Origin of the sequence: Streptomyces sp. CA-179760 (genome assembly GCF_050937045.1) — a bacterium.
In the GTDB taxonomy this organism is placed as follows: domain Bacteria; phylum Actinomycetota; class Actinomycetes; order Streptomycetales; family Streptomycetaceae; genus Streptomyces.
In genome coordinates this window covers 5964829-6022499 of the sequence record NZ_JBNJLZ010000001.1, presented here as the reverse complement: position 1 = coordinate 6022499, position 57671 = coordinate 5964829, and the positions used below count along the sequence as shown (strand labels likewise).

45 protein-coding genes, 2 pseudogenes and 1 riboswitch (2 of these 48 only partly in view) are annotated in these 57671 nt (G+C 72.2%); of the genes and pseudogenes, 22 read left to right on the top strand and 25 right to left on the bottom strand.

Going from position 1 to position 57671, the window contains the following annotated elements; all coding sequences use genetic code 11:
• The 3 genes and pseudogenes from ACQEV8_RS27490 to ACQEV8_RS27480 form a co-directional block, all read left to right on the top strand.
• Positions 1-1277 carry the 3' portion of a class I adenylate-forming enzyme family protein gene (locus ACQEV8_RS27490; RefSeq protein ID WP_432965287.1) on the top strand. 295 nt of this gene lie to the left of the window's left edge, so the window shows 1277 of its 1572 coding nt (coding positions 296-1572); its start codon lies off the left edge, out of view; its stop codon occupies positions 1275-1277.
• Entirely contained in the window at positions 1274-2452 is a 1179-nt protein-coding gene (locus tag ACQEV8_RS27485) for an FAD-dependent monooxygenase (protein WP_432965284.1), read from the top strand. The genes ACQEV8_RS27490 and ACQEV8_RS27485 overlap by 4 nt, the downstream gene beginning before the upstream one ends.
• A gap of 14 nt (positions 2453-2466) precedes the next feature.
• Positions 2467-3263: pseudogene (locus ACQEV8_RS27480) on the top strand (aminotransferase class IV).
• Positions 3264-3346: 83 nt separating this feature from the next.
• On the opposite strand, the gene ACQEV8_RS27475 reads toward ACQEV8_RS27480, so the two are convergent.
• The gene (locus ACQEV8_RS27475) at positions 3347-3814 is read right to left on the bottom strand and encodes a carboxymuconolactone decarboxylase family protein (protein ID WP_432965281.1); all 468 of its coding nucleotides are present in this window, start codon (positions 3812-3814) and stop codon (positions 3347-3349) included.
• 49 nt (positions 3815-3863) lie between these two features.
• On the bottom strand, positions 3864-5252 hold the full coding sequence (locus ACQEV8_RS27470) for a PLP-dependent aminotransferase family protein (protein WP_432965278.1): 1389 nt from the start codon (positions 5250-5252) through the stop codon (positions 3864-3866).
• Between the two features lie 47 nt (positions 5253-5299).
• Here ACQEV8_RS27470 and ACQEV8_RS27465 point away from each other — a divergent pair, with 47 nt between their 5' ends.
• From ACQEV8_RS27465 to ACQEV8_RS27455, 3 genes are read left to right on the top strand one after another with little or no spacing between them, the layout of a single operon-like run.
• On the top strand, positions 5300-5827 hold the full coding sequence (locus ACQEV8_RS27465; protein ID WP_432965275.1) for a carboxymuconolactone decarboxylase family protein: 528 nt from the start codon (positions 5300-5302) through the stop codon (positions 5825-5827).
• Entirely contained in the window at positions 5824-6270 is a 447-nt protein-coding gene (locus tag ACQEV8_RS27460; protein ID WP_432965272.1) for a carboxymuconolactone decarboxylase family protein, read from the top strand. The genes ACQEV8_RS27465 and ACQEV8_RS27460 overlap by 4 nt, the downstream gene beginning before the upstream one ends.
• Complete coding sequence (locus ACQEV8_RS27455; protein ID WP_432965269.1) at positions 6267-6983, top strand: isocitrate lyase/PEP mutase family protein; 717 nt, start codon at positions 6267-6269, stop codon at positions 6981-6983. The genes ACQEV8_RS27460 and ACQEV8_RS27455 overlap by 4 nt, the downstream gene beginning before the upstream one ends.
• A gap of 6 nt (positions 6984-6989) precedes the next feature.
• On the opposite strand, the gene ACQEV8_RS27450 is transcribed toward ACQEV8_RS27455, so the two are convergent.
• The 10 genes from ACQEV8_RS27450 to ACQEV8_RS27405 all read right to left on the bottom strand — a co-directional run bounded on the left by ACQEV8_RS27450 (position 6990) and on the right by ACQEV8_RS27405 (position 19832).
• Entirely contained in the window at positions 6990-7946 is a 957-nt protein-coding gene (locus ACQEV8_RS27450; protein WP_432965266.1) for an ABC transporter substrate-binding protein, read from the bottom strand.
• Between the two features lies 1 nt (position 7947).
• Positions 7948-9897 carry an ABC transporter permease gene (locus ACQEV8_RS27445; RefSeq protein ID WP_432965263.1) on the bottom strand — a complete coding sequence of 650 codons (1950 nt, stop codon included), beginning with the start codon at positions 9895-9897 and terminating at the stop codon, positions 7948-7950.
• Positions 9897-10967: a quaternary amine ABC transporter ATP-binding protein gene (locus ACQEV8_RS27440; protein ID WP_432965260.1), complete on the bottom strand. Its 1071-nt coding sequence runs from the start codon at positions 10965-10967 to the stop codon at positions 9897-9899. Before ACQEV8_RS27440 ends, ACQEV8_RS27445 begins: the two co-directional genes overlap by 1 nt.
• Positions 10968-11017: 50 nt before the next feature.
• Complete coding sequence (locus ACQEV8_RS27435; protein WP_432965257.1) at positions 11018-12550, bottom strand: GMC family oxidoreductase; 1533 nt, start codon at positions 12548-12550, stop codon at positions 11018-11020.
• Positions 12551-12647: 97 nt separating this feature from the next.
• A complete protein-coding gene (locus ACQEV8_RS27430; RefSeq protein ID WP_432965254.1) occupies positions 12648-14168 on the bottom strand; it encodes an aldehyde dehydrogenase family protein in 1521 nt (506 codons plus the stop codon).
• Positions 14169-14348: 180 nt separating this feature from the next.
• Positions 14349-14777 (bottom strand): DUF664 domain-containing protein, encoded by a 429-nt coding sequence (locus ACQEV8_RS27425; RefSeq protein WP_432965251.1) that lies wholly within the window; start codon positions 14775-14777, stop codon positions 14349-14351.
• A gap of 85 nt (positions 14778-14862) precedes the next feature.
• Entirely contained in the window at positions 14863-15852 is a 990-nt protein-coding gene (locus tag ACQEV8_RS27420) for a malate dehydrogenase (RefSeq protein WP_432965248.1), read from the bottom strand.
• Between the two features lie 538 nt (positions 15853-16390).
• A complete protein-coding gene (locus ACQEV8_RS27415; protein WP_432965245.1) occupies positions 16391-17791 on the bottom strand; it encodes a DUF2690 domain-containing protein in 1401 nt (466 codons plus the stop codon).
• 375 nt (positions 17792-18166) lie between these two features.
• Entirely contained in the window at positions 18167-18763 is a 597-nt protein-coding gene (locus ACQEV8_RS27410) for a DUF3017 domain-containing protein (protein ID WP_432973026.1), read from the bottom strand.
• Between the two features lie 214 nt (positions 18764-18977).
• Positions 18978-19832 carry a bifunctional methylenetetrahydrofolate dehydrogenase/methenyltetrahydrofolate cyclohydrolase gene (locus ACQEV8_RS27405; RefSeq protein WP_432965242.1) on the bottom strand — a complete coding sequence of 285 codons (855 nt, stop codon included), beginning with the start codon at positions 19830-19832 and terminating at the stop codon, positions 18978-18980.
• A gap of 277 nt (positions 19833-20109) precedes the next feature.
• Here ACQEV8_RS27405 and ACQEV8_RS27400 point away from each other — a divergent pair, with 277 nt between their 5' ends.
• From ACQEV8_RS27400 to ACQEV8_RS27375, 6 genes are all read left to right on the top strand, one after another.
• On the top strand, positions 20110-20691 hold the full coding sequence (locus ACQEV8_RS27400) for a hypothetical protein (protein WP_432965239.1): 582 nt from the start codon (positions 20110-20112) through the stop codon (positions 20689-20691).
• Between the two features lie 133 nt (positions 20692-20824).
• Positions 20825-21571, top strand: coding sequence for an FHA domain-containing protein (locus ACQEV8_RS27395; RefSeq protein WP_432965236.1), 747 nt, complete (start codon positions 20825-20827; stop codon positions 21569-21571).
• Positions 21568-23142 (top strand): protein kinase domain-containing protein, encoded by a 1575-nt coding sequence (locus ACQEV8_RS27390; protein WP_432965233.1) that lies wholly within the window; start codon positions 21568-21570, stop codon positions 23140-23142. Before ACQEV8_RS27395 ends, ACQEV8_RS27390 begins: the two co-directional genes overlap by 4 nt.
• 157 nt (positions 23143-23299) lie before the next feature.
• Positions 23300-24040: an FHA domain-containing protein gene (locus ACQEV8_RS27385; protein WP_432965230.1), complete on the top strand. Its 741-nt coding sequence runs from the start codon at positions 23300-23302 to the stop codon at positions 24038-24040.
• Entirely contained in the window at positions 24037-25389 is a 1353-nt protein-coding gene (locus tag ACQEV8_RS27380; protein ID WP_432965227.1) for a protein kinase domain-containing protein, read from the top strand. Before ACQEV8_RS27385 ends, ACQEV8_RS27380 begins: the two co-directional genes overlap by 4 nt.
• A gap of 61 nt (positions 25390-25450) precedes the next feature.
• Positions 25451-26938 carry a protein kinase domain-containing protein gene (locus tag ACQEV8_RS27375; RefSeq protein WP_432965224.1) on the top strand — a complete coding sequence of 496 codons (1488 nt, stop codon included), beginning with the start codon at positions 25451-25453 and terminating at the stop codon, positions 26936-26938.
• A 126-nt stretch (positions 26939-27064) separates the two neighbouring features.
• Here the strand turns inward: ACQEV8_RS27375 and ACQEV8_RS27370 are convergent, their stop codons facing one another.
• Positions 27065-27544 (bottom strand): peptidoglycan-binding domain-containing protein, encoded by a 480-nt coding sequence (locus ACQEV8_RS27370; RefSeq protein WP_432965221.1) that lies wholly within the window; start codon positions 27542-27544, stop codon positions 27065-27067.
• A 333-nt stretch (positions 27545-27877) separates the two neighbouring features.
• On the opposite strand from ACQEV8_RS27370, the gene ACQEV8_RS27365 reads away from it, so the two are divergent.
• Both ACQEV8_RS27365 and ACQEV8_RS27360 read left to right on the top strand, forming a co-directional pair.
• On the top strand, positions 27878-28645 hold the full coding sequence (locus tag ACQEV8_RS27365; protein ID WP_432965218.1) for a hypothetical protein: 768 nt from the start codon (positions 27878-27880) through the stop codon (positions 28643-28645).
• A 120-nt stretch (positions 28646-28765) separates the two neighbouring features.
• Positions 28766-29248 carry a hypothetical protein gene (locus tag ACQEV8_RS27360; protein WP_432965215.1) on the top strand — a complete coding sequence of 161 codons (483 nt, stop codon included), beginning with the start codon at positions 28766-28768 and terminating at the stop codon, positions 29246-29248.
• A 138-nt stretch (positions 29249-29386) separates the two neighbouring features.
• Here the strand turns inward: ACQEV8_RS27360 and purH are convergent, their stop codons facing one another.
• Together purH and purN are read right to left on the bottom strand one after the other, a co-directional pair.
• Positions 29387-30976 carry a bifunctional phosphoribosylaminoimidazolecarboxamide formyltransferase/IMP cyclohydrolase gene (gene purH, locus ACQEV8_RS27355; protein ID WP_432965212.1) on the bottom strand — a complete coding sequence of 530 codons (1590 nt, stop codon included), beginning with the start codon at positions 30974-30976 and terminating at the stop codon, positions 29387-29389.
• A complete protein-coding gene (gene purN, locus ACQEV8_RS27350; RefSeq protein ID WP_184591279.1) occupies positions 30973-31611 on the bottom strand; it encodes a phosphoribosylglycinamide formyltransferase in 639 nt (212 codons plus the stop codon). Before purN ends, purH begins: the two co-directional genes overlap by 4 nt.
• Positions 31612-31951: 340 nt before the next feature.
• Between purN and ACQEV8_RS27345 the strand changes: the two genes are divergently transcribed.
• A complete protein-coding gene (locus ACQEV8_RS27345) occupies positions 31952-32731 on the top strand; it encodes a hypothetical protein (protein WP_432965209.1) in 780 nt (259 codons plus the stop codon).
• Positions 32732-32747: 16 nt separating this feature from the next.
• Here ACQEV8_RS27345 and ACQEV8_RS27340 read toward each other — a convergent pair whose 3' ends face one another.
• Positions 32748-34661 carry a cell division protein PerM gene (locus ACQEV8_RS27340; RefSeq protein ID WP_432965206.1) on the bottom strand — a complete coding sequence of 638 codons (1914 nt, stop codon included), beginning with the start codon at positions 34659-34661 and terminating at the stop codon, positions 32748-32750.
• Positions 34662-34935: 274 nt separating this feature from the next.
• Between ACQEV8_RS27340 and ACQEV8_RS27335 the strand changes: the two genes are divergently transcribed.
• Positions 34936-36243, top strand: a complete 1308-nt coding sequence (locus ACQEV8_RS27335; protein WP_432965203.1) for a helix-turn-helix domain-containing protein — start codon at positions 34936-34938, stop codon at positions 36241-36243.
• A gap of 73 nt (positions 36244-36316) precedes the next feature.
• Here the strand turns inward: ACQEV8_RS27335 and sucD are convergent, their stop codons facing one another.
• From sucD to ACQEV8_RS27305, 6 genes are all read right to left on the bottom strand, one after another.
• The gene (gene sucD, locus ACQEV8_RS27330) at positions 36317-37201 is read right to left on the bottom strand and encodes a succinate--CoA ligase subunit alpha (RefSeq protein WP_382596227.1); all 885 of its coding nucleotides are present in this window, start codon (positions 37199-37201) and stop codon (positions 36317-36319) included.
• A 21-nt stretch (positions 37202-37222) separates the two neighbouring features.
• The gene (sucC, locus tag ACQEV8_RS27325) at positions 37223-38401 is read right to left on the bottom strand and encodes an ADP-forming succinate--CoA ligase subunit beta (RefSeq protein WP_432965199.1); all 1179 of its coding nucleotides are present in this window, start codon (positions 38399-38401) and stop codon (positions 37223-37225) included.
• 513 nt (positions 38402-38914) lie between these two features.
• A complete protein-coding gene (locus tag ACQEV8_RS27320; protein WP_432965196.1) occupies positions 38915-40126 on the bottom strand; it encodes a hypothetical protein in 1212 nt (403 codons plus the stop codon).
• Positions 40127-40349: 223 nt separating this feature from the next.
• The gene (locus ACQEV8_RS27315; protein ID WP_432965193.1) at positions 40350-41513 is read right to left on the bottom strand and encodes a VWA domain-containing protein; all 1164 of its coding nucleotides are present in this window, start codon (positions 41511-41513) and stop codon (positions 40350-40352) included.
• Positions 41514-41652: 139 nt separating this feature from the next.
• The gene (locus ACQEV8_RS27310; protein ID WP_432965190.1) at positions 41653-44088 is read right to left on the bottom strand and encodes a DUF5682 family protein; all 2436 of its coding nucleotides are present in this window, start codon (positions 44086-44088) and stop codon (positions 41653-41655) included.
• A 51-nt stretch (positions 44089-44139) separates the two neighbouring features.
• Positions 44140-45258, bottom strand: a complete 1119-nt coding sequence (locus tag ACQEV8_RS27305) for an ATP-binding protein (protein WP_432965187.1) — start codon at positions 45256-45258, stop codon at positions 44140-44142.
• Positions 45259-45403: 145 nt separating this feature from the next.
• Between ACQEV8_RS27305 and ACQEV8_RS27300 the strand changes: the two genes are divergently transcribed.
• Complete coding sequence (locus ACQEV8_RS27300) at positions 45404-46759, top strand: SWIM zinc finger family protein (protein ID WP_432965184.1); 1356 nt, start codon at positions 45404-45406, stop codon at positions 46757-46759.
• Between the two features lie 142 nt (positions 46760-46901).
• A complete protein-coding gene (locus ACQEV8_RS27295; protein WP_432965181.1) occupies positions 46902-48569 on the top strand; it encodes a DUF5691 domain-containing protein in 1668 nt (555 codons plus the stop codon).
• A 137-nt stretch (positions 48570-48706) separates the two neighbouring features.
• On the opposite strand, the gene ACQEV8_RS27290 is transcribed toward ACQEV8_RS27295, so the two are convergent.
• A complete protein-coding gene (locus tag ACQEV8_RS27290; protein ID WP_432965178.1) occupies positions 48707-49123 on the bottom strand; it encodes a cobalamin B12-binding domain-containing protein in 417 nt (138 codons plus the stop codon).
• 476 nt (positions 49124-49599) lie between these two features.
• Here ACQEV8_RS27290 and ACQEV8_RS27285 point away from each other — a divergent pair, with 476 nt between their 5' ends.
• Complete coding sequence (locus ACQEV8_RS27285) at positions 49600-50466, top strand: esterase/lipase family protein (RefSeq protein WP_432965175.1); 867 nt, start codon at positions 49600-49602, stop codon at positions 50464-50466.
• Positions 50467-50563: 97 nt separating this feature from the next.
• Positions 50564-52228: a M23 family metallopeptidase gene (locus ACQEV8_RS27280; protein WP_432965172.1), complete on the top strand. Its 1665-nt coding sequence runs from the start codon at positions 50564-50566 to the stop codon at positions 52226-52228.
• 66 nt (positions 52229-52294) lie between these two features.
• On the opposite strand, the pseudogene pcrA reads toward ACQEV8_RS27280, so the two are convergent.
• Positions 52295-54771, bottom strand: a pseudogene (pcrA, locus tag ACQEV8_RS27275) (DNA helicase PcrA).
• Between the two features lie 303 nt (positions 54772-55074).
• A riboswitch (cyclic di-AMP (ydaO/yuaA leader) is annotated at positions 55075-55233 on the top strand.
• A gap of 8 nt (positions 55234-55241) precedes the next feature.
• Here pcrA and ACQEV8_RS27270 point away from each other — a divergent pair.
• Together ACQEV8_RS27270 and ACQEV8_RS27265 are read left to right on the top strand one after the other, a co-directional pair.
• Complete coding sequence (locus ACQEV8_RS27270; RefSeq protein ID WP_432965169.1) at positions 55242-56414, top strand: NlpC/P60 family protein; 1173 nt, start codon at positions 55242-55244, stop codon at positions 56412-56414.
• A gap of 76 nt (positions 56415-56490) precedes the next feature.
• Complete coding sequence (locus ACQEV8_RS27265) at positions 56491-57519, top strand: hypothetical protein (RefSeq protein WP_432965166.1); 1029 nt, start codon at positions 56491-56493, stop codon at positions 57517-57519.
• Here the strand turns inward: ACQEV8_RS27265 and ACQEV8_RS27260 are convergent.
• Positions 57497-57671: the 3' portion of a hypothetical protein gene (locus tag ACQEV8_RS27260; protein WP_033311513.1), read on the bottom strand. 179 nt of this gene lie beyond the right edge of the window; 175 of the gene's 354 nt are visible here — the last part of the coding sequence; its start codon lies beyond the right edge, outside the window — the gene reads right to left on this strand; its stop codon occupies positions 57497-57499. The genes ACQEV8_RS27265 and ACQEV8_RS27260 overlap by 23 nt on opposite strands.

The following is a 57671-nucleotide window of genomic DNA, read 5'->3' as shown; positions in this document are numbered from 1 at the left end:
TGCCGGTGCTGCTGTCGCCCGCGCTGGACCCCCAGGTGGCCGGGCAGCTCCTCGCCCGGCTGCGCCGCCCCTGGCTGATCACCGACAGCGCCACCCTGGACGGGCTGAAGGACCTCGCCCTGTCCGGGCTCGTGCGGCGGACGCTCTGCGTGGACGACGCTCCCGGGGCGGAGCCCCTGGCGAAGTACGCCGGCGCCGAGCCGCCCCCGCCGGTCCGGCTCCACCCCCGCGAACCCGCCCTGATCACCCACAGCTCGGGCACCACCGGCGTCCCGAAGCTGGCCGTGCACTGCGCGCAGACCATGTGGAACCGGCTCGTGCCGCAGCAGGCGATGGGCTGGCCCACCCGGGGCGAGCCGGCGGCGCTGCACATGTCGTTCGTGCACTCGCGCTTCTACCATCTGCTCGGCGTGCTGCTGCACTTCGGCAGCCCGCTCGTGCTGATCACCGACCCGGATCCGGCCGTAGTGGGCCCGCTGCTGGTCCGGCACCGGCCCGGGATCGTGGAGACGCACCCCAACACGTTCGTGCTGTGGGAGGAGCTGGCCGACGCCCCCGGGGCCCCGCTGTCCCGGGTCCGGTCGTACGGCTCCACGTTCGACGCGATCCACCCGCGCACCGTACGGCGGCTGCTGGGCGCGTCCCGGCGCCGTACGCCCTGGCTGATCCAGCTGTACGGGCAGAGCGAGACCGGCCCGGTGGCGTTCCAGGTGGTGACGCGGCGCGGTGCCGCCCGGGTGGACGGGCGCCGGGTCGGGATCGGGATACCCGGCTTCACCCGGGTCCGGGTCACCGACGCCGAGGGCAGACGGGTCGCGCCCGGCACGCCCGGCCGGATCGAGGCCCGCACCCGGGGCCGGATCCTCACCTACCTGGGCATGCCGGAGCGCTACGACCGTCAGCTCACCGACGGCTGGTGGGAGATGGGCGACATGGGCTACCGGAGCCGCCTGGGCGGGCTGTACCTGATCGACCGTGAGGTGGACCGGATCGACGCCGTGCACAGCAATCTGGAGGTCGAGGACGCGCTGATGTCCCGGCTGGAGGAGCTGCGCGAGGTCGTCATCGTGCCGGGCGCGGACCGCGAGCCGGTGCCGGTGGTGTGCGTGCGCGGCGAGCGGCCTCTGGACCCGGAGCGCTGGCGCAGCGCCACGGCGGGGCTGCCTGCGATGGCCGAGCCGCGGCAGTGGCGGTTCGAGGATCTGCCGATGACCGCGACGTGGAAGGTGAAACGGGTGGAGATCGCCCGGATGCTCACCGAGGGTGTACGGGCATGATCCCGGTCCTGGTCGTGGGCGCCGGGCCCGTGGGCCTGTCTGCGGCCCTGGCCCTGCGCGGGCACGGGCTGCCGGTGGTGCTGCTGGAGGCCGACCCGAAGGACCGGGAACGGCCCGGCAGCCGGGCCCTGTTCGTGCACCGGGAGACCCTGGGACTGCTGGACGCGATGCTGCCCGGGCTGGCCGCCGAGATCACCTCGTACGGGCGGACCTGGCACACCCGGCGCACCCTCTACCGGGGGCGTGAGGTCTACGCCCGCACGTTCCCGCCGCCCACCGGTCCGCCGCCCTTCACGAGCCTGCGCCAGACGGACACCGAACGGTTCCTGCGCGCGGCCTGCGAGAGGGCCGGGGTGGAGTTCGTGTGGGGCGCGCGGGTGGCGGGCGTGAGCACCTCGGAGACGGAGGTCCGGCTGACGGGCGAGGACGGGCGGGTGTGGACGGGCGCATACGCCGTGGCCGCCGACGGCGCCCGCTCCGCGGTCCGGCGCGAGCTGGGCATCGCCATGGAGGGCACGCACGGCGAGGGTTTCCACGTCGTGGTGGACGTCGCCGACGTGCCGGGCTCGGAGCTGCCGCTGGAGCGGGTCTTCCACTACGAGCATCCCGGGGTCGGCGGGCGCAGTGTGATGCGGGTGCCGTTCACCGGCGGTTTCCAGGTCGACCTGCAGTGCCGGGACGACGACGCACAGGAGGAGTACGGCACCGAGGAGGCCGTACGGCGCTGGCTGCCCGCGATCGTCGGGGACGGCTACGGCGACCGGATCCTGTGGGTGTCGACCTACCGCTTCCTGCGCAAGGTGGCGGCCTCGTTCACCGATCCGCACGGGCGGGTGCTGCTGGCCGGGGAGGCGGCGCATCTCTTCCCGCCGTTCGGGGCACGCGGCATGAACAGCGGCATCGCGGACGCGGCGGCCGCCGCCGAGGCGATCACCGCGGGGACCGGCGAAGCGGTCGCGCACTTCGCCGAGGTGCGGCGGGCGGCGGGCCTGTTCAACAGCGCCGCCGCCGGTACGGCCCTGGACCATCTGCGGCCGCACCGCCGGACCGTCCGGGTCAGGCAGCGGGCGGCGGCGGCCCTGGCGCCGGTGCTGCCGTGGTGCGGATCATGGCTGGAGCACGCGCCGTACGGGCCCCGGCACGGGGCGCCGGCCGTCGCGGGCCGCAAGTACTGAGGAGGGAGCTGGTGGTGACACGACCGGCAGTGGCGGAAGGCCTGTGGACCTGGGCACCCGGCCGTGGCCTGGCCCCCGCCCCGGAGCAGGAGGCCGGGGGCGGCTGCTCGTCGCGGACTCGTGGCTGCTGCGCGAGGGCCGGGTGCGGGCCTATGCCCGGCACCGGGAGCGGTTCTCGCGGTCCTGCGTCGAGTGCGGCGGGCCAAAGCCGCGCCTGCTCGTCGCGTTCTGGCAGGACGTGACCGCCGCGCTGCCCCGCACGGGTGAGTGGTTTCCCCGGGTGGAACTCGTGCCGGGATCCATGGAGTTGAGGCTGCTGGTGCGGCCCGCTCCGCCGCTCGGCACGGAGATCCGGCTGTGGGCGGCGGGCCAGTCCGATCCGCGGACCGTGCCCCGCCGCAAGGGCCCGGACCTGGAGGCCCTGGCCCGGGTGCGCCGCCGGGCCGCCGGTGAGGGCGCTGAGGAGGCGGTGCTGATCGCGCCCTCGGGCGCGGTGCTGGAGTCGGCCACCGCGAGCGTGCTCTGGTGGGAGGACGACACCCTGTGCCTGCCCCCGCCCGGGCTGCCCGTCCTGCCGGGTGTGACGGCCGGGCTGATCCAGGAGCGGGCGCTGCGGTCCGGGATCCGGATCGCGCACCGTGAGCGGACCGTCTCCGAGCTGGACGGCCGTGAGGTGTGGCTGGTGAACGCGTTGCACGGGATCCGGCCCGTGACGGACTGGACGGGACGTGCGATGCGGGTGCCTCCGGTGGAGCGGGCCGGGGAATGGCGGACCTGGCTCGACGGGCTCATGGAGCCGCTGCCCGGCTGAATTCACACAAGCCTGAATGCATGCACGACAGGACGACGCCGGGCCGAAGGAATTCGACCCGGCGTGATTTCCGTTGTTCGTTTTCAGTTTTTCGGCACCATACGCGTGGCTATCGCGATGCGGTTGTAGGCATTGATGACGGTGGCCGCCCAGATCAACGCGGCGATCTGGTTCTCGTCGAAGACCTCGGCCGCTTCGGCGTACACAGCGTCCGGGACGCGACCGTCGTGGACCAGGGTCACGGCCTCGGTCAGCGCCAGTGCGGCGCGCTCGCGCTCGGTGAAGAAGGGCGTCTCCCGCCAGGCGTTCAGGGTGTAGATACGCTGCTCGGTCTCGCCCTGGGCACGGGCGTCCTTGGTGTGCATGTCCAGGCAGAACGCGCAGCCGTTGATCTGCGAGACGCGGATCCTGACCAGTTCGAGCAGTTCCGGTTCGACCTTGGCGTCCTGCGCCGCGGAAACGGCGGCGGAGTGCAGGGAACCCATTGCGGCGGAGACGTCCGGTGTGATTTTCTTCAGGGCGACGCGGGACGGGGAAAGGCTTTCACTCATGAGGTGACCATATCCTCAGAAGCGCATTCTTGAAGGGGAATTCGCGCGATTATCCGGGCAGTACCGCGCACAGCGCCTCCAGCGCTCCGGACCAGGCGTGGTCCGGTGGTGTCCCGTAGCCGACGACCAGGGCGTCCGTCGGCTCGACGTTCGCGTCGGGGTGGGTGTAGCGGGCGAGTCCGTGGAGCGCGAGCCCCCGCCACTGGGCCGCCTGGACCACCGACTGCTCGGTGCCGGGCGGCAGCCGCAGCAGGACGTGCAGTCCGGCCGCGATGCCGGTGACCCGGGCCCCGGGAGCACGGGCCGCGACGGCGGCGACCAGGGCGTCCCTGCGGCGGCGGTAGCGCAGGCGGGTCGCGCGCACATGGCGGTCGTAGGCCCCGCAGGCGAGGAACTCGGCCAGGGTCAGCTGGTCCAGCACCCCGCAGATGTCGACGCCGCCCTTCGCCGCCGCGACCTCCTCGGCGAGGCCCGGCGGCAGCACCGCCCAGGCCAGCCGCAGCCCGGGGGCGAGGGACTTGCTGGCGGTGCCCAGATAGACCGCCCGGTCGGGGTCAAGGCCCTGGAGCGCCCCGACCGGCTGACGGTCGTAGCGGAACTCGCCGTCGTAGTCGTCCTCCAGCACCAGCCCGCCGGTGCGGCGCGCCCAGTCCACGACGGCCGCACGGCGGTCGCGGTGCAGGGGCACGCCCATGGGGAACTGGTGGGCGGGGGTGAGCAGGATCGCGTCGGCCCCGGACAACTCGCCCGGGTCCGTGCCCAGTCGGTCGAAGGACAGCGGGGTGGTGTGCAGGCCGGACGCGGCGAGGAGCCTCCCGTGCGCGTCGAGCCCGTACGACTCGACCGCGACGGACTTCGCACCGCGTGCCCGCAGGGCCGTGCCGAGCAGCTTCAGGCCGTGCGCGAACCCCGCGCACACCACGATCCGTTCGGGGTCGGCGCGTACGCCCCGGGCCCGGGAGAGATAGCCGGCGAGCGCGGCCCGCAGCTCCGGGCGGCCCCGGGGGTCGCCGTAGCCCAGCGCGTCCGACGGGGCGGCGGTGAGGGCGCGGCGGGCGGCCTTGAGCCACTCCGCGCGTGGGAAGGACGCGAGGTCGGGGCTGCCGGGGCGCAGGTCGTAGGCCGGGCGGGCGTGTGCGCGGGGGTGGGGTGCCGTACCGGCGGGCGGCACGACCGTCCTGGCGGCGACCCTGGTCCCCGAGCCCTGCCGGGCGGTGAGCCAGCCCTCGGCGGCCAGGTCGGCGTAGGCGTCGGCGACCGTGTTGCGGGCGATGCCCAGGTCGGCGGCGAGCGCGCGGGAGGAGGGCAGCCGGGTGCCGGGGGCCAGCCGGCCGGAGCGCACCGCCGCGCGCAGGGCGTCGGTCAGCCCCCGGCGCAGGCCCGGACCGGTCGGCTCCACATGCAGGTCGATGCCCAGAGTGGCCCATGGTTCCGCCATGGAAATGGACCATACTCCTGGGCTGCTTCCTTCCTAGGGTCGAGGGCATGACGACGCACCCCGTTGACAGCACGGCCACGACGCCCCCGACAAGCGCGGAGTACGCCCCCGAGCGGCCCGCCCGCCTGGAGTGGGCCAAGCACGCGCCCGACGTCTACAAGGCGATGGTCCGGCTGGAGACCGCGGCCCGGCAGGGCCTCGACCACACGCTGTACGAGCTGGTGAAGATCCGCGCCTCCCAGCTCAACCACTGCGCGTTCTGCCTCGACATGCACACCAAGGACGCCCTCGCGACGGGCGAGAGCGTCGAGCGGATCGTGCAGCTCAGCGCCTGGGACGAGTCGCGGCACTTCTACACCGCCAAGGAGGTCGCGGCGCTGGAACTGACGGAGGCCGTGACGGTCCTGACGGACGGCTTCGTGCCGGACGAGGTGTACGAGCGGGCCGCCCGGCACTTCGAGGAGGCGGAGCTGGCACAGCTGATCGCCGCGATCACGGTGATCAACGCCTGGAACCGCTTCGGCGTGACCTGCCGGATGGCACCGGGGCACTACCAGCCGGGCCAGTACAAGTGACGGCTCGGACCCGGCTGCTCGACCCGGCGGTCGGCGGGGCGATGGCCGCGCTCAGCAAGGTCGCCAAGCAGGGCCTCGGCGACCCGGCCCTGGCCGAACTCGTCGTGATCCGCGCCTCGCAGCTCAACCACTGCGCGTTCTGCCTCGACATGCATCTCGCGATCGCCCGCGAGTACGGGGTGAGCGAGCGGCAGCTCGATCTGCTGGCCGGCTGGGAGGAGGCCGAGGACGTCTTCGACGAACGGGAGCGGGCCGCGCTGGCAATGACGGAGGCGGTGACTCTCCTGACGGAGGGCTTCGTGCCGGACGAGGTGTACGAGCGGGCCGCCCGGCATTTCGACGAGGCCCGGCTGGCCCATCTGATCGGGCTGGTCGTCGCCATCAACAACTGGAACCGGGTGATGGTCAGCCGCCGCATCCCGCCGGGAGGTTACACACCGTGAGCAAGGTGGACACGTTCCGCGCCCTGCACCACCACCGGGCGCCCGGCGATCCCTTGGTCCTGCCCGGCCCCTGGGACGCGGCCAGTGCCCGGGTGTTCGTGGAGGCGGGCTTCCCGGCACTCGCCACACCCAGCGCCGGGGTCGCCGCGTCCCTGGGGTACGAGGACGGACAGACCCCGGCCGACGAGATGTTCGCCGCGGTCGCCCGGATCGTCCGGGCCGTCGACGTGCCGGTGTCGGCGGACGTCGAGAGCGGCTACGGACTCGCCCCGAAGGAGCTGGTGGAGCGGCTGCTGGAGACGGGGGCGGTGGGCTGCAATCTGGAGGATTCCGAGGACGGGGTGCTCAAGGACCCGCGCGCGCACGCCGAATGGCTGGCGGAGGTGCGGGCCGTGGCCGGTGACCGGCTCTTCGTGAACGCCCGTGTGGACACCTTCGCCTGCGGGGTCCAGGATCCCGAACGGGCCATCGAGCGGGCCGCGTCGTACGTCGCCGCGGGCGCCGACTGCGTCTACCCGATCGGGGCTCCGCCCCAGGTGCTGCCGCTGCTGCGGGCCGGGATCCAGGGCCCCGTCAATGTGGGGGCCGACCCAGGCGAAGGCCCCTCGCCCGCCGAACTCGGCGCGCGAGGGGCCACCCGGATCACCTTCGGGCCGCGTCTCCAGCGGCGGGCCGCCCGGGCCCTGCGGGAGATGACCGCTCAGTTGACGTGAGGCAGGTCAGGACAGCCACTTCTTCCACGTGGACTTGTGGCTGTCCACCCACTTCTTCGCCGCGTCCTCCGGCGTCATCTTCTTGTCGGCGATCAGCAGGGAGACCTCGTTCTGGTCCTCGGTCGTCCACTTGAACTTCTTCAGGAACGCCGCCGCCTTGCCGCCGTTCTTGGCGAAGTCCGCGTTGAGGTACTTCTGCAGCGGCGTGTGCGGGTAGGCGCAGGCGACCTTCTCCAGGTCGGCGTCGCAGCCCTCCTTGTACGCCGGCAGCTTCACCTCGGTCATCGGGACCTTCTTGAACAGCCACTGCGGGGAGTACCAGTAGGTGAGGAAGGGCTTCTTCTCCTTGGCGAACTGCCTCATCTGGGTGATCTGCGCCGCCTCGGAGCCGGCGAACACCACCTGGTAGTCCAGCTTCAGGTTCTTCACCAGCGCCTTGTCGTTGGTGACGTAGGACGGCGAACCGTCCATCAGCTGGCCCTTGCTGCCGCTCTCCGGGGTGCGGAACTGATCGGCGTACTTGTTGAGGTTCTTCCAGTTCGTGATGTCCGGGTGCTTCTTGGCGAAGTACGTCGGGACGAACCAGCCGATGTGCCCGGTGACGCCGAGTCCGCCGCCGGGCGCGATCGTCTTCTTGTCCTTGACGTAGCGCTGCTCCTGCTCGGGGTGGCCCCAGTCCTCCAGGAGCGCGTCGACGCGGCCCTGGCTGAGGGCGTCCCAGGCGGGCACCTCGTCGACCTGGACGGTGTCGACGCGGTAGCCCAGCTCGTGCTCCAGGAGGTACTGGGCGACGGCCACGTTGGCCTGCGCGCCCACCCAGGACTGCACGGACAGGGTCACGGACTTGGCGCCCTGCGCGTTGGCGAAGGGCGAGGACTGCTTGGTCATGTCGGCGGCGCCGCAGCCGGTGAGCAGCGCCAGGGAGCTGACGGTGGCGGCTATGGCCGTCGTACGGACTCGCATGTCAGGCTCCCTTCTTCGCGCGGCGTTCGGTGGGCTGGGTCACCCGGTCGAGCATCAGACCGAGGCAGACGATCGCCGCGCCGGCCACCAGACCGGTCGCCAGGTCGCCCTGGGCGAGGCCGAAGACCACGTCGTAGCCGAGCGCGCCACCGCCGACCAGGCCGCCGATGACGACGACGGCGAGGACCAGGACGAGGCCCTGGTTGACGGCGAGCAACAGGGCGGGGCGGGCCAGTGGGAGCTGGACCTGCCGCAGCTGCTGCCAGCTGGTCGCGCCGAGTGAACTGGAGGATTCCAGCGCGGCCGCGTCGACCTGGCGCAGGCCCTGGGTGGTGATCCGGACGACGGCCGGCAGCGCGTACACGATGGCGGCCGCGACGGCCGGGGCGCGGCCGACGCCGAAGAGAGCGACGACCGGGATCAGGTAGACGAACTGCGGCATCGTCTGGAACACGTCCAGGACGGGACGCAGCAGCCGCTCCAGGCGGTCGCTGCGGGCCGCCGCGATGCCGGTGGCGAAGCCGAGGACGAGGGTGACGGCGACGGCCGCGAGGACCTGCGACAGGGTGTCGAGGGAGGGCTTCCAGACGCCGAGCGCGCCGATGGCGGCCATGGCGAGGACGGCGGTGAGCGCGGTGCGCCAAGTGCCGATCACCCAGGCCAGGGCGGCGACGATCAGCAGCACCGACCACCAGGGCAGCCCCTGCAGGCCGTCGCGCATCGGGTCGAGCACCCAGGTGGTGAAGTGGCCCGCCCAGTCGGCGGTGCCGCCGACCACGGGGACGCCGGAGTAGAGGTGCGCGGTCATCCAGTCGACCGCGCGGTTGACGGGCTCGGCGATGCCGACGACCCAGGCCTCGGGCCAGTCGAGCCGGCCCGCGAGACGACCGGCGACCGCCACGGCGGCGAAGGCGACCAGGGCGTACAGCCAGCCGAGTCCACTGCGGGGCTCCGGTTCGGCGCCGAGCCGCTCCCCCGCCGCGCACGTGACGCGGTCCAGGACGACGGCCAGCAGCACGATCGGGATACCGGCGGCGAGCGCGGCACCGACATCGACCGAGGCGAGGGCCTGGTAGACACGGTCACCGAGACCGCCCGCGCCGATGACGGCCGCGATGACGGCCATGGACAGCGCCATCATGATGGTCTGGTTGAGGCCGAGCAGGAGTTCCTTGCGAGCCAGCGGGATCCGGGCCGTCAGCAGCCGCTGGCGTGCGGTGGAGCCGAGCGACTCGACGGCCTCCAGCACGCCCTTGTCGGCGCCGCGCAGACCGAGCGAGGTCAGCCGGGCCATGGGCGGGGCGGCGTAGATGACGGTGGCCAGGACGGCCGCCGGGACGCCGATGCCGAAGACCAGCACGACGGGCAGCAGATAGGCGAAGGCCGGGAGCACCTGCATGGTGTCCAGGACCGGGCGCAGGAGGCGGTCCATCCGGTCGGACAGCCCGGCGGCGAGCCCGAGCACCATGCCCACCAGGACCGACGCGAGGACCGCGACGACCATCAGGGCGAGCGTCTGCATGGTCGGCACCCACATGCCGAGCAGGCCGCAGGCCAGGAACGCGGCGCCCGTGCCGAGCGCCAGCCGGATGCCCGCGACGCGCCAGGCGACCAGCGCGCCCAGGGCCGTGACGCCCGCCCAGCCGACGGCCAGGAGGCCGAGGTAGACGGCCCGTACGGCGATGACGACGACGTTGCTGACGTGGCCGAAGAAGTACAGGAACAGGGGGTGGCTGTCGCGGTTGTCGATGATCCAGTCGCTGGCCTTGGCGAGCGGCTCGGAGAAGTCGACGGTCAGTGCGGCCGGCCAGCTGCCGCTCGCCCAGCGGGCGTTCGCCAGGGGGACGAGGATCGCGGCGGCCAGGGCGAGGAGCAGCAGCTTGCGGACGGCCGGGGCCTTGAGGAGGCCGGGCAGGCCCACACGGGGCGGGGACGCGGTGATGGTCGCCATCAGACCGCCTCCTTGGACTGCTCCGTCCCGGGCGGAGCTGGCTGCTCCGTGCCGGCGACGACACCGAGCAGCGTGTCGGAATCGACCATGCCCACGCATCGGCCCTCGTCCACGACCCGGGCCGGGGCGCCGGCGCGGGCGACCGCCTCGATCGCCTCGGAGACGGTCGCGTCGGGCCGGACCGCCGGTCCGCTGCCGTCCAGGTCCGCCGAGGGGGTGCGCATGGCCGTGCGGACGGTGAGGACCTGCTCGCGCGGGACGTCCCGAACGAACTCGCGGACGTAGTCGTCGGCGGGCGAGCCCACGATCTCCTCGGGCGTGCCGAGCTGGACGACCCGGCCGCCACGCATCAGGGCGATGCGGTCGCCCAGCTTGAGGGCCTCCTGGAGGTCGTGCGTGATGAAGACCATCGTGCGGCCTTCCTCGCGGTGCAACCGGACCACTTCCTCCTGCATCTCCCGCCGGATGAGCGGGTCGAGCGCGCTGAACGGCTCGTCGAAGAGGAGGACCTCGGGGTCGACGGCGAGTGCGCGGGCCAGGCCCACGCGCTGCTGCTGGCCGCCGGAGAGCTGGCTGGGGCGGCGGTGCTCCATGCCGTCCAGGCCGACCTTGGCGATGACCTCGGCGGCCCGCTCACGCCGCTCGGCCCTGCCGACGCCCTGGATCTCCAGGCCGTATGCGACGTTGTCGAGGACCGTGCGGTGGGGCAGCAGGCCGAAGTGCTGGAAGACCATGGCGGCGCGGTGCCGGCGCAGTTCGCGCAGCCGGGAGCGGTCCATGGCGCGGACGTCCTCGCCGTCGATGACGATGGTGCCGGCCGTCGGCTCGATCAGCCGGGTCAGACAGCGCACCAGCGTGGACTTGCCGGAGCCGGACAGGCCCATGACGACGAAGACCTCGCCCTTGCGGACGTCGAAGCTGACGTCGCGGACGGCGGCCGTGCAGCCGGTGCGGGAGCGCAGCTCGTCGGCGTCGAGGGCGGTGAGCTCGGGGTCGGCGGGGACGCGCTCGGCCTTGGGGCCGAACACCTTCCACAGGCCCTCCACCGAGAAGACGGGGGTGGTGTCCATGCTCTGCTCCTCCGTGGGGGGTTCGAGGGTCGGGATCTCGGCCATCTCGGTCACCGGTCACCACCACCGATCAGCTCGGCGGCCTTCTCCCCGACCATGAGCACGCCGATCATCGGGTTCACGGTGGTCATGGTGGGGAACACGGAGGCGTCGGCGATGCGGATGCCCTCCAGGCCGCGGACGCGCAGGTCGGGGTCGACGACCGCGAGCGGGTCGTCGGCGTCACCCATCTTGCAGGTGCCGGCGGGGTGGTAGACGGTGTGCGCGACCTTGCGGGCGTACTCGCCGATCTCCGCGTCGTCGGTCACGTGCGGGCCGGGCGCCACCTCGCGCTTGAGCCAGCCGGCCAGGGGCTCGGTCTTCGCGATCTCACGGGCGATCTTGATGCCGTCGACGAGGGTCTGACCGTCGTAGTCGTCCTCGTCGGTGAAGTAGCGGAAGTCCAGGGCCGGCTTGACCTCGGGGTCGGCGCTGGTCAGGTAGAGCCTGCCGCGGCTCTTCGGCTTGGGGATGTTCGGGGTCATCGAGACGCCGAACTCGGGCCGCTGGTAGCCCAGTCGCTCCGGGTTGTCCGTGAAGGGGATCTGGTAGAAGTGGAACATCAGGTCGGGGTGCGGCTTTTCGGGATCCCGGCGCACGAACAGGCCCGCGTCGGAGTCCATCGCGGAGTTCTCCGGGATGGGGCCGTTCGTCTCCCACACGATCACCGACTCCGGGTGGTCGAGCAGGTTCTCGCCGATGCCCGGCAGGTCGTGCGTCACGGGTATGCCGAGCTTCTCCAGGTCCGCCTTCGGGCCGATGCCGGAGTGCATCAGCAGCCGGGGCGAGTCGACCGCGCCGGCACAGAGCAGGACCTCGTTACGAGCCTTGACGAGGATCTCCTCGCCGTCCTTGGTGCGGACGTGCACGCCCTCGGCGCGGTTGCCGTCGAGCTCCAGCTTGTACGCCCAGGTCTCCAGCAGGATCGTCAGGTTGGGCCGCTCGTCCATCACCGGGTGCAGGTACGCCACCGACGCCGAGGAGCGCTTGTTGTTCTCGGGGTGGTAGGCGAGGTCGAAGAAGCCGACGCCCTCGGTGAACGGCTTCTTGTTGAAGCCCTCCACGCGCGGCACGTTCAGCGCCGCCTGGGCCGCGTCGACGAAGTCGCGGGCGATGGCGTTCCGGTCCTTCTCGTCGACCGGGACGACGTTGTTGAGCAGGCGCGCGAAGTACGCCTCCATCTGCACCGCGCCCCAGCCCTTGGCGCCGGCGGCCTCCCACTCGTCCCAGTCGGCCGGCAGCGGCTTGAAGGCGATCAGGGTGTTGTGGGAGGAGCAGCCGCCCAGGACCCGGGCGCGGCTGTGCCGGATATGCGAGTTTCCGCGTGGCTGCTCGGTGGTCGGGTAGTCGTAGTCGAGCTCGCCGCCCAGCAGGCCCATCCAGCGGCGCAGGGTCAGCACGTCGTCGCGGCCGACGTCGCTGGGGCCGCCCTCGATGACGGCGACGGTCACGTCGGGGTTCTCGGTCAGACGGGAGGCAATGACGGAACCTGCGGTTCCGCCGCCTATCACGACATAGTCGTACTCATGACTGGTGTGGGACATGGCGTACTTGCTCCAGAGGGGGTGAACCAGGGGGGACGAAGAAGTCGGGCGCGAAGGGCGTGGGTGCGGGAGTGCGGGGGTGCGGGGGTGCGGGAGGTCAGCCCGAGAACCAGCGCACCGGCTTCGGAGCGAGGTTCTGGTAGACGTGCTTGGTCTCTCGGTACTCGGCGAGTCCGGCCGGGCCGAGCTCCCGGCCCACTCCGCTCTTGCCGAAGCCGCCCCACTCCGCCTGCGGCAGGTAGGGGTGGAAGTCGTTGATCCAGATCGTGCCGTGCCGCAGCCGGCCGGCCACGCGGCGGGCGCGGCCCGCGTCGGAGGTCCAGACACCGCCCGCGAGGCCGTACTCGGTGTCGTTGGCGAGGGTCACGGCCTCGTCCTCGGTGCGGAAGGTCTCGACGGTGAGGACCGGTCCGAAGACCTCCTCCCGGATGACGCGCATCTCGCGGTGGCAGTGGTCGAGGACGGTCGGCTCGTAGAAGTAGCCGTTCTCGGGGCGCTGCGGGGACGGCTCGGGGCGCTTGCCGCCGGAGCGCAGCACCGCGCCCTCCTTGAGGGCGGACTCGACGTACATCTCGACCTTGTCGCGCTGCTGCTCGGAGACGAGCGGGCCGCACTCCACACCGTCCTCGGTGCCGCGGCCGAGCCGGATCTTCTCGGCGCGCCGGGCCAGTTCGGCGACGAAGCGGTCCCGGACCGACTCCTCGATGATGAGGCGGGCGCCGGCCGAGCAGACCTGGCCGCTGTGGATGAAGGCGGCGTTGAGGGCCTGGTCGACGGCGGTGTCGAAGCCCTCCTCGGTGGCGCAGGCGTCGGCGAAGACCACGTTGGGGTTCTTGCCGCCGAGTTCGAGAGCGACCTTCTTGACGCCGGGCGCGGCGGCCTGGGCGACCTTGGTGCCGCTGACCAGTCCACCGGTGAAGGAGACCAGGTCGACGTCGGGGTGCTCGGACAGTCGCGCGCCGACCGAATGGCCGGGCCCGGTGACGATGTTGGCGACGCCGGCGGGCAGCCCGGCCTCGACCAGCAGCTCGATGACCGCGATCGTCGTCATCGGGGTGATCTCGCTCGGCTTGATGACGAAGGTGTTGCCCGCCGCGAGCGCCGGGGCGATCTTCCAGCTGGCCTGCAGCAGCGGGTAGTTCCAGGGCGTGATCATCGCGCAGACGCCGATGGGCTCGTGCACGACGACGCTGTGGATCTCGGGCGAACCCGCGTCCACGACCCGCCCCGGGGCCTCGCCGGCGACCAGGTCGGCGAAGTAGCGGAAGGCGTCGGCGACGCAGTCGATGTCGACGCGGCCCTCCTCGACGGTCTTGCCCGCGTCCTGGGCCTCCAGCCGCCCGAGTTCCTCGCGGTCACGGACCAGCAGGTCGGCGACGCGCCTCAGCAGCGCGGCGCGCTCGGTGACGGGGGTGCGGGGCCAGTCGCCCTCGTCGAAGGCGCGCCGGGCGGCGGCGATCGCCAAGTCGGTGTCCTTCTCGTCACCCTCCGCGACCACGGCGAACGGCAGCGCGTCCGCGGGGTCGAGGATCTCCCGGGTGGCACCGGAGGCGGCCGCACGCCACTCGCCCCCCGCGTGGATGGTGCTGCGCGCCTGAAGTACGTTGCTTTCCGCCATGACCGCTTTCGCCTTCCGTTCCTGATCAGCGCCCTTGTGTCACACACGTGTCACTAAGAGACCGAGTGCGCCTGCCCTCACCCCCCGGATGCATGCGCGATCCGTGGCTGAAAGTGCGCTGTGTCACTGAAGATGCGAGCAAACACGGGCGAAACGCCCGCCGATCAGGTGCGGATGACGTCAGGTCGTCCGAGGCCGGAAGCCTTCCGGAGGGTCTTCGCCCACGCGTCCGTCGACGGACGCGCGTATGAGGTCGGCGTGGCCGACGTGGCGTGCGTACTCCTCGATGAGGTCGGCCGGCAGGCGCCGTACGCTCGGTGACCGGCCGTCCCGAGTCGTGAAGGCGGCGAGGCGGCCGGCGTCGCTCTCCGCGAGCACCTCCCGCAGATTGGCCCGGGACCGCAGCACGGCCTCCGTCCACAGCGTGTACAGCCGCTCGGGCGGGTCTCCGGCGGCCGAGCTCCACTCCCAGTCCGGCTCGGCGTACCGGTCCACCGCGTCCCTCGGCGGCGCGGGCTTCTTTCCCAGCAGCCGCACGGACAGGTACTGGTCCTCGACCAGGGCGAGATGCTTGAGCAGCCCGCCCGGCGTGACGGCCGAGGAGGCCACCCGCGCGCTCAGACCGGCAACGCGGGAAGCACACAGGCCCCGCACCGGAATCGACCGGTACGGGGCCTGCGCGAAGAGATTCAGGTCAGATGAGGCCGAGGCCGCGGACCGCCTCGCGCTCCTCCTCGAGCTCCTTGACGGAGGCGTCGATCCGGGCGCGGGAGAACTCGTTGATGTCCAGGCCCTGGACGATGTCGTACGTGCCGTCCTTGGTGGTGACGGGGAAGGAGGAGATGAGCCCCTCCGGCACGCCGTACGAACCGTCCGACGGGATGCCCATGGAGACCCAGTCGCCCTCGGCGGTGCCGTTGACCCACGAGTGGACGTGGTCGATGGCGGCGTTCGCGGCGGAGGCGGCCGACGAGGCGCCACGGGCCTCGATGATGGCGGCGCCGCGCTTGGCGACGGTCGGGATGAAGTCCTCGGCCAGCCACTTCTCGTCGTTCACGACCTCGGCGGCGTTCTTGCCGGCGATCGTGGCGTGGAAGATGTCCGGGTACTGGGTGGCGGAGTGGTTGCCCCAGATCGTCAGACGCTTGATGTCGGCGACCGTCGAGCCCGTCTTCTTCGCGAGCTGGGTCAGCGCGCGGTTGTGGTCGAGGCGGGTCATCGCGGTGAAGCGCTCGGCCGGTACGTCCGGAGCGGCGGCCTGGGCGATCAGGGCGTTGGTGTTGGCCGGGTTGCCGACGACCAGGATCTTCACGTCGTCCGCGGCGTGGTCGTTGATGGCCTTGCCCTGCGGCTTGAAGATGCCGCCGTTGGCCTCCAGCAGGTCACCGCGCTCCATGCCCTTGGTGCGGGGGCGAGCGCCGACGAGCAGACCGACGTTGGTGCCGTCGAAGGCGACGTTCGGGTCGTCCGAGATGTCGATGCCCTGCAGGAGCGGGAACGCGCAGTCGTCGAGCTCCATGGCCGTGCCCTCGGCGGCCTTGAGCGCCGGGGTGATCTCCAGGAGGCGCAGCTTGACCGGCACGTCCGCGCCGAGCAGCTGACCGGAGGCGATGCGGAAGAGCAGGGCGTAACCGATCTGGCCGGCCGCGCCGGTGACGGTGACGTTCACGGGAGTGCGGGTCATGGCGTTCTCCGTATGACAGCTGGCGGTGGGGCGGTCCCTGCCCCGGACGTCTGATCGATCTCTTGGCGTCAAGAGATCCACCAGCGGTCAGGCTATCGCGCATCCGGTATCTCGCACGGCCGGGTCGGTGTGGCCCACCCCACAACCCGCCCGGCGCCCACGCAAAGGCGGCCGCCCGTCCGGGAGAGGTGGACTGGGGCGGCCGCCGGGGGGGAACCGACTCTGCCGGACTCCCGTGGGGGTACGGTTCGCGTGCCCCCGATTCCCCCGGCCATGCCTCCGTCGGTGAAATTCGTTCGGACCGGTCCTACGACCGGGTCGTCCGGCACCGGGCCGGCCCGCCGGACGCCAGCACCCGACGAGTCCCACCGCGCCCCGCCGGCCGTCGGCGCGAACTCGGGTACCACGTCGGCCTCGGCACCGGTGTGCCGGTCGCGCGGTTCCCCGCGTCCCTGGGGGCATCGCCGACACGCCCCTTCCAGGGGCGCCGGGAACCGCGCGAACAACCCCCACCGGCCCGCACGAGCCGCCCGCCCGCCTACTCCGTGCAGCCCTGCTGACCCGACGCCAGGGTCGCGCAGGCCTTGGCGTCGGCGGCGTTCTTCACCGCCACCATCGGGGTGTACGCGATCGCGTCACCGGCGACGGTGATGCTGCCGGTCTGCTTCGCCTTGCCCGCGCTGATCTGGACCTCGTCGCCCTGGGTCGCCTGGGTGACGCGGCCCCAGGCCGCCTTGCAGGTCTCGCTGTAGCGGACCTCCACGACGGTGGTGCCGACGGTCGCGGTCTGCGCCGTGGTCACCAGGTCACCACTGCACCCCATGCTCTCCGCGTCCTTGCCGGTGCAGCTGTCGCCGCTGCACTTCACACCGGGCGGCAGGTCCGGGTTCGTGGTGACGCTCGGCTTGGGCGACTTGACACCGCCCTTGGCCTCGTCGTCGCCACCGCCACCGGTGAGATAGAACGCGCCGGCGATCACCACGAGCACGCCCACGACACCCGCGAGGAACGTCACGGTCCGCCGCTTGCCCCCGGCGGGGCCCTTCGCCCCGGCCGGATCGGCGCCCCGCGGCGACCGGTACTGCGCGCCCGCGCCCGCACCCGGCGTCCGCCCGGGCCCGTCGGGCGCCCCCGCGGAAGGGCCGTCCCCCATACCGGGCCGGGACCCGATGCCGCTGCCGGCACCGCCGGTGCCGATGCCGCTGCCGGTGCCGGTGCCGGTGCCGGTGCCGGTGCCGGTGCCGGTGCCGGTGCCGGTGCCGGTGCCGGTGCCGGTGGAGCGTCCGCCCGACGGCGACGGTCCCTGGTACCCCGCGATGCCCCACGAGTTGACCCCGGTCGCCCCGCCCCGGCCGCCGTCCTCCCGCACACCACCGCTGGTGGAGGAGTCCTGGACCTCGGGCGCCGTCGGCTGCGGCGGCACGGTCGGAGCCACTCCGGCCGGCCCCGCGATACCCGGCGTGACCGTGGCGCTGCCGCTCCTGCGGGCGGGCTTGTCGTCACCCCCGGGAGCCGATTTACCCGAAGCGGACTTGCCGCCGGAGGCCGTCGTGCCGCCGCTCTTGGAGCCTGCCGACGGGTCGCCGAAGTCCTGCCCGCCGAACTCCCCGAGTGCGGCGCGCGCCTGGGAGATCCGGATGGCCTCCATCGTCATGTCGTGCCGCATCTCCGAGCGGCTCCAGGCGCGCTCGGCGAGCTCCCACATGGTGGTCAGGTGCAGCGGATTGGTCCCGGTCACCTCGGCCAGCGCCACGATCGCGCCCTTGGGCGCGAGCAGCCGGCCGTTCAGATAACGCTCCCAGGACGTCTTGCTGTAGCCCGTGCGGTCCGCCACCGACGCGATGCTCAGACCACTGCGGTCCACGAGCCTGCGCAGCTGGCTGGTGAACTCCCTGATCTGTGGATCGAGCTCATCCGGCAAGGCCCTCCAACGCGGCATTGCTTCCCCCCTCTTCCCCCGGTCGTGCCGGTCGTGCTGATATTTCCCGCGCTGATCGCCCCGCGCGTTGGCGGCCTCGGCCGAGTCCCCGTTCTGGTTACCCACAGGGATGCGCACACTCAGGATCTCAGTTCCCTGACCGGGGGCGCACAGAAGCATGGAGACAGCGCGCGATACACCCTGGACCGTCCCGATTGTCCACGCCAACCCCGTTGTCGCACCACTTCGTGCGTAATCCGCCCGAGGAAGTACCGGAACCGTCACTTCCGTGCCACAGCGCTCTGACAGCCGTTGAACAGGCCGTTCGCCGTGCAGGAGGGTTGTCCGTGGCGGCGGCCCGTCCTTCCTCGGGGGAAAGGACGGACCGCCGTCCGGTCATCCGCTGGTGACCGTGAAGTGCAGCGTGTCCTTGAGGAACGGGATCTGCAGCCACGGCTCCGGCTGCGCCATCAGCGCCAGCAGGACGATCACCAGGCCCAGCACGCCGTAGGTGACGATGTCCGTGAAGCGGGAGCGGACGGCGAGCATGCCGACGTCCGGCAGCAGCCAGCGCATCACGCCACTGCCCAGCAGAGCGACGCCGATCAGCAGCGTCCCGAGCCGGAACTGGTCGAAGGCGGTCACCAGCAGTCCGAGCCCGACGAGCCCCAGCACGGCGAGCACGGGCCACTGCCGCACCGGCGCGGGCGCGTCCCCGGACACGGCCCGGCCACCGCCCTCGGGCCGCGCGGTGTCCTTGGTGAACAGCGGAAACCGCCGGGTCACCCGCCGCGGCCGCCCCTCGATGTCGGGGGCACTGACCGGATCCCGGACGGTGAGGTCCCCCTCCCCCGCTTCAGAGTCGCCCGATTCGCTCGATTCATCCGACCCGCCCCGCTCGACCGGAGCGCTCGGACCGACCTGCCCCTCCGGCTCGGCGGAAGCACTCGGAGCGGCCCGCTCGTCCGCCTCGCCCGAAGCGTCCCGGAGCACACGCCCGTCCGGCTCGCCCGAAACACTCGCGCCGGCCTGCCCGTCCTCGGAACCCCGCCCGGCCCGCGCATCGCGACCCGCCGCCTCGGCGCCGTCCGTGCTCCGTCCGCCCGGGGCGCTCTCCGCGCCCGGGCCGCTCCGCGCGGCCCGTGTGCCCCCGGCCCGGGCGCCCTCCACGCTCCCGCCGTCTGCCGCCGCGCTGCGCGCGCTCCGCTCAGCCGGCACTGCGCTCCGCCGCCTCGACCACGTTGACGAGCAGCTGGGCACGGGTCATCGGGCCGACTCCCCCGGGGTTCGGGGAGATCCAGCCGGCGACCTCGGCCACGTCGGGGTGGACGTCGCCCACGATCTTGCCCTCGGCGCTGCGGGAGACGCCGACGTCGAGGACGGCCGCGCCCGGCTTGATGTCCTCGGCGCGGATCAGATGGGCGGAACCGGCCGCGGCGACGATGATGTCCGCGTTCTTGAGGTGCGCCGACAGATCACGCGTGCCGGTGTGGCACTGGGTCACCGTCGCGTTCTCGCTGCGCCGCGTCAGCAGCAGCGGCATCGGCCGGCCGATGGTCACTCCACGGCCGACCACCACGACCTCCGCGCCCTTGATCTCCACGCCGTAGCGGCGCAGCAGGGTCAGCACGCCGTTCGGGGTGCAGGGCAGCGGGGCCGGCTCGTTCAGGACCAGGCGGCCGAGGTTCATCGGGTGGAGCCCGTCCGCGTCCTTGTCGGGGTCCATCAGTTCGAGGATGCGGTTCTCGTCGATGCCCTTGGGGAGCGGCAGCTGCACGATGTACCCGGTGCAGGCCGGGTCCTCGTTCAGTTCGCGGACGGCCGCCTCGATCTCCTCCTGCGTGGCCGTCGCGGGCAGCTCGCGCTGGATCGAGGCGATACCGACCTGCGCACAGTCACGGTGCTTGCCGGCGACGTACTTCTGGCTGCCGGGGTCGTCCCCGACCAGGATCGTGCCGAGGCCGGGCGTGACGCCCTTCTCCTTCAGCGCCGCCACGCGGGCGGTCAGATCGGACTTGATCGCGGCTGCGGTGGCCTTGCCATCGAGAATCTGGGCGGTCATGACCCCATCCTCGCGGATGACCCGCCCACGGTTCCAATCCGGCCACAATCCGGGCACCGGGGGCCGCTCCTCCCGTATCCGCCCATGATCAGCGATGTTGCACTTGCACAACACATCAGGAATGCGGCTGGACAAGCCCGTCACCGGTGCAGAACGATGACATGACAAGTGCCGCGGGCAGTTCAACGGGGGACGGTCGCAATACGAAGTACTTCTCCTCCGTGCGGATGCCCCGCGTCGTCCCCGCACTCGGAACATCAACGGAGGAAAGTCAGCCATGAGCTACGGCGACCCGAACAACCCCTACGGCGCTCCCCAGGGGCAGCAGCCGCAGCAGCCGGGCTACGGCCACCCGCAGCAGCAGGGCCAGGCGCCCGGCTACGGCTACCCGCAGGCCCCTCCGGTGTCCCCCTACGGCGCCGGCCCCGCCGCGCCGACCACGATGACCGGCTCGGTGAGCGCGGCCCGCGCGATGATGTGGGTGATCGTCGGTCTGCAGGTCGTCGGCGTGGCGCTCATGGCCTTCGCCGCCGCGGCCCTCAACGCCGCGAAGGACGACGAGTCACTCCAGGACAACACCGCCTTCCAGGACCTGGTCGGCCAGTCGACCGGCGTGATCTGGGGCTACGCGGTGTTCGGCCTGGCCTGGCTCGTATTCGGCGCCGTCCTGGCGACGAAGTTCAAGTCCGGCGGCAACAGCGCCCGGATCACCATCCTGGTCTTCGCCATCATCACGGCCGTCCTGGGCATCTACCCGTTCGTCATCATCGGCCTGGTGCACACCATCCTGGCCGTCCTGGTCGCGGTGTTCGTCGGCAACGCCAACGGCAAGGCCTGGTTCAACCGCCCCAAGTACTGAACGGGCCCGGTCGACCGGACCAGTTCACGCCAATCACATCCAAGGGCCGTGTCTCACCCGTACGAGGGGGGCACGGCCCTGGTGCGTCGCCCTAGTCTGACGGTGGTAGCTGTGCAGGCACGGGGAGAGCACCTTGTTCAGCATCATCGTGGTACCTCCGCCGACCACGGAGGACGAGCGAAACCGCACCCAACGCAGACTCGCGCCCGGCGAACGCCTCACCTTCGGCCGGTCCGCGCACGACAACGACCTGCCCATCACCCACGACGGGGTCTCCCGCCGGGCCGGTGAGATCACCGCGCAGGGCGTCTTCTGGATCCTGAGCAACCTCAGCCGCGAGCAGACCTACGTGGTGGAGAACCCGGAGGGCGCGGGCGAACACGTGAAGGTGGCGCCCGGGCGGCTGGACGCGCCGATCCCCTTCGAGTTCTCGCGGATCGTGCTGCCCGCCGCCGGCGACCTGCTGGCGCTGGAGGTGTGGGCGCCGCGCCACGACTATCTGAGCGGCACGGGCGGCCTCGACGGCGCCACGACCGCGCCGGCCTTCTCCGTCGACCGCACCAAGCGCTACTTCGCGGTCCTGGCGGCCCTGTGCGAACCGCGCCTGCGCGGCACCCCGCACGCCCCGCTGCCCACCGTCGAGCAGGTCGCCGAGCGGCTGCGCCCCACCTGGCCGGCCGCGTCCCGCACGGCCGTGCAGTGGAACATCGACTACCTCGCCGTGAAACTGCGCCTCAAACCGGGCCCGGAGAGCGCGGACACGGGCCCGCGGCTCAACGGCAAGAAGGAGTCCCTGGTCTCCCTGGCGCTGCGCTTCGACCTGGTCCGGGAGGACGACCTGGTCGTCCTGGCCGCCTCGCCAGGCCGGGTGACGCGGTGAACGAGCCCTACGCCGTCCCGGTGCCGAAGGGGTACCGGGTCGGCGTCTGGGAGGTGCGCGAGCCGATCGCGACCGGCGCCTTCGGCAGTGTGTACGCGGCCCGGCGCATCGGGGGAAACCCGGAGCTGCCGCCGACCGTGGCCCTGAAGTTCCTGCCCACCGGCACCGCCACGCCCCGCCGGCTCACCCACCTGCGCGAGCTGATCGAGCGGGAGGTCGCGCTGTACCGGCGACTGAGACACCCGCGGCTGGTGCGGATGTACGAGACGCTGACCGTCGACGATCCGGGCCGGCCGGAGCTGGACGGCGCCACCGTCCTCGTCCTGGAGCGGGCCGAGGGCTCCCTGTCCGCTCTGCTCACGGCGGTACCCCGGCCCGAGGCGGGTCCCGCTCTGCTCGCGCAGATCTGCGAGGGGCTGGCCCAGTTGCACGACGCCGGCTGGGTGCACGGCGACCTGAAGCCGGCCAACGTGCTGCTGATGGAGGACGGTTCGGTCCGGCTGGCCGACTTCAACATGGCGGCCGAGCTGGAGGGCACCCACGCCTACACGCCGGCCTTCTCCACGCCCGACTACACGCCGCCCGAGCTGCTGTGGACCGAGATCGGCGAACGGGGCCGCCGGATCCGCCCGTCGGCCGACGTGTGGGCCTTCGGCGTCCTCGCCCACCTGGTCCTCACCGGCTCCTTCCCGCTGCCCGGCGCCACCCCGACGGCCCGCCGCGACGCTGCGGCGGCCTACGCCCGCGGTACCGACGAGCTGCGTCTGTCACCCGAACTGGCCGACGGCTGGCGGGAGATCGTACGCGCCTGTCTGACCCGGTCGTACAGGGACCGCATCACCGGCGAGGCGCTGCTGCGCCGCGTCCGGGCGGCTGCCGCCGGGACCCCTCACCGTCCCTTCCGGCTGCCCCGGCTGCGTCCGGCCCGCCGTCGCGCGCGCCGTACGTCCGTCGCCGCGGCGGTGGCCGCCGGCTCCCTCGCCGCCCTGGCCGCCCTCGCGTACGGCATCGGTGTCCGGGCCGACGGCGCCCCCGGCGGCAGTGGCTCCGGCGCCACCGCGAACGTCTCGGCCGCCGCGTACGGCTCCTCCGACCTGCGCACCGACCGGGGCATCCCGCCCGCCTACCGGCTGCTGATCGTGGAGACGGCGCACGACTGCGACCAGAAGGACGTCACCCCGGCCCTGATCGCCGCCATGCTGAAGGTGGAGAGCGACTTCGACCCGGACCTCTCCGACCCCGCCAACGACGAGTACGGCATCGCCCGCTGGACCCCGCGCGTCCTGCGCTGGTGGATGAACGAGGACGGCACTCCCGGCGAGACCGTCCCCCGACCCCCGTTCCCGCCCGCCGAGTCCATCCCGGCGATGGGCCGCTACCTGTGCTGGATCGCCCCGCGCCTGGAGCCCGGGCTGCGGGGCGAGAGGCGGGTGCTGGTCGCCGCCGCGTACCGGACGTCGTACAAGACGGTGAACGACGCGGGCGGCGTCCCCCCGGACACCCGCGCCTACGCCGACCGCGTCGCGCACTACCTCAAGGAGTACGCCCCGCCCACAAGGAAGTGGCCCTGAGGCCGCTGCACCGGTTCCGCCTTCTCTCACAAACCCTTCACGGAACACCCTGTATCAGGCGCGATGCTTCGTACTCGTTCAAAAACGTCCCATACTCTGCCCTTCGTCGGACTGGGGGCTGCGCCCCCTGGCGTCACAGGAGGAGGGGGACGACTCCATGTACAGCGTCATCGTCGTACCACCGATGTGCGGCAGCGCGGAGGGGCAGGTCAGGATCGCCGCGGGCGAACGGCTGACGTTCGGCCGGGCGGCGGCGGACGGCGGACTGATCATCGACCACGCAGGGGTGCCCCGGGTCGCCGGGGAGATCACGGCACACCGGTCCTTCTGGCTGCTGAGCAACCTCAGCGAGGACCAGACCTACGTGGTGGAGAACCCGGAGGGCGCGGGCGAACACCTCAAGATCGCGCCGGGCCGCATGGAAGCCCCGGTACCGTTCGAGTTCTCGCGGGTGGTCCTGCCCGCAGCGGGAGACCTTCTCGCCTTCGACGTCTGGGCACCACGCCACGCCTTCCGCAGCGCCGACCGCCGGGGGCTCCCCGGCGCCGCCACGGCACCGGCGTTCGCCCTGGACCGCACCAGCCGGTATTTCGCGGTGCTGGCCGCCCTGTGCGAGCCCCGGCTGCGCGGGGAGCCGCACGCGTCGCTTCCGGCGGTGGAGCAGTTGGTGGACCGATTACGTCCGGTCTGGCCGACGGTCAGCCGCTCGTCCGTCTACTGGAACATCGACTACCTGGCACTGAAACTCCGGCTGCGCCCCGGCCCCGATGCCGCCGAGCCCGGTCTGCGCGTCAACGGCAAGAAGGACTCGCTGGTGTCGCTCGCGCTCCGCTTCGACCTGGTCCGCGAGGACGACCTGGTGGTGCTGTCCGCCGCAGCCGGCGAGGTGCTCCGGTGACCGGCCAGTCCTACGCCGTCCCCGTCCCGAAGGGCTTCCGAGTCGGCCCGTGGGAGGTGCGCGAGGCTCTGGCCTCCGGCGCGTTCGCCACCGTGTATGCGGCGCGGCTCGTCGACGGAGGGGACTTCGAGATGCCCGGCCGGGCCGCCCTGAAGTTCCTGCCCACCGGCACCCGCACACCTCGGCAGCTGCGGCATCTGCGCGAACTCGCCGAGCGAGAGGTGGAGTTGCTGGGCCGCCTGCGCGCGCCCCGGCTGATCCGCATGTACGACACCCTGACGGTCGACGACCCGGGGCACCCGGAGCTGGACGGCGCCACCGTGCTCGTGCTGGAGCAGGCCGAGGGCTCCCTGGACGCCGTACTGGAACTCGAGCCCAAGCCGGAGTCGGGCCCGGCCCTGCTGGCCCAGATCTGCGAGGGCCTGCACCAACTGCACCACGCGGGCTGGGTGCACGGCGATCTGAAGCCCGCCAACGTCCTGTTGCTGAAAGACGGCTCGGTGCGACTGGCCGACTTCAACATGGCGGCGGAGCTGGAGGGCACGCACGCCTACGCACCCGCCTTCGCGACGCCCGACTACACCCCACCGGAGCTGCTGTGGCCCGAGATCGACGAGCGGGGCACGCGGATCCGTCCCTCCGCCGACGTCTGGTCCTTCGGCGTCCTCGCCCATGTGGTCCTCACGGGCTCCTTCCCGTTGCCGGGCGGCAGCACCGAGGCACGTACCGACGCGGCGATGCGCTACGCGCGCGGCGCCGAGGAGTTGCGGCTGTCGCCCGAACTTCCGGAGACCTGGCGGGAGATCGTGCGGGACTGTCTGGCTCCCACTCACGTGGAGCGCGTCGCCCGGGTCCCTGACGCCGGTGCGCTCCTGCGCCGAGTGGAGGAAGCGGCGGGCGCCCTCCGCTCGGCCCGTCTGCCCAGGCTGCGGCCCCGGCGGTGGCGTCGCCCGGTGCTTGTCGCGGCGGTCGTGGCGGTGGCGGTGCTGGGCGCGACGGCGGTGACCTACGCGCTCCGCGACGAGGCCCCCGCCGCCGCGGCCGCACCGCCCACCTGCGAGAAGCCCGCGGTGTACGAGGACGAGAAACACGGCCGCGGCTACACCGCGGGCTGGAACAGCACCTGGGACTTCACCATCAAACAGGGCGACGGCGGCAGCCAGGTCCGCGAGGCCCAGTGTCTGCTCAGGCACCTGCACGACATCACCGAAGTCGGCGAGGTGGACGGGTCCTTCGGCCCGCTGACGCACGGGGCGGTGGTGACCTTCCAGAAGCGGGCGGGGCTGGACACGGACGGGGTGGTGGAGGCGCGGACGTGGAACGCGCTGCGGAAGGGCGGGGAGGTGTGACCGCGGGACTTGGATATTGCGGTGATCGTCGTGCCGACCGTGGCGCCGGCGAGGCGGCGCCATGACCGGACAGCAGTCGCACACGGTCCCCGTACCGCGGGGCTACCGCGTGGGGCACTGGGAGATACGGGAGCCTCTGGCGTCGGGTGCCTTCGCGACCGTGTACACCGGCAGGGCGACCGGCGAGGCGGATCCGGCCCTGCCCCGCCGGGCCGCGCTGAAGTTCCTGCCGACGGGCACCCGCACCCCACGCCAACTGCGCCATCTGCGCGAACTGGCCAAGCGAGAAGTGGAGTTGCTGGAACGGCTGCGCGCACCGCGCCTGATCCGGATGCACGAGACACTGACCGTGGACGACCCGGACCACCCCGAACTCGACGGCGCCACCGTCCTCGTCCTGGAACACGCCGAGGGCTCCCTGGACGCCGTACTGGAGAACGACCCGACGCCCGAGTCGGGCCCCGTGCTGCTGGCCCAGATCTGCGAGGGCCTGCACCAACTGCACCACGCGGGCTGGGTGCACGGCGATCTGAAGCCCGCCAACGTCCTGTTGATGAAGGACGGTTCGGTACGGCTGGCCGACTTCAATCTGGCTGCCGAACTGGACGGCACACACGCGTACGCGCCCGTCTTCGCCACCCCGGACTACACCCCACCGGAACTGTTCTGGGCCGAGATCGACGAGCGAGGCACGCGGATCCGTCCCTCCGCCGACGTCTGGTCCTTCGGCGTCCTCGCTCACATGGTCCTCACGGGCTCCCACCCCTTGCCGGGCAGCAGCACGGAGGCTCGCGCTGACGCGGCGATGCGCTACGCGCGGGGCGCGGAGGAACTGCGGCTGTCTCCCGAACTGCCCGACGCGTGGCGGGCGATCGTGCGGGACTGTCTGGCCCCGAAGCACCGGGAACGCGTCACGCACGACACGGCCACACTCCTGCGCCGCGTGGAGGAGGCAGCGGGCGTTACCCGCTCGGCCCGCCTGCCGCGCCTGCGACCCCGCTTCTGGCGGCGGCACCCGGTACTGACGTCGGCCCTGGCCACAGTGCTGCTGGCGACGACCGGGACGCTGGGGGCGGGATATCTGTACGTGAACCAGGACGACGGGGTGCCGGCGTACACGGCGCTGCCCACGGAGTCGGCGTCCAGAGGGCCTGACGGCCAACTGGTCTACGGCTACCACCGGTGCCCCGAGGACAGCGTCTGCTTCTTCAGCGAGTACAACGGCAACGGCGACCTGTGCAGTTGGCGCGGCGACGACGCCGACTGGCACTCGGGCGGCGAGACCTGCACATGGGCGGCCAGTGCTCCGGTCCGCTCGATCTTCAACAACGTCGCGGACGAGCGGAAGAACCACGACGTGACCTACTTCCGCGGGGCGGACTTCGAGCCCGCCGGTGCCGACCGCCGTCGTATGGCCCAGCGCAGCGGCTGCTCAACCGTGAACTCCATGGGCAACGTGGCGGGCGAGGCCGCACCGCGGTCGCACCGGCTGGTGGACAGCTGCTCGACCAAGTCGGCGCTGTGGACGATCCTTTCGCTGTTCGGCTGAACCCTCCCGAGGCGGGCCGGCGGGCGCTGCGCAAGGCCGGGGAGGCTTGCCCGGCGGATCGACTGCCGATGACGAGCCCCCGGTCGACGGGTGTCGACCGGGGGCTCGTCACTCGGCCGCGGTCGGCTAGCGGAGCCCGTCCGGCCGGGCGGAGGGGGCTACGGCGGAGAACTTCTTGAACGCGGCCCGTGTCTTGTCCCCGGCGACACCGTCGATCGCGTCGGGGTAGCCGTAGCCCCTCTTCAGCAGGCGCTGCAGCGCCTTCACCGTGTTCTCACCGGGGTCTCCGTCGATCGCGCCGGGGTATCCCCAGTGCACCTTGAGGGCACGCTGGAACGCCTTCCAGCTGTTGGTGCCGAGGTCCCCGTCGATCGTGTCGTTGTAGTTCCAGTACTTCGCCAGCCAGCGCTGGACGTTCTTGGCCTGCGCGTTGGTCAGGCCGAAGTTCTCCGTCGCGAGCGTGGTGACGTCCCCGGAACTCACCGTCGGCTTCGCGGCCGGCTCGGACGCCGCGGCACCGGTACCCGCAGCCGCCAGACTTCCGGCGGCGATACCGACGACGGTGGCGGCGCTGACGAGCGTCCTTGCCAGAATGCGCGATCGCATGCGCTTCCCCCTTGAACTCGTGGGTCTTGGTCTTGACACCGATGAGTTTCGAGGGGCACGCAGGGGGCCGGTACCTGAACAGTTACAGGTTCTCTCATGCGCACATCCCCCGGAGGCTGTCACCACATCGGACCACGGGGGACAAACGTGTCGAGGCGACGGGGACAGCACCAGAGCAGACGTGCACACGCGGCGGCGTGCGTGCTCACGGCCGTCATCGCGGCCGTGGTGACCGGATGCAGCCCTGACGGGGACAGGGGAAGCGCGAGCGGCGCCACAGCCGCGCCACGCCCGACGGAGCTCCGGGACCTCACGTATGCCGAGGAGACACGGTTGTCGGACGCCGAGCAGCGCCTGGTCCAGCGGTGCATGGAGGGCCAGGGGTTCCGTTTCGGGCGGCGCGAGCGGCTCACGGTGGAAGAGGAGCGGCCCGTCGGCTACGTCCAGGACGACGTCGCCTGGGCGCGCGAGCACGGCTACGGCAGCCGGATCCGGGAGAAGGCCGACCGCGCCCGGCGCGAGGACCCGGGCCACCGCTACCGCGCTCGGCTCTCCGCATCCCTGCGCGCCGCGTTCGACACCGCGCTCGACGGCGGCCCCGACGCGCATCCGCTCTCGGTCGACGTCCCGGGCGGCGGAACGATCCGCAAGCGTGCGGGCGGCTGCCTGGCCGAGGCGGAGACGAAGCTGTACGGCGAGCTGCGGACGTGGTTCCGCGTCGACGCGGTCGCCGGAAACCTGCGGCCGCTGTACGTGCCCGATCTGATGAAGGACAAGCGGTTCACCGCAGCCGTGGCGGCCTGGGCCCGATGCATGCGGCAGTCCGGTCACGCCTACGCGGACCCGGCGGCAGCCCGGGAAGACGTACAGCAGCGGGCCGCGTCCCTGTCGCGTGCCGAGGCGTTCCTGTTCGAGACCCGGGTCGCCGTGGCGGACGCCGAGTGCGCTCGCGAGACCTCGCTCAAGGCCACCGGCACGGAACGCGAGAGGTACTACGTCGACCGGCTGCGCGACCGCTTCGGCGCGGACCTCGACAGGTACCGGCGGCTGCGGCTGCGCGCACTCGCCCGCGCCGAGCAGATCACCGGCCCCCGGGCCTGACGCCGGCCGACCGGTCCACCCGCCCGGTCCATTCCAGTCTTCCGCCGCGCAGGCGGCGAAGCCGCATGCCTCACCGGAGGCACGCGGGCGCAGATACACCGGATACACAGGAGGATCTCCATGCGCAGAGCAGTTGCGGCATTCGCCACCCTCGGGTTGGCGATGCTCGGTCTCACCGCCACCACCACCTCGGCCCACGCCGGTGAGACCTGCGACGCCGAGTGGCCGGGCCGGGACGGCATGGTCCGGGCCTGGCAGTTGACCGACTGCGAGGGCATCTACCTCGGCGGGACCGAGAGCTATGACACGGACTGGGGCAACAGCAGCGGGCCGTTCCAGGGTACGGACGAGAACCGTGCGTCCTCGGTCATGAACAGCGGCACTCTCGGCGGCGACGACGTCGTCGCCTTCTACCGGCTGACCGGCTTCCAGTACAAGGGCGGCTACGGCTGTCTGAAGCCGGGCGAGCTCTACGTGGACAACCTGGCCCGCAACACGTTCACGGCCGACACCAACGGGACGCGGCACAACATGGACGACAGGATCTCGTCCCACCAGTGGGTGAAGGCGAGCGACTGCCGCAGCGGGAGCTTCATCAGCTGAGCCGGCCGGCAGGTCCGTCACCCGTGGTCCGTCGGGTACTCACCCGGCGGACCTGGCTGATACCCGACACCTGGGCGGCGCTGCGCAGTCGGACGCAGTGTCGATCCGGCGCGCGGCGCCGCCCGGGTGAGGTGTCCGTCAGTGGAAGAAGTGCCGCGTCCCGGTGAAGTACATCGTGACGCCCGCCTTGCGCGCGGCCTCGACGACCTGTTCGTCACGGACGGAACCGCCAGGCTGGACCACGGCCTTCACGCCGGCCTCGGTGAGGATCTCCAGGCCGTCCGGGAAGGGGAAGAACGCGTCGGACGCGGCGTACGCCCCCTCAGCGCGCTCGGCGCCGGCCCGCTCGACGGCCAGCTTCGCGGAGTCCACGCGGTTGACCTGCCCCATGCCGACACCGACGGAGGCGCCGTCCTTGGCGAGCAGGATCGCGTTGGACTTCACCGCGCGGCAGGCCTTCCATGCGAAGGCCAGCGCGGCCAGCTCGTCGGCGCTCAGCGCCTCGCCGGTCGCCAGCGTCCAGTTGGCCGGGTCGTCGCCCTCGGCCTGGAGGCGGTCGGTGACCTGGAGCAGCGCGCCGCCGTCGATCGGCTTGACCTCGACGGGCGCGGCGGGGCCGTCGGCGCAGCGCAGCACACGGATGTTCTTCTTCTTGGTGAGGGCCTCCAGGGCCCCTTCCTCGTAGCCGGGCGCGACGATGACCTCGGTGAAGATCTCGGCGACCTGCTCCGCCATCTCCTTGCTGACCGGGCGGTTGACCGCGATCACGCCGCCGAACGCCGACAGCGGGTCACAGGCGTGCGCCTTGCGGTGCGCCTCGGCGACGTCCGCGCCGACCGCGATCCCGCAGGGGTTGGCGTGCTTGATGATCGCGACGCACGGCTCGGCGTGGTCGTACGCGGAACGGCGGGCGGCGTCCGTGTCCGTGTAGTTGTTGTACGACATCTCCTTGCCGTGCAGCTGCTCGGCCTGGGCGAGGCCGCCGCCCTCCGGGGAGACGTAGAGCGCGGCCGGCTGGTGCGGGTTCTCGCCGTAGCGCAGGGTGTGCTCGCGCTCCCAGGTGGCGCCCAGGAAGTCGGGGAACTGGCCCGCGGCGGAGCCGCCGTCAGCCGCAGCGTCGACGGGCGCGTAGGAGGAGGCGAACCAGGAGGCGACGGCGACGTCGTAGGCGGCCGTGTGCTGGAAGGCCTCGGCGGCGAGCCGCTTGCGAGTGGTGAGGTCGAAGCCGCCGCTCTGCACGGCCTTCAGCACGTCGGCGTAGCGGGCGGGGCTGGTGACGACCGCGACGGAGGGGTGGTTCTTGGCGGCGGCCCGGACCATCGAAGGACCGCCGATGTCGATCTGCTCGACGCACTCGTCGGGAGTGGCGCCGGAGGCGACGGTCTCGCGGAACGGGTAGAGGTTGACGACGACCAGGTCGAACGGCTCGACGCCCAGCTCGGCGAGCTGCCGCTGGTGGTCCTCCAGGCGCAGGTCGGCGAGGATGCCCGCGTGCACGCGCGGGTGCAGCGTCTTGACGCGGCCGTCCAGGCACTCGGGGAAGCCGGTCAGCTCCTCGACCTTGGTGACGGGGACGCCGACAGCGGCGATCTTCGCGGCCGTGGAGCCGGTGGAGACGAGTTCGACCCCGGCCTCGTGGAGCCCACGCGCGAGCTCCTCGAGCCCGGTCTTGTCGTAGACGCTGACGAGCGCCCGGCGAAGGGGCCGCTTGTTGCTCTCGGCGGTCACTGGATAACTACCTTTCGTCCCTCAATGCGATGGCCGTTGCGGGCGAGCCGCCCCACGACCTCGACGAGCAGCCTTCGCTCGACGTCCTTGATGCGCTCGTGCAGAGCGCTCTCGTCGTCCTCGTCCCGGATCTCCACCACGCCCTGCGCGATGATCGGTCCGGTGTCGACGCCGTCGTCGACGAAGTGGACGGTGCAGCCGGTGACCTTGGCGCCGTACGCGAGCGCGTCCCGCACGCCGTGGGCTCCCGGGAAACTGGGCAGCAGGGCGGGGTGCGTGTTGACGAACCGCCCGCCGAACCGCGCGAGGAACTCCTTGCCGACGATCTTCATGAAGCCGGCGGAGACGACGAGGTCGGGCTCGAAGGCGGCGACGGCCTCGGCGAGGGCGGTGTCCCACTCCTCGCGGCTCCCGTGGTCCTTGACCTTGCGGACGAAGGTCGGCAGACCGGCGCGCTCGGCGCGCGCCAGCCCCTCGATGCCCTCGCGGTCGGCTCCGACGGCCACGATCTCGGCCCCGTAGGCCTGCGCGCCGGTGGCGGCGATCTCGTCGAGGAGCGCCTGCAGATTGGTGCCGGATCCGGAGACCAGCACGACGAGGCGCTTGGCGCGCGGGGCCACGGGCTTGGCGGCCACGGTGGGGGCCTTTCTCGAAGGATGCGTCTGTCCAGGCGGCCGGACCGCGCGTTGACGTTTGTACATTCATACGAATGCTTCGGGCTCCCTGATACGGGGAAGCCTACGAACCGGCCGACCGTCAGCAACGATACCGGCACACCGGACGGCCCCCACGGGACGGGGGCGTGGCCGGAAGGTAGCGTCTGGGCGGAGCCGGTTCGGGAACGCCGTCCGGGCGTGGTGCGTTCAGAAGGGTGACGGAGCCGGTCCCGAGGCCGCACCGGCCTCTGTTCGTCCAAGTCCAGATCCCCGCTCTCCTCCACACCGCCCCACTCACCAACGGGAAGACGCTCACTTGATGCCGGACCGCAGCCTGCGACTCCTCACGTTCCCCCCGCCGTCGGCACAGGGAGGGGAGCGCGGCGCCATGCTGCTGCGGGAGCGCCCCAGCTCACCGCCCGACGCGCCGTCGGACGGCTCAGGCGGGGACGGGCGAGGGCGCGGCTCCCAGGAGGACAACCCCTTCGCCCCGCCGCCCGAGGGCACCCCGGACCGGCCCTGGCAGCCGCGCCGGCCGTCGGGCGACGACTCCCAGGAGGGCGGCGAGGGTGACCGTGCGCCGTGGGGCAGTCAGTGGAGCGACCGGCAGCCCGGCCGCTCCCCCGACGGCTTCGGCGAGGGCCCCCGCGGTGGCCCCGAGGGCCAGGGCGGCGGCCCTCAGGGCGGTCCGAACCTGCGCTGGGACCCGACGGACCCCTCCCAGCGCCGTGCGCGCTATGCCCTGCTGTCGGGCATGTGGGCCTTCTTCTTCGCCCTGTTCAGCTGGCCGTACGTGGCGCTGCTGCTCGGCGCGCTCGCCCTCTACTGGGGCATCAGCGCGCTGCGCGCCAAGCCCCGCAAGTCCGACCCGGACTCCCCGGCCCCCGAGCAGCCGGGCCGCCCCCAGACGACCGCCGCGGTCAGCGGCCTGGTCACGGCGTCCCTGGCGATCGCCCTGGTCGCCGCGTCCTTCACGGCGCAGCTGGTCTACCGCGACTACTACACGTGCACGAGCGACGCCCTCACGAACAAGGCCGAGAAGTCCTGCACGAAGCTCCTGCCGGAGGAGTTGCGAGGGCTGCTGGGGACGGACGGCTGAGGCGGTCCGGCCCTCTTCAGGTGCGGTCGGGGTCGGCGGGCAGGAAGTCGTAGGGCTGGTACCCGGCGTCGTCGTCCTGGTCTTGCAGGCCGTAGAGGGCGTCATGCTCGTAGGCGGCGTAGGGCAGGTCCGGGGTGCGCGGTGTGGTGCTCCCCGGCCCGTCCGACGATGTCCCGTCCGACGACGTCCCGTCCGACGGCGAGGCATCGCGTCCGGTGCCTGGAGCACCCTCGGGATTCCTGTCAGCCCGGGCGGCTCCGGTGTCAGCCCGGGTGGCTCCGGTGTCAGCCCGAGTGCCTCCGGCTCCCCCGGCGATTCCGGCGCTCTTGGCGTTGTTGGCGCCCCAGAGGGCACCGGCACTCCTGGCGACTCCGGTCCCCTCGCCGCCCCGGACGGCTCCGGCCCCCTCGGTGGCTCCGGCGCCCTTGGCGCTCCCCGCACGCCGTGCCCCTCCGGCACTCCCGGTGCCTCCGGCCCCCTCGCCGCCCCAGGCGACGCCGGCATCCTCGGCGCCCCAGGCGATTCCCACTCCCCCGGCTTCCCCCGCGGCTCCCGTGCCCCCGGCGCCCGCGGTGCGTCCGGCCCGTCCGGTGCGTGCGGTGGCCCGGGTCACGGTCCGGGTGGCTCCCCCGCGCCCGAACCAACCGCCGCGGCGGCGCGGCCTCCCGGCCCTGTCGGCGCCCTTGGCCGGCTCCTCGCGCTGTCTGCCGATCACCGATTCCTCCGCGCGGGGTGAGCGGCGGCGCCACAGCCCCACCCCCACCGCCGTCGGGACCGCCACCAGCGTCAGCCAGGACAGGGTCGCCGTGCCCACCTGCCACCACTCCGGGCCGAAACGGGCCAGTACGGCGACTCCGAGCGGGCCGCCCGCCAGGGCGGCGAGGCCCGCGAGTACGGCCGCGCACAGGAGTGCCGCCAGAGCGGCGGCAACGGCACCGCGCCACGGTGACCAGCCGACGTCCCGCCCGCCGCCCGGCTTCGTCCCGCCGTGCTTCCCGGAAGCCGCCCCCTTCGCCACGGTCCGGCCCATCACCACCCCGGCGACCACCGGCACGACCCCGGCCGCCCAGTGCGCCAACGCCCCCTGCCCCGCCTCCGGCACCGCCGCCAGCAGCGGAAACGGCGGCAGGAACGGCGGCGGCGCGGAGGACAACGGGCCGACGGCATGACCGGCGCCCAGAGCGAAACCGGGACCGAGGGCGTACGCGGCACCCCACACCGCCGCGTTCGGCATCAGGGCCACGCACAGCAGCAGCACCGCGCACCGCCCCGACCACCCCTCGGTCAGCCGGAGCAACGACTCCTGGGCCTCCGTACCGTGCGCCACCAGCGACACCACCACCAGCAGCGCACCGCCCCCGAGCAGCACCAGCACCCCGGCCGCCGCGGCCCGGGCGGCGACACCCGGGCGCCCGTCCCGCCCGTACACCAGCGGCCGCAGACCCGTCGGCAGGCCCCGCAGCAGCCGCCGCAGCGGCCCGCCCGGACGGCCGTACGCCGACCACACACCCACCCCCGCCACCACGACGGCGACCAGCGGCACATACACCCCCGTCCACAGCCACGACGGCCGCAGCGCACCACCGGCGGCGAACACCGCGACGGCCAGGGCGACGGCCAGGTAGCCGAGGACCACGCCCGTCCACGCCGTACGGGGGGCGACCAGCGGCGGTCCCTCACCCTCGACGGCCTCCATGCGCTCGAAATCCCTGAGGCCCTTGCCGTCCTCGAGGTCCTCGATGGTCGCGATGGCCTTGAAGCCGCCGGCGACGTCGTCGCCCCCCGCCCCGCCGTCCGTGGCGTCGCGTGCCGCCCGGAGCAACAGCCACACGGGCAGGGCGAGCAGGAGGAGCGGCGGAACACCCAGGGGGCGGGGACGCCGGACAGCGTGTCGACGCGGATCAGCTCGGCTCCGTGGGCCAGCAGCCACAGCGCCGCCGTGACGTGCAGCACGCCGCTGGGCCCGCTGTCGGGGTACGGCGAGGTGATCCACAGCATCATCACCAGCACGGCGCACCACGCGAGCCCCAGGCCCGCCGCCACCGCACCACTCACGAGGGCGTCGCCCAGTCCGGGCGAACGGTCGCGCACCCGGGCGAGCAGGAGAGTCGGCAGACGGCGACGAGCGGTTGCGGTCATCTTGATCACGCCCGTCATGCTCCCAACGACACGCGCTTTCCCGGCGTAACAGGCGAACCACCGTTGTGTCGCTCAATATACGTTTATGTACTTTTCCGTATGGAGGGGCGCCCTGTGACACAGAGCCCTGCCCTCCCCCTCCCCCGCCCAAGGAACGCCGACGCCTGCGCGAGGCCGCCTCGCTGACGCGGGCTCAGCTGGCTTCCCGGGTGGGCGTCACCGGCGAGACGGTGCGCGGATGGGAGACCGGCCGCGCCACGCCACGCGGCCGGAAGGGGGAGAAGTACGCGAGGCTTCTGCACTCACTGGGTGAGGCGCGGGAGGTGACGGAGCCTCACAGGAGCGTCACCACGGCCGACCGGGGCAGGCCCTACGACCGGGGCAGGAGCGGCAGGAGCCGCCCGCCTGCCAGAGACCGGGACCGGGGTCATGCCACCGACCGCGGTCATGTCACCGACCGGGGCCGCTCCCACGTCCCCGACCGCGGCCGTGCCGCTGCCCGCGTCACCCTCGGCGACCGCGGCCGGGCCCCCGACCGTACGAAGACCCCGCACCGGCCGGACGACGCGACCTCCGCGCTCGCCCCCGAACAGGCCTTCGACGCGCTGTACGCCCTCTGCGCCCCCGCGCTCGTCCGGCAGACCTATCTGCTGACCGGGCGCCGCGAGCTGGCCCGGGAGTCCGTCGAGCGGGCGTTTCAGATCGCCTGGCAGCGCTGGCCCGAGGTGGCCCGCGACCGGGACCCGGCGGGCTGGGTGCGCGCGGTGTCGTACGAGTGCGCGCTCTCCCCTTGGCACCGGCTCCGGCCCCGCTACCGGCACCCCGAGCCGCCGCCGCCCGACGCGTTCGACCGCGCGCTGATGGACACCCTGCTGGGGCTCCCGCCGTCGTACCGCCGCACACTGCTGCTGTACGACGGCGTCGGCCTCGGCCTGCCGGAGACGGCGGCGGAGACGGAGGCGAGCACCCGCGCCGCCGTGAATCGGCTGACGCACGCGCGCGAGGCGGTCGCCGAACGGCTGCCGGAGCTGGGGGACCCGGAGGTCCTGCACTGGCGGCTGGTCGAACTCGCCTCCACCGAACGACTGCGGGCCGCCAAGCCGGTGGTGGTGCGGCAGGCCGGGGAACGCCGGGCCCGCCTCTGGACCCGGGCCGCCATCGCCTTCACAGCCCTGCTGATCGGGACCACGGTGCTCACCGTGCGTACGGCCCCGACGCGGTACGAGCCGCCCGTGCCGGCGGGCGAGACCGTCCAGGGCGTGCCGCCACCGGTCGCGCCCGGACCGCTGTCGGAGTCGGAGCGGGACCTGCGGTCCAAGTTGCGCGAGGAGCAGCAGAAGGGGCCGGACCGGCTGATGCCGCAGCCGCGGTGAGCAGACTTGGGAAACGGCGGTGGGCCCGCCCCCCTGAGGGGAGCGGGCCCACCTGTGAGCCGTGAGGCGCTGCTCAGCCGGCGAGGATGGCGCGGGCCAGCTTCGCGGTCTCGGTCGGCGTCTTGCCGACCTTGACGCCGGCGGCCTCGAGGGCCTCCTTCTTCGCGGCGGCCGTGCCGGAGGAACCGGAGACGATGGCGCCGGCGTGGCCCATGGTCTTGCCCTCGGGCGCGGTGAAGCCCGCGACGTAGCCGACGACCGGCTTCTTCACGTTCTCCTTGATGAAGGCCGCGGCCCGCTCCTCGGCGTCGCCGCCGATCTCACCGATCATCACGATCAGGTCGGTGTCGGGGTCGGCCTCGAACGCGGCGAGCGCGTCGATGTGCGTCGTGCCGATGACCGGGTCGCCACCGATGCCGACGGCCGAGGAGAAGCCGATGTCACGCAGCTCGTACATCATCTGGTACGTCAGCGTGCCGGACTTCGAGACCAGGCCGATGCGTCCCGGCTTCGTGATGTCGCCCGGGATGATGCCGGCGTTCGACTGGCCCGGGGTGATGAGGCCGGGGCAGTTCGGGCCGATGATGCGGGTCTTGTTGCCCTGGGACACGGCGTAGGCGTAGAACGCGGCCGAGTCGTGGACGGCGATGCCCTCGGTGATGACGACCGCGAGCGGGATCTCGGCGTCGATGGCCTCGACGACGGCGGCCTTGGCGAAGGCCGGCGGGACGAAGAGGACGGACACGTCGGCGCCCGTCTTCTCGATCGCCTCGGCGACCGTGCCGAAGACCGGGATGTCGTTGCCGTCGATGTCGACCGACGTGCCCGCCTTACGCGGGTTCACGCCACCGACGATGTTCGTGCCGTCGGCCAGCATGAGCTTGGTGTGCTTCATGCCCGTGGCACCGGTCATGCCCTGGACGATGACCTTGCTGTCCTTGTTGAGGAAGATAGCCATGGCTGTTTAGTCCCTCGTCCCTTACTTCGCAGCCGCGAGCTCGGCGGCCTTGTCGGCCGCTCCGTCCATGGTGTCCACGCGCTGCACCAGCGGGTGGTTGGCGTCGGAGAGGATCTTGCGGCCGAGCTCCGCGTTGTTGCCGTCCAGACGGACGACCAGGGGCTTGTTGACTTCCTCGCCCTTGTCCTTGAGCAGCTGCAGCGCCTGGACGATGCCGTTGGCGACCTCGTCGCAGGCGGTGATGCCACCGAAGACGTTGACGAAGACGGACTTGACGTCCGGGTCGCCGAGGATGATCTCCAGGCCGTTCGCCATGACGGCGGCGGAGGCGCCACCACCGATGTCGAGGAAGTTGGCGGGCTTCACGCCACCGTGCGCCTCACCGGCGTACGCGACGACGTCCAGGGTGCTCATCACGAGACCCGCGCCGTTGCCGATGATTCCGACCTCGCCGTCGAGCTTGACGTAGTTGAGGTTCTTCTCCTTGGCGGCGGCCTCGAGCGGGTTGGCCGCGTCCTTGTCCTGGAGGGCCTCGTGCTCCGGCTGACGGAACTCGGCGTTCTCGTCGAGGGAGACCTTGCCGTCCAGGGCGATGACGTCACCGGAGGCGACCTTGGCCAGCGGGTTGACCTCGACCAGGAGGGCGTCCTCCTCGAGGAAGGTCTTCCACAGGGTGACGAGGATGTTCGCGACCTTGTCGGCGACCTCGGCCGGGAAGTTCGCGGCCTCGACGATCTGGCGCGCGACCTCGGGGGTCACACCTACGTTGGCGTCGATCGGCGTCTTGGCGACGGCCTCGGGGCGGGTCTCCGCCACCTCCTCGATCTCCATGCCGCCCTCGACGGACGCGATGGAGAGGAAGGTGCGGTTGGCACGGTCCAGGAGGAAGGAGACGTAGTACTCCTCCAGAATCTCCGGAGCCGTCTCGGCGATCATCACCTTGTGGACCGTGTGGCCCTTGATGTCCATGCCGAGGATGTTGGTCGCGTGCTCGACCGCCTCGTCGGTGGTCGCCGCCAGCTTGACGCCGCCGGCCTTGCCACGGCCGCCGACCTTCACCTGGGCCTTGACGACGGACTTGCCACCGAGGCGCTCGGTGGCTGCGCGGGCCGCCTCAGGCGTGTCGATGACTTCACCGGCCAGCACCGGTACATCGTGCTTGGCGAAGAGGTCCCTCGCCTGGTACTCGAACAGGTCCACGCGCTTCCGTCCCTATCAGTGATCTCGCGGTTCGTTGTCTGCGTGGGCGTGCCGCGAGGGCAACGTGACGTCCGCCGTCTGTCAGTCACAAGGGAGGCGCACACGGTGTCCGAGCGCGCGGCATGTCCGTCTCGCAGGTTATCGCTGCTTGCAGGAGGCCCCTAAATCGAGGGTCACACCTGAGCGGTGATACCTGTCACATGATGCCGCGCTCTCTGGCACAGCGTGCCTGGGGTGAGGGGCCTCACCGGGCCGGGGTAAACCCGGTGAGGCCCGCCGAACACCCCCGCAGGAGCACAAACGCCCAGTTCAGGGCCCTGCTCTCCAGGGGGCGGGTCGGTCGGTCCCCACCCCAATGGGGGCCGGCCGACCTCAATCCACGAGGTTTCGGCCTCGGACCGCCGACGGCTTCGACCGTCCGGGCGTGAGGGCTCGCGGAGTCTTGGGAACGGGAGAGGGAGACGCGCCCCGCGCGACGGGTCCGTACGGCGGAGGAGCGCTGGCCTGCCTCTGCTAGCCGGGAAAGACGGGAATGTCCCGGTGACCGTCCCGGGTAGCCGCCGCGCAGGCGCGGGCAGCGACCCCGCGCACGAGGCTCAGCGGAGCCCGGCCGTCCGGCGTGACGGCATGCGCGTCGCCGTGACGCGGTGTGCCGTTGTCCGCCGTGTAACGGTTGCAGAGCGTGCCGTCCGGACGCCCTCCGGGCACGTGACCGACCGGGACGGCGCCGCTCACGGAGGGGCCGGTGTGGGCTGCGCGTCTGACGTGGTGCGCGTGGTCGTGGGCCGCGCGGTGGGTGTACGGGGCTCGGTAGTGGTCACCGTGGGCCTCGGGGGACGCGTCCCCGGTCGTGGCCGGGGAGGCACCCGGGGAGGCAGGGGTACCGGCCGGCTGGGGGTCGGCCGTGACTGGACCAGGCCCGGGTGCAGGTGCGGGTGCGGGCACGGGCACGGGGTGGCTCGGGAACGCCGGGTAGCCGGGGAGCCCGGGCGAAGCGGGAGCTCCCGGAAGCGCGACATCGCCGTCGGGTGGAGCGGGCGGGCCCGGCAGCCCGGACAGATCTGGCAGCCCGGGCAGATCTGGCATCGCCGGCGGGTCGGGCAGGCCCGGCAGCGTCGGCAGGCCGGGGACGGACGGCGCCTTCGGCGTCACCGGCATCGCCGGCGGGTCGGGCAGGCCCGGCAGCGTCGGCAGGCCGGGGACGGACGGCGGCTTGGGCGTCACGGTGAGCGCCGGTGCCTTCGGCGGATCGGGCAGTGTCGACCGATCCGGCAGGTCCGGCAGGTCCGGCGCACCCGACATGTCCGGCACACCTGACAGGTCCAACGCACCCGACAGGTCCGGCAGGGACGACCGATCCGGCCGACCCGCCGGCGAAGGAGCCTTCGGAGGCGCCGGCAGCTTCGCCGGCGCCTTCATCAGCTCCCCGCCGACCGACTCCCTCGCGTCATCGGACACTCGTACGGCCCGCTCGCCCACGGCCCGTTCGAGCTGAGCACTGCCCGCTCCGGACACGGGAGGTTCGCCCCTCTGCCCGCTGACCGCCCGCCCGGCCGTGCTGTCCGCCGACACCCGCACCCCGTCAGCCGCATACGCCCGCTCGCCGCACAGGAGACCGAGGACGAGCACCCCGCCCACCAGCAGCGCCACTTGGAGCGCACGCCGCCCGGCCGCTGCGCGCAGTACGCGCACAACGGCACCGGACAGGGCTGCTGACGAGGTCAAGTGGGGGAGCTTCCTCCCGTGCGACGGAGCAAGTGCGGAACGCATCACGCGTCACGGGCAACGAGTCGACACAACGCGGTACTGCCCGGAGCGGCACGACACTCTGCCGAGCAGGCGCCGATCCTCGCACGGGAGTGCGGAGGTCGCGCAAGCCCCTCTTCACCGATGGCCAGTCATATCCGTTTTGCCGGACCGAATCGGATGACAACGCGTCGACAAATCGTCACACCGCATCCGGTATCGGCAGCGGCCGCTTCTCGATCGCCGCCGCCATCACCTCCGGGAACAGATCGGGAGTGCAGGCGAACGCCGGTGCCCCCAGCGCGGCGAGCGCGGCCGCGTGCTCCCGGTCGTACGCCGGTGCCCCCTCGTCCGAGAGCGCCAGCAGCGTCACGAACTGCACCCCCGACGCCTTCATCGCCGAGACCCGCTTGAGCATCTCGTTCCGGATGCCCCCTTCGTAGAGGTCGCTGATCAGCACGACCACCGTCTCGGCGGGCCGGGAGATCTGCGACTGGCAGTACGCGAGCGCCCGGTTGATGTCCGTACCGCCCCCCAGTTGCGTGCCGAAGAGCACGTCCACCGGGTCGTCGAGCTGATCGGTGAGGTCGACGACCGCAGTGTCGAAGACGACGAGTCGCGTGGAGATCGTCCGCATCGAGGCGAGCACCGCTCCGAACACCGACGCGTACACAACCGATGCCGCCATGGATCCCGACTGGTCGATACAGAGGATGACCTCCTTCTTGGTGGACTGGGACGCCCGCCCGAACCCGATGAGCCGCTCCGGCACGATCGTTCGGTACTCGGGCAGGTAGTGCTTGAGGTTGGCCGCGATCGTGCGGTTCCAGTCGATGTCGTGGTGGCGGGGCCGGTTGATGCGGGCGCTGCGGTCGAGGGCGCCGGTGAGGGTGGCCCGGGTACGGGTGGCGAGCCGCTTCTCCAGGTCCTCGACGACCTTGCGCACAACCGCCCGTGCCGTCTCCTTCGTCGTCTCCGGCATGGCCTTGTTGAGCGACAGCAGCGTGCCGACGAGATGCACGTCGGCCTCCACCGCCTCCAGCATCTCCGGCTCCAGCAGCAGCGTGGCGAGACCGAGCCGGTCGATGGCGTCGCGCTGCATGACCTGCACGACGGAGGACGGGAAGTACGTCCGGATGTCCCCGAGCCAGCGCGCCACGGACGGCGCCGACGCCCCGAGCCCCGCCGAACGGTCCCGGCCTCCCTGCGGCTTCTCCCCCTTGCCGTAGAGCGCGGTGAGCGCCCCGTCCATCGCCGCGTCCTGCCCCGACAGCGCACAGCCGGTGCCGTCCGCCGCGTCGCCCCCGAGCACCAGCCGCCACCGCCGCAACCGCTCCTGCGCCGGGTCCGTCGCCTCGGCCGTCATCCGCGTCCTCCCCCGCGAAGCCGTTCCCACAGCGGGATCACCGGCACGGTCGTCGTCGGCCGGCCTTCCGCCCAGGGCCCGTTGCCGATGGTGTGCGCCGCTTCCGTCCTCGGAGTCGGCTCCCTCAGTTCGTCGGCTGTCATACCGTCACCCCCGCCAGGTCGTTACCGGTCTTCTCTTCCACGTCGTCCAGCCCGAGCAGCAGCCGCACGACCGGCAGCACGGCATCCGCGCGCGCCGTGTCGAGCTCGGCCTCGAAGCCGGGTATGCCGGAGCCGGCCGCTGCCGCACCGCCGCCCCCTGCCCCGGGCCCGCGCCGGACCAGTTCGCCGAGGGTCCGGCGCACCCCGGGCTCGTACGCAGAGAACGTCCGCCGCAGCAGGGGCAGCACGTCCGTGAAGGCCTCCGCCGGCACGCCGGTCAGCCACGCGTCGACCAGCCCGAGCAGCCGCTCGTCGTGCACCAGGAGCATCCCGCCGCCGGAGCCTCCTCCGACGAAGCCCTCGATCCACGCGGCCGCGTCCGCCGGCGGTGTTCCCGGTGACAGGACGAGCCCCATGAGCAGCGCCGCCTCGTCCTGCGCCAGCTCCCCGTCGTCGAGCAGGAGCCGTACGGCCCGCCCCCGGATCACCCCGGGCACGGTGTCCCGCCCGCACAGCACGCGCAGCACCGACTGCCAACGGCCTCTCAGATCGCCGTGTCCCGTGGCGGGTGCGTCGCCCAGGAGCCCCACGGCCCCGTGCACCGCGTCCACATGGCGCCGCATCTCCTCGGCGGCGTCCGCGTCGAGCGCGGCGCAGGCCGGGGGCAGACCGACGAAGACCCGCTCGGCGAGGCCCGCGGCGACCTCCCCCAGGGCCCCGGTGTCCGTGCCGCGCACATCGCCGTAGCGCAGGGAGCGGACCAGGGCCGGCAGCGCCTGGGCGAGATGGCCGACGTCCGTGTCGAGGGCCGCACGGTCGGCGAGGATCCGCATCACCGTGGGCAGGGCGTCGGGCAGTTCGGCCAGCAGGCAGCGCTCGGCGAGCGCGGTGACATCGGCGAGGCCCCGCGCGGAGACCCCGTCCGTCTCGGCCTTCGCGGTCGCGGCGGACAGTACGGTCGTCCCCCATACGCCGGCCTCGGCGACCCGCACCGACAGCTCGGGCTCCCAGCGCAGCCGCCAGGTCTCCCGAAAGGTGCCCGTACTGCCCCGCGAGGCGGCCGGTTCGCCCCAGGCGACTCCGAGCAACCGCAGCCGGTGCAGCAGCCTGCTGCGGCCGGCGTCGGTCTCCTTGCGCAGATCGAGCTCCAACTCCCGCTCCAGCGCCTCCGGCTTCAGCCGCAATCGGCGCTGGAGCCGGGCGAGGTCCCGCTGCAACGGAACCGCCGGCGCCGTCGGCGGCACCTCCCCCAGTACGTCCCCCACGACCAGCCGGTCGTGCACCAGCGCCAGCGGTACGTCCGAGCCCTCGCACATCACCGCCCGCACCGCGTCGGTCGTCTCGCTCAGGCCGGGCAGGGGACGGCCGCGCATCGCCGCGAGCGTCTCGGCCAGCCGCACCGCCTCGATGACATGCGCGGAGGAGACCATCCGGTCCTCGGCGCGCAGCAGCCCGGCCACCTTGGTCAGCCACCGCTCGACCGGCCGGTCCGGTGCGCTGAACAGATGCCCGTACCAGCCCGGCGACTCGATGCCGGCCCCGTAGCCGCTGATCCGGGACAGCCTGCGGTGGGTCCACGGCACCCAGGTCATGTCCGTCTTGACCTTGGGCAGCCCCTTCAGCAGCGCCCTGTCGGCGGCGACGGTCGTCCTCTGCCGCAGGGCGGGCACGTGCCAGGCCCCGCAGACGACGGCCACGCCGTTCTCGAACTCCCGCTGCGCGGCCCGCACCTGGAGCCGCATACAGGCCTCCCGCACCAGGTCCCGGTCGTGCCCACCGACGCCGTAGGTCTCCCGAAGCGCCCCCATCGCCTCCTCGAGCACGGTGAACGGCGCGAGCGCGTCCCCCTTCCCCACGCCCCGGTGCTCCACGACGTCCTCCCACCACCGCTCGGGATCGTCGTAGCCGGCGGTCTCGGCGAGTACGCCGAGCGGATCGATCCGCAGATCGGCGGGGCCGGGGCCGGTGCCGGGGGCCGATTCACCGGCGCTGTCGCCCTCGCCACCTCCGTCTTCGTCTCCGGCCGCATCTGCGCCCGCGTCTGCGTCGGTGCCCATCGCGTCTTCCTGCCGCCCCCAGGCCAGCGTGTGCGTGGCCGGCAGGTCGATGAAGCGGGCCGGGACGTCGTGTGCCAGGGCCCAGCGGATGGCGACCCACTCCGGGGAGAACTCGGCCATCGGCCAGAACGACGAGCGGCCGGGTTCGTCCACGGCATGGGCGAGCAGGGCGACCGGAGGCCGCATCTCCTCGTCGGCGACGAGCGGGATCAGAGCGTCGGCCTCGGGCGGCCCCTCGATCAGCACGACCCTCGGCCGGGCCTGCTCCAGCGCCGCCCGCACCGCCCGGGCCGACCCCGGCCCGTGATGCCGCACCCCGAGCAGCAGCGGCCCGGCCCCGGCCACCCGGCCCTCAGCCTTCTCCACGCCTGCCACGCCGTTCCCCTCCCTTCCACGCGCACCTCTGACGGCCCCGCCCCGTACCGCTCACACGCTCACCTCGCGGCAGGCCCGGTAGAAGTCCTTCCAGTCGTCGCGCTCGCGGACGACGGTCTCCAGGTACTCCTGCCAGATGACGCGGTCGGCCGCGGGGTCGCGGACCACCGCGCCGAGGATGCCCGCGGCGACGTCGCCGGGCCGCAGCACGCCGTCGCCGAAGTGGGCCGCCAGGGCGAGCCCGTTGGTGACGACGGAGATCGCCTCGGCCGTGGACAGCGTGCCGCTGGGCGACTTCAGCTTCGTCCGGCCGTCGGCCGTGACCCCGTCGCGCAGCTCCCGGAAGACCGTGACGACCCGGCGGATCTCGTCGAGGCCTTCGGGCGCGGCCGGCAGGTCGAGGGAGCGGCCGATCTGGTCGACGCGGCGCGAGACGATGTCGACCTCGGCGTCGGGGCTCTCCGGCAAGGGCAGCACCACCGTGTTGAAGCGGCGGCGCAGGGCGCTGGACAGGTCGTTGACCCCGCGGTCGCGGTCGTTGGCCGTGGCGATGAGGTTGAAGCCCCGGACCGCCTGCACCTCCTGTCCCAGTTCCGGTATCGGCAGCGTCTTCTCCGACAGGATCGTGATGAGCGTGTCCTGCACATCGGCGGGAATACGTGTCAGTTCCTCGACACGGGCGGTCATGCCGTCGGACATCGCCCGCATGACCGGGCTGGGCACGAGGGCGTCGCGGCTGGGACCGTGGGCGAGCAACCGCGCGTAGTTCCAGCCGTACCGGATGGCCTCCTCCGGTGTGCCGGCGGTGCCCTGCACCAGCAGCGTGGAATCGCCACTGACCGCCGCGGCCAGGTGCTCGGACACCCAGGTCTTCGCCGTGCCGGGCACGCCGAGCAGGAGCAGAGCGCGGTCGGTGGCGAGCGTGGTGACCGCGACCTCGACGATGCGGCGCGGGCCCACGTACTTCGGCGTGATCAGCGTGCCGTCCGGCAGTGTGCCGCCGAGCAGGTAGGTCGCGACGGCCCACGGCGACAGCTTCCAGCGGGCGGGGCGCGGGCGGTCGTCCTGCGCGGCGAGTGCGGCGAGTTCGCCGGCGAAAGCGTCCTCGGCGTGCGGCCGCAGCGCCTCGGCGCCGTCGGTCTGCGACGTCGGTTCAACGGACACAGGCATGGCTGAGTCCCCCTCCAGCTCGGCCGGTTCGGATCTGGTGACCACGTTGCACCACACCACTGACAATGCGTTCTGACCTGCGGAAATACCTCGCCGGAGGCGCTCGCGGACCCGATTGTCAGTGGTGGGATCTACCTTCGTTGGCATGACTCAGCAGGGGGTGCGCTGGACGGCGGACCAGGTGCTGGCACTGGCGCCTGACACCACGTCACGCAAAGCGGGAAGCAAACTCGGCGCGGCGGGGCCGTGGTCCGAGGCGGGGAGTTCCGAAGAGGGGACGGTGTGGGGGCTGTGCAAGGGCAGCGGAAGCAAGCCGTATCAGACGATCGTGGACATCGCGGACGCCTCGGGGCCCGCGTACAAGTGCAGTTGCCCGAGCCGCAAGTTCCCGTGCAAGCACGCTCTCGGGCTGCTGCTGCTCTGGGCGGGCGGCGACGGAGCGGTGCCGTCGGGGCAGGCACCGGAGTGGGCCGGGCAGTGGATAGCGGGGCGGCGCAAGCGCGCGGAGGAGAAGGGCTCGGGAGAGAGCCCGGCTTCGCCGTCCGGGTCCGCTGATCCGGAGGCGGCGCGGCGCCGGGCGGAGCGGCGGGCCGAGCGGGTCACGGCGGGTGCGGTGGAGCTGGAGCAGCGCCTGGCGGACTTGTTGCGCGGCGGCCTGGCGACAGCGGAGCAGTCCGGTTACGGCCTCTGGGAGGAGACGGCGGCCCGCATGGTCGACGCCCAGGCACAGGGCCTCGCCGCGCGGGTCCGCGAGCTGGGGGCGATCCCGTCCACCGGTCCGGGCTGGCCGGTGCGGCTGCTGGAGGAGTGCGCGCTGCTGCATCTCCTCGGCCAGGGCTGGCTGCGCCGCGAGCGGCTGCCGGACGGCCTCGCCGCCACGGTCCGTTCCCGGATCGGCCTGCCGGCCTCCGCGGAGGGCCCGCCGGTGCGGGACCGCTGGCTGGTGCTCGCCCAGTACGACACGACGGACCCACGCCTGACGACCCGCCGGATCTGGCTGCACGGCGCCGACTCGCACCGCACCGTGCTGCTCCTCTCCTACGGCGCCGCCGGCCGCGCCCCGGAGCTGGCGCTGCCGGTGGGTCTGACCCTGGATGCCGAGATGCCCGTCTACCCGGGCGCGGGGCAGCTGCGGGTTGCCCTGGGCGAGCAGTTCGCACCGTCCACGCCCACGGACACACGTCCGCCGGGGATGACGACGTCGCAGGCGGCGGCCCGCTACGGCGACGCCCTGCGCGACGACCCGTGGCTGGAATCCGTCCCGGTGACGCTGGACCGGGTCGTCCCCACCCCGGACGGCGGCTCCTGGCAGTTGGCGGACGCCGACGAGGACGCGGCGCTGCCGCTCACACCCGTCGCGCGTTCCCGGCCCGGCCTGTGGCGGCTCGTCGCCCTGTCGGGCGGTGCCCCGGTCAGGGTCTTCGGCGAATGCGGCCACCAGGGCTTCACCCCGCTGACGGCCTGGCCCGCGGGGCCGGGCGACGCGGTGACCCTGTGCTGAACCGACGGCGGCGGACCGGCCGTCCCGATACGCCCCACCCTTCCCATGAATCAGCCCAATCAACGCATCTTTCAGGCATCACGGGACAACCGATGAGAGTGAGACTTCAACCACTCACGGGCGCCCCACGGAAAGGACGCTCATGACCAGGACCTCCGCTGCTGTGGACGCGCCCGTCGCGGGCGCCTGGGAGGGGCTCGTCACCACGGCTCTGCTGGGCACGGACCGGCGCACCCCGCCGGGCTCCGGGCCGGGCCCGGAGGCGCCGGTGGCCCTGCTGGACGCGGCGGCGACGGAGACCGTACGGCGTCGGGCCGGTCTGCGTCCGGCGCGGGCCGCGGAGCGGCCGCAAGCGGCCCCGGAGGACCCTCGTCCACCCCTGCCGCCCGCAGCGGCCCGCCGGCTCGCGCTGCTGCTGGCCGACCGCCCCGGCCCGTCCGGCGGCGGCCGCCGGGGCGCCGCGCCCGACCTGATGGAGCTGCTGCCCCAGTGGCTCGCGGGGGCCAACGCCCGCGGTTTCGCGCCGCCTCCGCACGCGCTTCCCGCGCTGCTGGACGCGGCCCGGGGGCGTACCGACCTGCGTCCGGCGGTGCTGGAGTTCGCGGGGCCGCGGGCCCTGTGGCTGGCGCGGCTGAACCAGGACTGGCGGTTCGCCCTGCGCTCGGCACCGGGTGGTGGAGCGGCCCTGCCGCACGTCGATGACGACGAGCGTGTTCAGCGCCTGTGGCAGGAGGGCCTGTTCGCCGAGCGGGTCGCCCTTCTCTCGGCCCTGCGCTCCCGCGAACCGGCAGCCGCACGCGAACTGCTCGCGACGACCTGGGCGACGGAGCGGGCCGAGGACCGGCTGATGTTCCTCGACTCCCTGCGCGCGGGCCTGGGCCCGGACGACGAGCCGTTCCTGGAACAGGCCCTGGCGGACCGCAGCCGCAACGTCCGGGCGACGGCGGCGGAGCTGTTGTCGGCGCTGCCCGGTTCGGCACTCGCCGCGCGGATGGCGGTCAGAGCGGAGGCGTGCGTGGCCGTCGATCACACGCAGACCGCACAGGCCACACCAACCACTCCAACCACTCAGAGCACTCAGAGCACACCGGTGATCGCCGTCGAAGCGCCTCACGAGTGCGACCCGGCCATGGAGCGCGACGGCGTCGTGGCGAAGGCCCCGGCGGGACGGGGAGAACGGTCCTGGTGGTTCGGTCAGTTGGTCGAGGCCGCCCCGCTCGGAGCCTGGTCGCGGCGGTTGGGCGGGCGGACACCCCGGGAGATCGTGGCGCTGCCGGTGGCGGACGACTGGCAGGGCGAACTGCACGCGGCGTGGTGCCGGGCGGCGGTGCGCCAGCGGGACGCCGAGTGGTCGCGCGCGCTGCTCGGCGTGCCCTCGGCCCCGGAGGCAGGCGGCCCGGGCGCGGTGTCCCTGGCCGAACGCGCCAAGCTGCTCGGCGCCCTGGGCGCCGCCGAGCGGGCCGAGTGGGTGGCCGGCTTCATCGCGACGCACGGCCTGTCCGAGGCCTTTCAGCTGCTCGGGGTGTGCGCGGTGCCATGGTCCGGGCCGCTCGGCCGGGCGGTCGTGGACGCGCTCAACATCGCTCGGGACGCAGGGAGTTATCCATGGAGTTTCAGCGGAGTCATGGGCCTGGCCGAGCGCTGCCTCGACCCGTCCGAGGCCGGCCGCCTCGACCTCCTGCTGGCCGTACCGGACGAACCGGAGAACGCCTCACCGGGAGCGGGCGGCTACTGGGCGGAGGCCTTCCAGCGCCTGGTCACGACCCTGCGGCTGCGCGCGGCCATGGCGGAGGAACTGGGCGCGCCGTAGACCCGCGATCCCTCGACGACCGCGCGAGGACCCGGCCCCGGGCGACAACAGGCCCACCAGTCACGACACCGAAACCGACATCGCCCCCGGCCGCGGCCGCGACCAGCCGAAGCCGCCCCGGCCGAACCGCCGGTGGCCTACGCCCCGGCCGGCTGGCGTACGTTCGTCCGGACCCACTCCACGATCGACGTCGTCGTCGCGCCGGGCGTGAAGATCTCCGCGACACCCTTCTCCTTCAGCAGGGGGATGTCGGCCTCGGGGATGATCCCGCCGCCGAAGACCAGGATGTCCGCCGCGTCCCGCTCCTTGAGCAGCGCGATCACCGCCGCGAAGAGCGTGTTGTGCGCGCCGGAGAGGATGGACAGCCCGATCGCGTCGGCGTCCTCCTGGATCGCCGTGTCGACGATCTGCTCGGGAGTCTGGTGGAGCCCGGTGTAGATGACTTCCATACCGGCGTCACGCAGGGCCCGGGCGATCACCTTGGCCCCGCGATCGTGGCCGTCGAGCCCCGGCTTGGCCACCACTACGCGGATCGGACCGGCTGCCACACCCATCACTGCCTCCATGAAGCGAATACATCCATCCGTACCGACAAGTACCGCACACATCGGGCACGCCGTACACGCCGCACCGCACGGACACCCCGCCCCGCATCGTCCGGGCAAGTGAACGAACGTTATCTCCAGGATCCCGCAACCGGCAGTTTCGCGCTGCGGACCGAGGGGGAAATCACACGGTGGGACAAGCGCAAGGGGAGCCGCGACGAAGTCGCCGTACCGCCGCCACACCCACCACGCACAGCGGCGGTACGGCACTTCGGCGAAGACACGCAGGGCAGGAACCGCACGTACGGCACGTACCGCACGCAGGGGATCACCGGCGCCACACACGCCACACGCCACACTCAAGCCCCACGGCACACGCGGCTCGGGCCGCTCACGTGGTCATCGCCGACCGTCTTCGCAGCAGCTTTCCACGAGGGCACACGGGGGGCGGAGCCGTCCTTCCGCGTGCCGACAGGAGGTCGGCCATGAAGGTCACCGGGGCTGCTCCGCCCTTTCTCCCGTTCTGCCGGCGCCTGCTGCCGAGCCGGCTGACGGGACTCTCCGTGGCACTTCTGAAGGCCACCGCCCTGGAGATCGCGATCCTGGCCGGGCATCTCCTCCTCTACCCCTCCGGCATCACGCAGGAGCGACGAGGCCCCGCCCCGGTACCGCCCGCGACGGACGATGCCGCCCAACTGCCCACGGAGGCCAAGCCCCCGGTCCTCCTGCTGCACGGCTTCATCGACAACCGGTCGGTCTTCGTCCTGCTGCGCCGCAGCCTCGCCCAGCACGGCAGGCAGCAGATCGAGTCCCTCAACTACTCGCCGCTGACCTGCGACATACGCGCCGCGGCCGAGCTGCTCGGCCGGCGCGTGGAGGAGATCTGCGAGCGCACCGGAGCCCGGCAGATCGATGTCGTCGGGCACAGCCTCGGTGGTCTGATAGCGCGTTACTACGTGCAGCGGCTCGGCGGTGACGCCCGCGTCCGGACCCTCGTCACCCTCGGCACGCCGCACTCCGGAACCCGGGTCGCGCCCCTGGCGGACGCGCACCCCATCGTGCGCCAGATGCGCCCCGGCTCACCGGTGCTCGAGGAGCTCACTCGGCCCGCCCCTGACTGCCGTACGCACTTCGTCAGCTACTGGAGCGACCTGGACCATGTGATGGACCCGCTGGAGACGGCCCGCATCGACCATCCCGATCTGACGGTGCAGAACGTGCGGGTGACCGGCATCGGTCACCTCGCCCTGCCCGTGCACCCCGCAGTCGCCAACGGAATACGGCAGGTCCTCGACACGGCCCACCCGGGTGAACCGTCCGTCGATCACACCGGCGGCCTCACGGTGGCCTGAAACCGGACCCGACCGATGTGCGCCTCGCATCGAAATGTCGAACAAACTTCGAACACAAAGCCAAACCCGCGCCCGCCGTCCGCCAAAACACGGCCGAATGCCCGTTTCATGCGCGCGCGAAACCTGCCGAAGATTGTCGTGCCCGCGTACCGCCGGGTACAGTCGCCGCACTGCTCTGGCAGCCCCTGTTGTCGAGGCGAAAGAGAAGTTGGTGAACGACCGTCACCCGTCGGGGACCATGCCCCCGGCTCCGGCTTCCGAGGCCGCCTCGGCGCACTACGCGTCGTACGGCACCCAGGAAGCCCAGTACGGCGACTTCACCACGTACGGCGACTACGCCGCGACCGGTTTCGGCACCCCCGGCACCCACCCCACCGGTACGGACGGCGCCGGCTTCGACGCCACCGGGCACGCCACCGCGAGCTTCGCCAGCGACCCCCTTTTCGGCAACCTGCCGGGCAGCGGCCCCGACACGGGCACCTACGACACAGGTCACTGGCCCACGGGCACGCACGAGAACCCGCACTACGACATGTACGCGGCCCAGCATCACGCCGCCTACGACACCGGTGTCTACGACACGACCTCCTGGCCGGCCCAGCAGCAGCCGCTGTCGGTCGTCCCGTCGCAGGCCGGGTCCCCGGACGCCACCGGCCAGTGGGACACCGGCGACTGGCTCCAGCCCGACCAGTCCGGCAATCCGGCCGACCAGACCCAGCAGTGGGAATGGGGCACGCAGGCCTTCGACACCGGCACCTACGACGCCACGCAGTGGAACTCCGACGGCTCCGCCGCGCCGTCCCCCGACGGGTACGAGCAGCACTCGGACGCCTTCCACCAGCAGGAGACGGCGACGTTCGAGCAGGTCGGCTACGACGAAGCCACCGGGGCCCCCTACGACCCCGCCGCGGACGGCGGTGAGCCGGCCGCCACCGGCGAACTGCCCACCGTCGGCCCGCTCCTGGACGGCCAGGAAGAGGTCGGCCCGCGCACCGCCGCGCGGGCGGCCTCGCGCGCCGGGTCCCGCTCCCGCCGCCGTACGCCCCCCAAGCGCTCGGCGCTGATGACCATCGCGGTGCCCTCGGCATGCGTGATGGGCGTCGCGGGGATCGCCGCCGCGTCGGTCGGCAGCCTCACCGAGGACAGCGCCGCGGAGGCGCAGACGACCGCGGCCGACGCGCAGCCGGTGAAGCCCGCCGCCGCCAACAACAAGCTGGACACGCAGCTGCAGAGTCTTTCCGCCGGCGCGGACGACTTCGCCGACCGGGCCAGCCGTACGCAGGAACGTATCGACCTCAAGGCCCAGCAGGCGGCCGAGCGGAAGCGGGCGGCGGAAGAGGCGGCCCGCAAGGAGCGGCTGCGCCCGAAGTTCGCCATGCCGGTCGCCCGCCACGGACTCAGTGCCCAGTACGGCCAGTCCGGCATCAACTGGATGTCCCTGCACACCGGCATCGACTTCCCCGTCTCGTACGGCACGACCGTGATGGCCGCGACCGACGGCACCGTCCGCACCCAGTGGAACAGCGCCTACGGCAACATGCTGATCCTGACCGCGAAGGACGGCACGGAGACGTGGTACTGCCACCTCTCCACCTACACGGTCCCCTCCGGTACGACCGTGAAGGCCGGCGATTCGATCGCGCGCTCGGGCAACTCCGGCAACTCGACCGGCCCTCATCTGCACTTCGAGGTGCGTCCGGGCGGCAGCTCGCCGATCGACCCGCTCCCGTGGCTGCGCAGCCACGGCGTCGACCCGACGTAACGTCCCGGCAGCCCCCGCCGGTCCGGCCGGCGGAGGCTCACCTCACAGGGCTACCGGCTCACAGGGCTACAGCTTCTCCACCGGCGCGTACCGCAGCAGCAGCCGCTTCGGCTTGTCCCCGAAGTCGATCGTCGCCTCGGCGTTCGCGCCCGTGCCCTTGACCGCCACGACGGTCCCGAGCCCGAACTGGTCGTGCGTGACCCGGTCCCCGACCGCCAGTGACACGACCGGCTTCTCGGCGGTCCGGCGCGTGGCGAAACCGGACGCGCCCGACGCCGACGACCGCGAACGGGACGACGACAGCGAGGCCGCCACGGCGGAGACCGGCCCGGAGGACGCCGGTGCGGTCGCACCGGTCCGCTTCCACTCCAGGTGGGTCGGCGGGATCTCCTCCAGGAACCGGGAGGGCGGGTTGTACGACGGCTGACCCCAGGCGCTGCGCAGGGTGGAGCGCGTCAGATAGAGCCGTTCCCGCGCGCGCGTGATGCCCACGTACGCCAGGCGCCGCTCCTCCTCCAGTTCCTTGGTCTGGCCGAGGGCGCGCATGTGCGGGAAGACGCCGTCCTCCATGCCGGTCAGGAAGACGACCGGGAACTCCAGGCCCTTGGCGGTGTGCAGGGTCATCAGGGTGATGACCCCGTCGCCGTCCTCTTCGTCGGGGATCTGGTCGGAGTCGGCGACCAGCGCGACCTTCTCGAGGAAGTCCGACAGGGTTCCCCCTCGTCCTCGCCGCGCTCCTGCTCGAACTCCATGGCGACGGCGGCGAGTTCCTGGAGGTTCTCGATCCGGGTCTCGTCCTGGGGGTCGGTGGAGGCCTGGAGCTCGGCGAGGTACCCGGTGCGGTCCAGGATCGCCTCCAGCACGGTGGCGGGGCCGGCGCCGGACTCGACGACCGTACGGAGGTCCTCCATCAGCGTGTTGAACCGCTTGACGGCGTTGGTGGAGCGCGCGGCCATGCCGTACGCCTCGTCGACGCGCTTCAGCGCCTGCGGGAAGCTGATCTTCTCCCGCTGGGAGAGGGCGTCGATCATCGCCTCGGCGCGGTCGCCGATGCCCCGCTTGGGCACGTTGAGGATCCGGCGCAGCGGCACCGAGTCCTCCGGGTTGGCCAGCACACGCAGATAGGCCAGGACGTCCCGGACCTCCTTGCGCTCGTAGAAGCGGACGCCGCCGACGACCTTGTAGGGCAGGCCGACACGGATGAAGATCTCTTCGAAGACACGTGACTGGGCGTTGGTGCGGTAGAAGACGGCGACGTCGCCCGCCTTCGCCTCGCCCGCGTCGGTGAGACGGTCTATCTCGTCGGCGACGAACTGCGCCTCGTCGTGCTCGGTGTCGGCGACATAGCCGGTGATCTGCGCGCCCGTGCCCGCGTTGGTCCACAGGTTCTTGGGGCGGCGGGACTCGTTGCGCTCGATGACCGCGTTGGCCGCGCTCAGGATCGTCTGTGTGGAGCGGTAGTTCTGCTCCAGCAGGATCGTCGTCGCGTCCGGGTAGTCCTCCTCGAACTGGAGGATGTTGCGGATCGTCGCGCCGCGGAAGGCATAGATCGACTGGTCGGCGTCACCCACCACGCACAGCTCGGCGGGCGGCAGGTCGTCCGCGCCGGGCGGTACGTCGACGGGGTGCTCGGAGGTGCCCACGAGCTCCCGGACGAGGGCGTACTGGGCGTGGTTGGTGTCCTGGTACTCGTCCACCAGCACATGGCGGAAGCGGCGGTGGTAGTGCTCGGCGACGTCCGGGAAGGCGCGCAGCAGGTTGACCGTCGTCATGATCAGGTCGTCGAAGTCGAGGGCGTTCGCCTCGCGCAGCCGCGACTGGTACATCGCGTAGGCCTGGGCGAGGGTCTTCTCGAAGCCGTCGGCGGCCTGGGCGGCGAAGTCCTCCTCGTCGATCAGCTCGTTCTTCAGGTTGCTGATCTTGGCGCTGAAGGACTTCGGCGGGAAGCGCTTGGGGTCGAGGTCCAGGTCGCGGCAGACCAGGGCCATCAGACGCTTGGAGTCGGCGGCGTCGTAGATCGAGAAGCTCGATGTGAAGCCGAGCCTCTTGCTCTCCCGGCGCAGGATGCGCACGCAGGCGCTGTGGAACGTCATCACCCACATGGCGTTCGCGCGCGGGCCGACGAGCTGCTCGACGCGCTCCTTCATCTCACCGGCGGCCTTGTTGGTGAAGGTGATGGCGAGGATCTGGCCCGGGTGGACGCTCCGCTCGGCGAGCAGGTGGGCGATGCGGTGGGTGAGCACACGGGTCTTGCCGGAGCCGGCGCCGGCCACGATGAGCAGCGGGGAGCCGGAGTGTGTGACGGCGGCGCGCTGGTTGTCGTTCAGCCCCTCCAGGAGCGCGGCGGCGTCCACCGGCGGGCGCGCGGCGCCGCCCCGGTAGTAGGCGTCGCGGTCCGGCGGCACATCGAACTTCCCGCCGAACAGATCGTCCGGGACCGACTCCGGTCCGTGATCGTCCTCGGGCGGCGGCGGGGGCTCGTCCGTGGGGCCCCGCTGGGCCTGGAGGTCCGCCAGGAAGCTGTCGTCAAAGAGGCTGCTCATCGCTCTCCGAGTCTAGGGCGCCCCACTGACAGCCCGCCGCCGCCCTGAGAACATCGCCGAAAGAACCCCCTTGTCACCCTCCAGGCCCACGCGATCACAGGCCGCTACACCCTTCACAATTACTCCTGAATAATGACGAACCCCCTCGATTAATCACTCTCGGCGATGTTCATGAGCAAGGTCACGGAAATGTATCGGGCATATCACCCATCAACCTTCACAAGGACCACACGAGTTGGCTACCGTGCGAGGAGGCCACACGACCCGCACCGGCGAACCTCGCCGGGCCGCGTGGCCTCCGCCGAGTCCGGCGTGCCGCAGCGGCAGCCAGAGCCGGGGACCCAACCGAGACCCCGGGGTGAATCGGCCCGACTCCCTTTCCGGAGAAGGCCGTAGGGCAACCCTTCCGAAGCACCCGCCCGAACCCGACAGCTAACCCGGTAGGCGGAGCATGGAAGGAGTCGCCTCCCTTGGCGTCGCACCGCAAGTCGCGTCCTACGGGTTCGCGCGTGGCAGGTATACGGACCCCCGCCCTCGCAACGGCGGCCCTCACCTCCGTGGCCCTGCTGTCCCAGTCGGCCAACGCCGCCCCCGAGGCCGACGACAAGCCCAGCCTGGAAGAAGTCGAGAAGAAGGTCGACGACCTCTACCGCCAGGCGGGGTCCGCGACCGAGAAGTACAACGGGGCGAAGGAGAAGACCGCCAAGCAGCGCAAGCGCGTCGACACCCTCCTCGACGACGTCGCCCAGCGCACCGAGAAGCTGAACGAGGCGCGGGAGGAGCTCGGCACCTTCGCCGCCGCCCAGTACCGCACCGGCGCCTCCGCCCCGGACACGGCGACGTTCCTGCTCGCGGACACCCCGCAGGACTACTTCGACCAGACCCAGCTGATGGACCGGATGACCGGCCGTCAGAAGGTCGCGGTCGACGACTACATCACTCAGCAGTCAGAGACGATGGAGAAGCGTCAGGAGGCCGCCGAGAGCCTCGAGACGCTCACCGAGTCGCAGGGCGACCTGAAGACGGCCAAGGCGACCGTCCAGAGGAAGCTCGCCGACGCGCGCGAGCTGCTGTCGAAGCTGACCGCCGAGGAGAAGGCGCGACTCGCGGCGATCGAGAAGGAGAAGCAGGAGGAGGCCGCCCGCAAGGCCGCCGAGCTGGCCCGGCAGCAGGCCGAGCAGCAGAAGGAGCGGGAGCAGGAGCAGGAGGCCGCCCAGCAGCAGGACAGCGGCTCCTCCTCGTCGGGTTCGTCCTCGTCGTCCACCGCGCCCGACTCCTCGTACGCCACCAAGGCCGACAAGGCGCTCGCCTTCGCCCGCGCCCAGATCGGCAAGCCCTACGTCTGGGGCGCCACCGGCCCCGGCTCCTACGACTGCTCCGGCCTCACCCAGGCCGCATGGAAGGCCGCCGGGGTGACCCTGCCGCGCACGACCTACGACCAGGTCAACGCCGGCACCACGGTCCCCCTGGCCGACGCCCGGCCCGGTGACCTGGTCTTCTTCTACGACGATGTCACCCACGTCGGCATCTACATCGGCAACGGCATGATGATCCACGCTCCGAAGCCCGGCACGTACGTGCGCGAGGAGTCGATCTACTACGACGGCGAGTCGTCGATCCACAGCGTGGTGCGGCCGGCCTGACGGGTCTCGCAGGTTTTTGGGACCCCGCGCGCGTGGCCTGCCCGTAACGCGCGCGGGGCCTCCTAGCATCGGCCCCATGCCCGGCCCCTCCCCCTCTGTCGCCTGGTGGGCGCAGCGCGCTCCGGCGGCCAGTGCCGCCGTGCTGGCGACCGGCACCCTGTCGGTCGGTCTGGATCTGACGGGGTACGAGGTCCTCTCACGCATCACCCTCGGTCTCGCCTGCGCGGCCTGGCTGCTGTTCGCCGCCGACTTCACCCGGCGGCTGCTGCGGGCCGGGACCAGGTGGCGGGCGTATACGCGCAGACCGGGCGTCCTCGAGAGCGTGACGACGACTGCCCTCACCACCGTGGCGGCGACAGCCGTCCTGGGCACCGCCTTCTCGGCGGCCAGCTCACAGGCGCTGGCTGTGACGATGCTGGTGCTCGCCGTCGTGCTCTGGCCGGTGCCGCTCGTCCTCGTCCCGCAGGGCGGGGAGCGGCGCAGGCCCGGGACGGTATTCGCGCGCTGCATGGCCACACAGGGGCTCGCCGTGCTCGGCGCCACGCTGGCCGCAGCCGACTCGGCGGCCTGGCTCGCGCACGGGGCGCTGGTGCTGTTCTGGCTGGGACTGGTGCTGTACGTCCTCGCCCTGATCCGTTTCGATGTGCGGCAGGTGGCCAGGGGGACCGGCGATCACTGGCTCGCGGGCGGGGCGCTCGCCCTCTCGGCGCTCGCCGGGGCGCGGCTGATCAGCGCCGACAGCGCGCGTCTGTACCTGTGGAACGAGGACGACCGGGACGTCCTGCGCACCGTGACCGTCGTGCTGCTCGTGCTCGCGCTGGTCTGCTACGCCGTCCTGCTCGCCGCCGAGTTCCTGTGGCCCCGGCCCCGCCATGACGTCCGCCGCTGGGCGACCGTGTTCACCTGGGCCAAGACGGGGACGGCGGCACTGGCCGTCGCCGTCGCCCTCGACGTCTCCTGGCTCGACGGGTTCGGGGAGGCGCTGTTGTGGATCGCGGTGGCCGCGTGGCTCGTGGCCGCCGTCTGGACGGCCACCTCGGCGTGGTCCGGTGCCGGGTCCGGTTCCCGGCCCGGCCGACGGGTCAGGTCCAGAGCACGGCGATGAAGATGTTCGCCGTGGTCAGCAGCCCGACCAGGCCGAACAGGCCCTTGTCCACCTTCTCGTCGTCCCGTTTCACGTAGACCAGGCCGAGAATCACGATCAGCAGGGCCAGCTTCACGCCGATCTTGATGTTGTTCACCGACTGGTCGTCGGCC

Coding starts and splice junctions, on each gene's coding strand:
- ACQEV8_RS27485 (WP_432965284.1), top strand. CDS start 1,274: ATGATCCCGGTCCTGGTCGTGGGCGCCGGGCCCGTGGGCCTGTCTGCG.
- ACQEV8_RS27475 (WP_432965281.1), bottom strand. CDS start 3,814: ATGAGTGAAAGCCTTTCCCCGTCCCGCGTCGCCCTGAAGAAAATCACA.
- ACQEV8_RS27470 (WP_432965278.1), bottom strand. CDS start 5,252: ATGGCGGAACCATGGGCCACTCTGGGCATCGACCTGCATGTGGAGCCG.
- ACQEV8_RS27465 (WP_432965275.1), top strand. CDS start 5,300: ATGACGACGCACCCCGTTGACAGCACGGCCACGACGCCCCCGACAAGC.
- ACQEV8_RS27450 (WP_432965266.1), bottom strand. CDS start 7,946: ATGCGAGTCCGTACGACGGCCATAGCCGCCACCGTCAGCTCCCTGGCG.
- ACQEV8_RS27445 (WP_432965263.1), bottom strand. CDS start 9,897: ATGGCGACCATCACCGCGTCCCCGCCCCGTGTGGGCCTGCCCGGCCTC.
- ACQEV8_RS27440 (WP_432965260.1), bottom strand. CDS start 10,967: ATGGACACCACCCCCGTCTTCTCGGTGGAGGGCCTGTGGAAGGTGTTC.
- ACQEV8_RS27435 (WP_432965257.1), bottom strand. CDS start 12,550: ATGTCCCACACCAGTCATGAGTACGACTATGTCGTGATAGGCGGCGGA.
- ACQEV8_RS27430 (WP_432965254.1), bottom strand. CDS start 14,168: ATGGCGGAAAGCAACGTACTTCAGGCGCGCAGCACCATCCACGCGGGG.
- ACQEV8_RS27420 (WP_432965248.1), bottom strand. CDS start 15,852: ATGACCCGCACTCCCGTGAACGTCACCGTCACCGGCGCGGCCGGCCAG.
- ACQEV8_RS27415 (WP_432965245.1), bottom strand. CDS start 17,791: ATGCCGCGTTGGAGGGCCTTGCCGGATGAGCTCGATCCACAGATCAGG.
- ACQEV8_RS27405 (WP_432965242.1), bottom strand. CDS start 19,832: ATGACCGCCCAGATTCTCGATGGCAAGGCCACCGCAGCCGCGATCAAG.
- ACQEV8_RS27400 (WP_432965239.1), top strand. CDS start 20,110: ATGAGCTACGGCGACCCGAACAACCCCTACGGCGCTCCCCAGGGGCAG.
- ACQEV8_RS27385 (WP_432965230.1), top strand. CDS start 23,300: ATGTACAGCGTCATCGTCGTACCACCGATGTGCGGCAGCGCGGAGGGG.
- ACQEV8_RS27375 (WP_432965224.1), top strand. CDS start 25,451: ATGACCGGACAGCAGTCGCACACGGTCCCCGTACCGCGGGGCTACCGC.
- ACQEV8_RS27370 (WP_432965221.1), bottom strand. CDS start 27,544: ATGCGATCGCGCATTCTGGCAAGGACGCTCGTCAGCGCCGCCACCGTC.
- ACQEV8_RS27360 (WP_432965215.1), top strand. CDS start 28,766: ATGCGCAGAGCAGTTGCGGCATTCGCCACCCTCGGGTTGGCGATGCTC.
- ACQEV8_RS27345 (WP_432965209.1), top strand. CDS start 31,952: ATGCCGGACCGCAGCCTGCGACTCCTCACGTTCCCCCCGCCGTCGGCA.
- sucD (WP_382596227.1), bottom strand. CDS start 37,201: ATGGCTATCTTCCTCAACAAGGACAGCAAGGTCATCGTCCAGGGCATG.
- ACQEV8_RS27315 (WP_432965193.1), bottom strand. CDS start 41,513: ATGACGGCCGAGGCGACGGACCCGGCGCAGGAGCGGTTGCGGCGGTGG.
- ACQEV8_RS27305 (WP_432965187.1), bottom strand. CDS start 45,258: ATGCCTGTGTCCGTTGAACCGACGTCGCAGACCGACGGCGCCGAGGCG.
- ACQEV8_RS27300 (WP_432965184.1), top strand. CDS start 45,404: ATGACTCAGCAGGGGGTGCGCTGGACGGCGGACCAGGTGCTGGCACTG.
- ACQEV8_RS27295 (WP_432965181.1), top strand. CDS start 46,902: ATGACCAGGACCTCCGCTGCTGTGGACGCGCCCGTCGCGGGCGCCTGG.
- ACQEV8_RS27290 (WP_432965178.1), bottom strand. CDS start 49,123: ATGGGTGTGGCAGCCGGTCCGATCCGCGTAGTGGTGGCCAAGCCGGGG.
- ACQEV8_RS27285 (WP_432965175.1), top strand. CDS start 49,600: ATGAAGGTCACCGGGGCTGCTCCGCCCTTTCTCCCGTTCTGCCGGCGC.
- ACQEV8_RS27280 (WP_432965172.1), top strand. CDS start 50,564: ATGCCCGTTTCATGCGCGCGCGAAACCTGCCGAAGATTGTCGTGCCCG.
- ACQEV8_RS27265 (WP_432965166.1), top strand. CDS start 56,491: ATGCCCGGCCCCTCCCCCTCTGTCGCCTGGTGGGCGCAGCGCGCTCCG.